61 protein-coding genes (2 of these 61 running past the window's edge) are annotated in these 54,944 nt (G+C 74.1%); 54 read left to right on the forward strand and 7 right to left on the reverse strand.

Annotated features, from left to right (window positions below):
• The 35 genes from fusA to AC1050_RS12435 form a co-directional block, all read left to right on the forward strand.
• A protein-coding gene (fusA, locus tag AC1050_RS12265; protein WP_482387683.1) for an elongation factor G crosses the window boundary here: on the forward strand, positions 1–1,094 show its 3' portion. The gene continues 1,024 nt to the left of window position 1, outside the view; 1,094 of the gene's 2,118 nt are visible here — the last part of the coding sequence; its start codon lies beyond the left edge, outside the window; it ends in the stop codon at positions 1,092–1,094.
• A gap of 119 nt (positions 1,095–1,213) precedes the next feature.
• Positions 1,214–2,404: an elongation factor Tu gene (tuf, locus tag AC1050_RS12270; protein ID WP_482387684.1), complete on the forward strand. Its 1,191-nt coding sequence runs from the start codon at positions 1,214–1,216 to the stop codon at positions 2,402–2,404.
• 271 nt (positions 2,405–2,675) lie between these two features.
• A complete protein-coding gene (locus AC1050_RS12275) occupies positions 2,676–3,671 on the forward strand; it encodes a hypothetical protein (protein WP_482387685.1) in 996 nt (331 codons plus the stop codon).
• Positions 3,672–4,061: 390 nt separating this feature from the next.
• Entirely contained in the window at positions 4,062–4,370 is a 309-nt protein-coding gene (rpsJ, locus tag AC1050_RS12280) for a 30S ribosomal protein S10 (RefSeq protein ID WP_122147693.1), read from the forward strand.
• Between the two features lie 22 nt (positions 4,371–4,392).
• A complete protein-coding gene (gene rplC, locus AC1050_RS12285; protein ID WP_482387686.1) occupies positions 4,393–5,052 on the forward strand; it encodes a 50S ribosomal protein L3 in 660 nt (219 codons plus the stop codon).
• A 5-nt stretch (positions 5,053–5,057) separates the two neighbouring features.
• A complete protein-coding gene (gene rplD, locus AC1050_RS12290) occupies positions 5,058–5,750 on the forward strand; it encodes a 50S ribosomal protein L4 (protein ID WP_482387935.1) in 693 nt (230 codons plus the stop codon).
• On the forward strand, positions 5,747–6,049 hold the full coding sequence (gene rplW, locus AC1050_RS12295; RefSeq protein ID WP_146838619.1) for a 50S ribosomal protein L23: 303 nt from the start codon (positions 5,747–5,749) through the stop codon (positions 6,047–6,049). The genes rplD and rplW overlap by 4 nt, the downstream gene beginning before the upstream one ends.
• Positions 6,050–6,082: 33 nt before the next feature.
• Positions 6,083–6,919 (forward strand): 50S ribosomal protein L2, encoded by an 837-nt coding sequence (gene rplB, locus AC1050_RS12300; RefSeq protein WP_482387687.1) that lies wholly within the window; start codon positions 6,083–6,085, stop codon positions 6,917–6,919.
• 15 nt (positions 6,920–6,934) lie between these two features.
• Positions 6,935–7,216, forward strand: coding sequence for a 30S ribosomal protein S19 (gene rpsS, locus AC1050_RS12305; RefSeq protein WP_147794358.1), 282 nt, complete (start codon positions 6,935–6,937; stop codon positions 7,214–7,216).
• Between the two features lie 56 nt (positions 7,217–7,272).
• Complete coding sequence (rplV, locus tag AC1050_RS12310; protein WP_147794357.1) at positions 7,273–7,638, forward strand: 50S ribosomal protein L22; 366 nt, start codon at positions 7,273–7,275, stop codon at positions 7,636–7,638.
• 2 nt (positions 7,639–7,640) lie between these two features.
• Positions 7,641–8,486 (forward strand): 30S ribosomal protein S3, encoded by an 846-nt coding sequence (rpsC, locus tag AC1050_RS12315; protein ID WP_482387688.1) that lies wholly within the window; start codon positions 7,641–7,643, stop codon positions 8,484–8,486.
• 3 nt (positions 8,487–8,489) lie between these two features.
• A complete protein-coding gene (rplP, locus tag AC1050_RS12320) occupies positions 8,490–8,906 on the forward strand; it encodes a 50S ribosomal protein L16 (protein ID WP_013882863.1) in 417 nt (138 codons plus the stop codon).
• Positions 8,906–9,145: a 50S ribosomal protein L29 gene (gene rpmC / locus AC1050_RS12325; protein WP_309032072.1), complete on the forward strand. Its 240-nt coding sequence runs from the start codon at positions 8,906–8,908 to the stop codon at positions 9,143–9,145. Before rplP ends, rpmC begins: the two co-directional genes overlap by 1 nt.
• Before the next feature lie 7 nt (positions 9,146–9,152).
• A complete protein-coding gene (gene rpsQ / locus AC1050_RS12330; protein WP_482387689.1) occupies positions 9,153–9,446 on the forward strand; it encodes a 30S ribosomal protein S17 in 294 nt (97 codons plus the stop codon).
• 82 nt (positions 9,447–9,528) lie between these two features.
• Positions 9,529–9,897 (forward strand): 50S ribosomal protein L14, encoded by a 369-nt coding sequence (gene rplN / locus AC1050_RS12335; protein ID WP_146838605.1) that lies wholly within the window; start codon positions 9,529–9,531, stop codon positions 9,895–9,897.
• A gap of 1 nt (position 9,898) precedes the next feature.
• Positions 9,899–10,246 carry a 50S ribosomal protein L24 gene (gene rplX / locus AC1050_RS12340; protein ID WP_213281383.1) on the forward strand — a complete coding sequence of 116 codons (348 nt, stop codon included), beginning with the start codon at positions 9,899–9,901 and terminating at the stop codon, positions 10,244–10,246.
• Complete coding sequence (gene rplE / locus AC1050_RS12345) at positions 10,246–10,827, forward strand: 50S ribosomal protein L5 (protein WP_482387690.1); 582 nt, start codon at positions 10,246–10,248, stop codon at positions 10,825–10,827. The genes rplX and rplE overlap by 1 nt, the downstream gene beginning before the upstream one ends.
• Position 10,828: 1 nt before the next feature.
• Positions 10,829–11,014, forward strand: a complete 186-nt coding sequence (locus AC1050_RS12350; RefSeq protein ID WP_122147680.1) for a type Z 30S ribosomal protein S14 — start codon at positions 10,829–10,831, stop codon at positions 11,012–11,014.
• Between the two features lie 82 nt (positions 11,015–11,096).
• Positions 11,097–11,495: a 30S ribosomal protein S8 gene (rpsH, locus tag AC1050_RS12355; RefSeq protein ID WP_482387691.1), complete on the forward strand. Its 399-nt coding sequence runs from the start codon at positions 11,097–11,099 to the stop codon at positions 11,493–11,495.
• Positions 11,496–11,520: 25 nt separating this feature from the next.
• On the forward strand, positions 11,521–12,060 hold the full coding sequence (gene rplF / locus AC1050_RS12360) for a 50S ribosomal protein L6 (RefSeq protein WP_482387692.1): 540 nt from the start codon (positions 11,521–11,523) through the stop codon (positions 12,058–12,060).
• A 2-nt stretch (positions 12,061–12,062) separates the two neighbouring features.
• On the forward strand, positions 12,063–12,434 hold the full coding sequence (gene rplR / locus AC1050_RS12365) for a 50S ribosomal protein L18 (protein WP_324846243.1): 372 nt from the start codon (positions 12,063–12,065) through the stop codon (positions 12,432–12,434).
• 37 nt (positions 12,435–12,471) lie between these two features.
• Entirely contained in the window at positions 12,472–13,122 is a 651-nt protein-coding gene (rpsE, locus tag AC1050_RS12370; RefSeq protein WP_482387693.1) for a 30S ribosomal protein S5, read from the forward strand.
• Positions 13,122–13,304: a 50S ribosomal protein L30 gene (gene rpmD, locus AC1050_RS12375; protein ID WP_168630730.1), complete on the forward strand. Its 183-nt coding sequence runs from the start codon at positions 13,122–13,124 to the stop codon at positions 13,302–13,304. Before rpsE ends, rpmD begins: the two co-directional genes overlap by 1 nt.
• Before the next feature lie 2 nt (positions 13,305–13,306).
• A complete protein-coding gene (gene rplO, locus AC1050_RS12380; RefSeq protein WP_482387694.1) occupies positions 13,307–14,014 on the forward strand; it encodes a 50S ribosomal protein L15 in 708 nt (235 codons plus the stop codon).
• A 240-nt stretch (positions 14,015–14,254) separates the two neighbouring features.
• Entirely contained in the window at positions 14,255–15,559 is a 1,305-nt protein-coding gene (gene secY / locus AC1050_RS12385; protein ID WP_482387695.1) for a preprotein translocase subunit SecY, read from the forward strand.
• Positions 15,556–16,146: an adenylate kinase gene (locus AC1050_RS12390; protein WP_482387696.1), complete on the forward strand. Its 591-nt coding sequence runs from the start codon at positions 15,556–15,558 to the stop codon at positions 16,144–16,146. Before secY ends, AC1050_RS12390 begins: the two co-directional genes overlap by 4 nt.
• Positions 16,147–16,170: 24 nt before the next feature.
• Positions 16,171–17,022: a type I methionyl aminopeptidase gene (map, locus tag AC1050_RS12395; RefSeq protein WP_482387697.1), complete on the forward strand. Its 852-nt coding sequence runs from the start codon at positions 16,171–16,173 to the stop codon at positions 17,020–17,022.
• 332 nt (positions 17,023–17,354) lie between these two features.
• Complete coding sequence (locus AC1050_RS12400; RefSeq protein WP_482387698.1) at positions 17,355–25,919, forward strand: SdrD B-like domain-containing protein; 8,565 nt, start codon at positions 17,355–17,357, stop codon at positions 25,917–25,919.
• Between the two features lie 630 nt (positions 25,920–26,549).
• A complete protein-coding gene (gene infA, locus AC1050_RS12405) occupies positions 26,550–26,771 on the forward strand; it encodes a translation initiation factor IF-1 (protein WP_146838576.1) in 222 nt (73 codons plus the stop codon).
• 81 nt (positions 26,772–26,852) lie between these two features.
• Entirely contained in the window at positions 26,853–26,966 is a 114-nt protein-coding gene (gene rpmJ / locus AC1050_RS12410) for a 50S ribosomal protein L36 (protein ID WP_013117849.1), read from the forward strand.
• Positions 26,967–27,175: 209 nt separating this feature from the next.
• Positions 27,176–27,556 carry a 30S ribosomal protein S13 gene (gene rpsM / locus AC1050_RS12415; protein ID WP_454049672.1) on the forward strand — a complete coding sequence of 127 codons (381 nt, stop codon included), beginning with the start codon at positions 27,176–27,178 and terminating at the stop codon, positions 27,554–27,556.
• An 82-nt stretch (positions 27,557–27,638) separates the two neighbouring features.
• Positions 27,639–28,040: a 30S ribosomal protein S11 gene (gene rpsK, locus AC1050_RS12420; RefSeq protein WP_147794341.1), complete on the forward strand. Its 402-nt coding sequence runs from the start codon at positions 27,639–27,641 to the stop codon at positions 28,038–28,040.
• Between the two features lie 150 nt (positions 28,041–28,190).
• On the forward strand, positions 28,191–29,201 hold the full coding sequence (locus tag AC1050_RS12425; RefSeq protein ID WP_482387699.1) for a DNA-directed RNA polymerase subunit alpha: 1,011 nt from the start codon (positions 28,191–28,193) through the stop codon (positions 29,199–29,201).
• Positions 29,202–29,263: 62 nt separating this feature from the next.
• On the forward strand, positions 29,264–29,797 hold the full coding sequence (gene rplQ, locus AC1050_RS12430) for a 50S ribosomal protein L17 (RefSeq protein ID WP_482387700.1): 534 nt from the start codon (positions 29,264–29,266) through the stop codon (positions 29,795–29,797).
• 92 nt (positions 29,798–29,889) lie between these two features.
• A complete protein-coding gene (locus tag AC1050_RS12435; protein ID WP_482387701.1) occupies positions 29,890–30,633 on the forward strand; it encodes an alpha/beta fold hydrolase in 744 nt (247 codons plus the stop codon).
• 61 nt (positions 30,634–30,694) lie between these two features.
• Here AC1050_RS12435 and AC1050_RS12440 read toward each other — a convergent pair whose 3' ends face one another.
• Positions 30,695–31,471 (reverse strand): ROK family protein, encoded by a 777-nt coding sequence (locus AC1050_RS12440; protein ID WP_482387702.1) that lies wholly within the window; start codon positions 31,469–31,471, stop codon positions 30,695–30,697.
• Positions 31,472–31,512: 41 nt separating this feature from the next.
• On the opposite strand from AC1050_RS12440, the gene AC1050_RS12445 reads away from it, so the two are divergent.
• The gene (locus AC1050_RS12445; protein ID WP_482387703.1) at positions 31,513–32,457 is read left to right on the forward strand and encodes a tRNA pseudouridine synthase A; all 945 of its coding nucleotides are present in this window, start codon (positions 31,513–31,515) and stop codon (positions 32,455–32,457) included.
• A gap of 83 nt (positions 32,458–32,540) precedes the next feature.
• On the opposite strand, the gene AC1050_RS12450 is transcribed toward AC1050_RS12445, so the two are convergent.
• Positions 32,541–32,942 carry a DUF5709 domain-containing protein gene (locus tag AC1050_RS12450; RefSeq protein ID WP_482387704.1) on the reverse strand — a complete coding sequence of 134 codons (402 nt, stop codon included), beginning with the start codon at positions 32,940–32,942 and terminating at the stop codon, positions 32,541–32,543.
• Between the two features lie 87 nt (positions 32,943–33,029).
• Here AC1050_RS12450 and AC1050_RS12455 point away from each other — a divergent pair, with 87 nt between their 5' ends.
• From AC1050_RS12455 to AC1050_RS12485, 7 genes are all read left to right on the forward strand, one after another.
• Entirely contained in the window at positions 33,030–34,724 is a 1,695-nt protein-coding gene (locus tag AC1050_RS12455; RefSeq protein WP_482387705.1) for an ABC-F family ATP-binding cassette domain-containing protein, read from the forward strand.
• 218 nt (positions 34,725–34,942) lie between these two features.
• The gene (rplM, locus tag AC1050_RS12460; protein ID WP_482387936.1) at positions 34,943–35,389 is read left to right on the forward strand and encodes a 50S ribosomal protein L13; all 447 of its coding nucleotides are present in this window, start codon (positions 34,943–34,945) and stop codon (positions 35,387–35,389) included.
• A 40-nt stretch (positions 35,390–35,429) separates the two neighbouring features.
• Positions 35,430–35,918 (forward strand): 30S ribosomal protein S9, encoded by a 489-nt coding sequence (gene rpsI / locus AC1050_RS12465; protein WP_454049664.1) that lies wholly within the window; start codon positions 35,430–35,432, stop codon positions 35,916–35,918.
• A 161-nt stretch (positions 35,919–36,079) separates the two neighbouring features.
• Positions 36,080–37,429 carry a phosphoglucosamine mutase gene (gene glmM, locus AC1050_RS12470; RefSeq protein WP_482387706.1) on the forward strand — a complete coding sequence of 450 codons (1,350 nt, stop codon included), beginning with the start codon at positions 36,080–36,082 and terminating at the stop codon, positions 37,427–37,429.
• A 40-nt stretch (positions 37,430–37,469) separates the two neighbouring features.
• The gene (locus AC1050_RS12475; protein WP_482387707.1) at positions 37,470–38,132 is read left to right on the forward strand and encodes a peptide deformylase; all 663 of its coding nucleotides are present in this window, start codon (positions 37,470–37,472) and stop codon (positions 38,130–38,132) included.
• 282 nt (positions 38,133–38,414) lie between these two features.
• Complete coding sequence (locus AC1050_RS12480) at positions 38,415–39,311, forward strand: DedA family protein (RefSeq protein WP_482387708.1); 897 nt, start codon at positions 38,415–38,417, stop codon at positions 39,309–39,311.
• A 145-nt stretch (positions 39,312–39,456) separates the two neighbouring features.
• Complete coding sequence (locus AC1050_RS12485) at positions 39,457–40,089, forward strand: hypothetical protein (RefSeq protein WP_482387709.1); 633 nt, start codon at positions 39,457–39,459, stop codon at positions 40,087–40,089.
• Between the two features lie 43 nt (positions 40,090–40,132).
• Here the strand turns inward: AC1050_RS12485 and coaA are convergent, their stop codons facing one another.
• A complete protein-coding gene (gene coaA / locus AC1050_RS12490) occupies positions 40,133–41,095 on the reverse strand; it encodes a type I pantothenate kinase (RefSeq protein ID WP_482387710.1) in 963 nt (320 codons plus the stop codon).
• A 107-nt stretch (positions 41,096–41,202) separates the two neighbouring features.
• On the opposite strand from coaA, the gene glmS reads away from it, so the two are divergent.
• The 3 genes from glmS to AC1050_RS12505 are packed head-to-tail and all read left to right on the forward strand — an operon-like array spanning position 41,203 to position 43,738.
• Positions 41,203–43,059 carry a glutamine--fructose-6-phosphate transaminase (isomerizing) gene (glmS, locus tag AC1050_RS12495; RefSeq protein ID WP_482387711.1) on the forward strand — a complete coding sequence of 619 codons (1,857 nt, stop codon included), beginning with the start codon at positions 41,203–41,205 and terminating at the stop codon, positions 43,057–43,059.
• A gap of 11 nt (positions 43,060–43,070) precedes the next feature.
• Complete coding sequence (locus AC1050_RS12500; protein ID WP_482387712.1) at positions 43,071–43,391, forward strand: nucleoside triphosphate pyrophosphohydrolase family protein; 321 nt, start codon at positions 43,071–43,073, stop codon at positions 43,389–43,391.
• Positions 43,388–43,738 (forward strand): holo-ACP synthase, encoded by a 351-nt coding sequence (locus AC1050_RS12505; protein WP_482387713.1) that lies wholly within the window; start codon positions 43,388–43,390, stop codon positions 43,736–43,738. The genes AC1050_RS12500 and AC1050_RS12505 overlap by 4 nt, the downstream gene beginning before the upstream one ends.
• Positions 43,739–43,856: 118 nt before the next feature.
• On the opposite strand, the gene AC1050_RS12510 is transcribed toward AC1050_RS12505, so the two are convergent.
• Both AC1050_RS12510 and AC1050_RS12515 read right to left on the reverse strand, forming a co-directional pair.
• Positions 43,857–44,771 carry a hypothetical protein gene (locus AC1050_RS12510; protein ID WP_482387714.1) on the reverse strand — a complete coding sequence of 305 codons (915 nt, stop codon included), beginning with the start codon at positions 44,769–44,771 and terminating at the stop codon, positions 43,857–43,859.
• A 166-nt stretch (positions 44,772–44,937) separates the two neighbouring features.
• Positions 44,938–45,924 carry an LLM class F420-dependent oxidoreductase gene (locus AC1050_RS12515; RefSeq protein WP_482387715.1) on the reverse strand — a complete coding sequence of 329 codons (987 nt, stop codon included), beginning with the start codon at positions 45,922–45,924 and terminating at the stop codon, positions 44,938–44,940.
• Between the two features lie 73 nt (positions 45,925–45,997).
• Here AC1050_RS12515 and AC1050_RS12520 point away from each other — a divergent pair, with 73 nt between their 5' ends.
• The 6 genes from AC1050_RS12520 (at position 45,998) to rimI (ending at position 51,298) form a co-directional block, all read left to right on the forward strand.
• On the forward strand, positions 45,998–47,596 hold the full coding sequence (locus AC1050_RS12520) for an NAD(P)H-hydrate dehydratase (protein ID WP_482387716.1): 1,599 nt from the start codon (positions 45,998–46,000) through the stop codon (positions 47,594–47,596).
• Positions 47,589–48,218, forward strand: a complete 630-nt coding sequence (locus tag AC1050_RS12525; protein WP_482387717.1) for a nucleoside/nucleotide kinase family protein — start codon at positions 47,589–47,591, stop codon at positions 48,216–48,218. Before AC1050_RS12520 ends, AC1050_RS12525 begins: the two co-directional genes overlap by 8 nt.
• Positions 48,219–48,322: 104 nt before the next feature.
• Positions 48,323–49,522 (forward strand): alanine racemase, encoded by a 1,200-nt coding sequence (alr, locus tag AC1050_RS12530; RefSeq protein WP_482387718.1) that lies wholly within the window; start codon positions 48,323–48,325, stop codon positions 49,520–49,522.
• A complete protein-coding gene (tsaE, locus tag AC1050_RS12535; RefSeq protein WP_482387719.1) occupies positions 49,519–50,073 on the forward strand; it encodes a tRNA (adenosine(37)-N6)-threonylcarbamoyltransferase complex ATPase subunit type 1 TsaE in 555 nt (184 codons plus the stop codon). The genes alr and tsaE overlap by 4 nt, the downstream gene beginning before the upstream one ends.
• A gap of 59 nt (positions 50,074–50,132) precedes the next feature.
• Positions 50,133–50,825 (forward strand): tRNA (adenosine(37)-N6)-threonylcarbamoyltransferase complex dimerization subunit type 1 TsaB, encoded by a 693-nt coding sequence (tsaB, locus tag AC1050_RS12540; RefSeq protein WP_482387720.1) that lies wholly within the window; start codon positions 50,133–50,135, stop codon positions 50,823–50,825.
• Positions 50,822–51,298 carry a ribosomal protein S18-alanine N-acetyltransferase gene (rimI, locus tag AC1050_RS12545; protein WP_482387721.1) on the forward strand — a complete coding sequence of 159 codons (477 nt, stop codon included), beginning with the start codon at positions 50,822–50,824 and terminating at the stop codon, positions 51,296–51,298. Before tsaB ends, rimI begins: the two co-directional genes overlap by 4 nt.
• 110 nt (positions 51,299–51,408) lie before the next feature.
• Here the strand turns inward: rimI and AC1050_RS12550 are convergent, their stop codons facing one another.
• Positions 51,409–52,050 (reverse strand): malonic semialdehyde reductase, encoded by a 642-nt coding sequence (locus tag AC1050_RS12550; protein WP_482387722.1) that lies wholly within the window; start codon positions 52,048–52,050, stop codon positions 51,409–51,411.
• Between the two features lie 103 nt (positions 52,051–52,153).
• On the opposite strand from AC1050_RS12550, the gene tsaD reads away from it, so the two are divergent.
• Positions 52,154–53,212 carry a tRNA (adenosine(37)-N6)-threonylcarbamoyltransferase complex transferase subunit TsaD gene (gene tsaD / locus AC1050_RS12555; protein WP_482387723.1) on the forward strand — a complete coding sequence of 353 codons (1,059 nt, stop codon included), beginning with the start codon at positions 52,154–52,156 and terminating at the stop codon, positions 53,210–53,212.
• Positions 53,213–53,375: 163 nt separating this feature from the next.
• Here the strand turns inward: tsaD and groES are convergent, their stop codons facing one another.
• On the reverse strand, positions 53,376–53,672 hold the full coding sequence (gene groES, locus AC1050_RS12560; RefSeq protein ID WP_122149810.1) for a co-chaperone GroES: 297 nt from the start codon (positions 53,670–53,672) through the stop codon (positions 53,376–53,378).
• A 211-nt stretch (positions 53,673–53,883) separates the two neighbouring features.
• Here groES and AC1050_RS12565 point away from each other — a divergent pair, with 211 nt between their 5' ends.
• Positions 53,884–54,944, forward strand: the 5' portion of a protein-coding gene (locus AC1050_RS12565; protein ID WP_482387724.1) for a THUMP-like domain-containing protein. It continues 145 nt past the right edge of the window; the window shows 1,061 of its 1,206 coding nt (coding positions 1–1,061); it begins with the start codon at positions 53,884–53,886; its stop codon lies beyond the right edge, outside the window.

The following is a 54,944-nucleotide window of genomic DNA, read 5'->3' on the forward strand; positions in this document are numbered from 1 at the left end:
GGAAGGTCGTGCAGGGCGCCCAGGTGCTCAACGCGACCAAGGGCAAGAAGGAGCGCATCGGGAAGATCTTCCAGATGCACGCCAACAAGGAGAACCCGGTCGACGAGGCGACGGCGGGCCACATCTACGCGTTCATCGGCCTGAAGGACGTCACCACCGGTGACACCCTCTGCGCCCTCGACGCGCCGGTGGTCCTGGAGTCCATGACCTTCCCGGAGCCCGTCATCGACGTGGCGATCGAGCCGAAGACCAAGGGCGACCAGGAGAAGCTCTCCACCGCGATCCAGAAGCTCGCCGAGGAGGACCCGACGTTCCGCGTCCGCCTGGACGAGGAGACCGGCCAGACCGTCATCGGCGGCATGGGCGAGCTCCACCTCGACATCCTGGTCGACCGCATGCGGCGCGAGTTCAAGGTCGAGGCGAACGTCGGCAAGCCGCAGGTGGCGTACCGCGAGACGATCCGCCGCAAGGTGGAGAAGATCGACTACACGCACAAGAAGCAGACCGGTGGCTCCGGGCAGTTCGCCAAGGTCCAGATGACCTTCGAGCCGCTCGAGTCCGAGGACGGCGCGATGTACGAGTTCGTGAACGCCGTCACCGGTGGTCGCGTGCCTCGCGAGTACATCCCGTCCGTGGACCAGGGCATCCAGTCCGCGATGCAGCTGGGCGTGCTGGCCGGCTTCCCGCTGGTGGGCGTCAAGGCCACGCTGCTCGACGGTGCCGCGCACGACGTCGACTCCTCGGAGATGGCGTTCAAGATCGCCGGTTCCATGATCCTCAAGGAGGCCGCCCGCAAGGCCGACCCCGTGCTCCTCGAGCCGGTCATGGCCGTCGAGGTGCGCACGCCCGAGGAGTACATGGGCGACGTGATCGGCGACATCAACTCGCGGCGCGGCATGATCCAGTCCATGGAGGACGCGACGGGCGTGAAGGTGATCCGCGCCCAGGTTCCTCTCTCCGAGATGTTCGGGTACGTCGGTGACCTGCGGTCGAAGACCCAGGGTCGCGCGGTGTACTCGATGCAGTTCGACAGCTACGCCGAGGTGCCTCGGAATGTTGCCGACGAGATCATCAAGAAGACCCGGGGCGAGTAGTCCCACAGGTCGAACCGAGTACGACCAATCAACCCGACCCGTAGGACCGCACGTCCGCAGGGGCACTGAGCCCCTGCATCGTTCGGCAATCTCTACACCAGAGTCCTGAGGAGGACCCAGTGGGCAAGGCGAAGTTCGAGCGGACGAAGCCGCACGTCAACATCGGGACCATCGGTCACGTCGACCACGGCAAGACGACGCTGACTGCTGCGATCTCGAAGGTGCTGCACGACAAGTACCCCGACCTGAACCCCTTCACGCCTTTCGACGAGATCGACAAGGCGCCCGAGGAGAAGCAGCGCGGCATCACCATCAACATCGCGCACGTCGAGTACCAGACGGAGAAGCGTCACTACGCTCACGTCGACGCGCCCGGTCACGCCGACTACATCAAGAACATGATCACCGGTGCGGCGCAGATGGACGGCGCCATCCTGGTGGTCGCCGCCACCGACGGCCCGATGGCCCAGACGCGTGAGCACGTCCTGCTCGCCCGTCAGGTCGGCGTGCCCTACCTGCTCGTGGCGCTCAACAAGTCCGACATGGTCGACGACGAGGAGATCCTCGAGCTCGTCGAGATGGAGGTCCGCGAGCTGCTGTCGTCGCAGGGCTTCGACGGTGACGAGGCGCCGGTCATCCGCGTCTCCGGCCTGAAGGCCCTCGAGGGCGACCCCCAGTGGGTCAAGTCCGTCGAGGACCTGCTGGACGCCGTGGACGAGTCCGTCCCGGAGCCGGTCCGTGACATGGACAAGCCGTTCCTCATGCCGATCGAGGACGTCTTCACCATCACCGGTCGTGGCACCGTCGTCACCGGCAAGGTCGACCGCGGCAAGCTGCAGATCAACTCCGAGGTCGAGATCGTCGGCATCCGCCCGGCGCAGAAGACCACGGTCACCGGTATCGAGATGTTCCACAAGCAGATGGACGAGGCGTGGGCCGGCGAGAACTGCGGCCTCCTGCTCCGTGGCACCAAGCGTGAGGACGTCGAGCGCGGCCAGGTCGTCGTGAAGCCGGGCTCGATCACGCCGCACACCGAGTTCGAGGGCCAGGTCTACATCCTGGCCAAGGACGAGGGCGGGCGTCACAACCCGTTCTACTCGAACTACCGTCCGCAGTTCTACTTCCGGACGACCGACGTCACCGGCGTCATCACGCTGCCCGAGGGCACCGAGATGGTCATGCCGGGCGACAACACGGAGATCTCCGTGACGCTGATCCAGCCCATCGCGATGGAGGAGGGCCTCGGCTTCGCCATCCGCGAGGGTGGCCGCACCGTCGGCTCGGGCCGCGTCACCAAGATCAACAAGTGATCTGATCCCCTCGGGGACCTGATCCACCGGGAGGGCCCGGGTGCTTCGGCACCCGGGCCCTTTCTGCGTGCCCGGCCCCGGTCGGGGCGTGCCCACCCGGAGCCGCCCACATCGCCAGCCGATTCTCGCGTCGCCCCCTGATCTTCCGGCTGGCGGTGCGAGAACCGGCTGGCGGCCGACCCGCGCCAGGGAGCGGCACCAGGACGACCACAGGGGCAGGCACCCGGCACGGTCCCCAGGGGGAGCGCGCGATGCCGCTGACCGTCCTGTGGTGCCGGACACCGTGGGCGCCATGCGCGACGAGCTGCTCGGCTCCCTCCCGCCCGGCGTGATCCTGCACCGGGACGCCGCGGCCGGCGGGATCGGCGGGCACGCGCTGCGGCGTGCGCTGCGGGACGGGAGCCTGGCCCAGGTCCGGCCCGGTGCGTACGTCCGGGGTCCGGAGTGGCGGGCGAGCTCCCCGGAGGGGCGGCAGCTGCTGGCGGTGCGGGCGGCGGCGCGGCAGCTCGCCGACCCGGTCTTCTCCCACGAGTCCGCCGCCGCCGTGTGGGGGCTGCCGCTGGTCGAGGCCGCCGGGGGCGTGCACGTGCTCGGCCCGCCCGGGGCGGACGGGAGCCCCCGTGGCACCGGGACCCGTGCCGGCATCACCCGGCACGCGGCGTCGGCGAGCATGTCGGTCGTGGAGCGGGACGGGCTACGGCTGACCGGCGTCCTCGACACGGTGCTGGCGATGGCACGGGACCGGGACCTGCGGCGCGCCCTGCCGGTGGCCGACGCCGCGCTCCGGGCCGGGCTCGTGACGGGTGACGACCTCCGCGACGAGGTCGCACGCCGGGCCGGGCTCCGCGGAGCACGCCGCATGCGGGTGGTGGCCGCGCTGGCCGACGGGCAGGCGGAGTCGGCGGGGGAGTCGGTGAGCCGCGCGCGCATCCACCTGGACGGGTACGCGCAGCCTGCGCTGCAGGTGCCGTTCGTCCGCGGTGGCTCGACGGTGGCGCGCGTCGACTTCTGGTGGCGGGACGTGCGGGTGGTGGGGGAGTTCGACGGCCGCCGGAAGTACCGCGTCGACGGGGTCGGCGACCGGCGCGCGGTCGAGGAGCGGCTCTGGGCGGAGAAGCGCCGCGAGGACCAGGTCCGCTCGACCGGCGCCCGGGTCGTGCGCTGGACCTGGCACGAGGCCTGGCACCCCGGCCCCCTGTCGGCGCTGCTGCGGGATGCCGGCGTGCCGCGCGCGGGATCGCCAGCCGTTTCTCGCACGGCAGGCTGAGGCATCGGCCGGGGATGCGAGAATCGGCTGGCGACGCGGGTCGGAGTCGAGAGGCGACGCGGGCGCCGGCGCGTGATCGTGCGGGTGTGATGCACGTCCGGTTGGACCTTTCGGGGTACGCCTGGCACACTAGACAAGTTGCCCGACGACGGGAGCACCTGCGCGCGTGCGCTCAGGAGCTCCGACCGAACGGGCGAAGGACGCGTGCGAGTCCAGCTCCAGCCCGGGGTCACCCGGCGTCGGACTCCATCACCACATCGACCTCGTCCCCGATGCCGCACGCCCCGCGCGCGGCCCGGAGACCGGCGCGAAGGTATGTCGCGAAAAGCGACACGCCCGAGTGCGGGGGTCGGACACAGGCAGTTCGAAGAGAGAGAGACAGACGACGCCATGGCGGGACAGAAGATCCGCATCCGGCTCAAGTCCTACGACCACGAGGTCATCGACAGCTCGGCGCGCAAGATCGTCGACACGGTGAGCCGCGCTGGTGCGACGGTCGTTGGCCCGGTGCCGCTCCCGACGGAGAAGAACGTCTTCGTCGTCATCCGGTCGCCCCACAAGTACAAGGACAGCCGCGAGCACTTCGAGATGCGCACGCACAAGCGGCTCATCGACATCATCGATCCCACGCCGAAGGCGGTCGACTCGCTCATGCGTCTCGACCTGCCCGCGGACGTGAACATCGAGATCAAGCTCTGACGCTGGGAAGGAACTGATCTTCATGGTTACCCAGCAGAACGCGCGCCCCGTCACGGCGGTGCTCGGCACGAAGCTCGGTATGACGCAGGTCTGGGACGCCGATGGCCGTCTCGTCCCCGTCACCGTGGTCGCTGTCGGCACCAACGTCGTGACCCAGGTCCGCTCCGCTGAGGCTGACGGTTACGCCGCGATCCAGCTGGCCTACGGCCAGATCGACCCGCGCAAGGTGACCAAGCCGCTGAAGGGCCACTTCGAGAAGGCCGGGGTCACCCCCCGCCGGCACGTGGCCGAGATCCGCACGTCGGACGCGGCCGAGTTCACGCTCGGCCAGGAGATCACCGCCGAGGCGTTCGCCGCCGGCGCTCTGGTCGACGTGATCGGCACCACCAAGGGCAAGGGCACCGCCGGTGTCATGAAGCGCCACGGGTTCTCCGGCGTCGGCGCCTCGCACGGTGCGCACCGCAACCACCGCAAGCCGGGCTCGATCGGTGGCGCCTCGACGCCGTCGCGCGTGTTCAAGGGCGTGCGGATGGCCGGTCGCATGGGCCACGCCCGCCAGACCACCCAGAACCTGACCGTGCACGCGGTCGACGTCGAGAAGGGTCTGCTGCTGCTCAAGGGCGCGGTTCCCGGCCCGAAGCGTGGCGTCGTCGTCGTGCGTACCGCCGTGAAGGGGGCATGAACCCCATGTCCGAGACGCTGACCGTCGACGTCGTCGACACCGCGGGCAAGAAGGCCGGCACGGCCGAGCTGCCCGGTGAGGTGTTCGACGCCCAGACGAACATCCCGCTGATCCACCAGGTCGTCGTGGCGCAGCTCGCCGCGGCTCGCCAGGGCACCCACGACACGAAGAACCGTGGCGAGGTCCGTGGTGGCGGCAAGAAGCCGTACAAGCAGAAGGGCACCGGCCGCGCCCGTCAGGGCTCGACCCGTGCGCCGCAGTTCGCCGGCGGTGGCACCGTCCACGGCCCGACCCCGCGCGACTACTCCCAGCGGACCCCGAAGAAGATGAAGGCCGCGGCGCTCCGCGGTGCTCTCTCGGACCGCGCCCGCGCCGGCCGCGTCCACGTCGTCACCGGCTTCGGTGTCAACGAGGCGCCCTCGACCAAGGCCGCCGTGAGCGTGCTGGACCAGCTGTCCGGCCGCAAGCACGTCCTCGTGGTCGTGGAGCGTGCGGACGAGCTCGCGTGGAAGTCGCTGCGCAACGTCGAGCGGGTCCACCTGCTCGTCGCCGACCAGCTCAACACCTACGACGTGCTCGTCTCCGACGACGTCGTGTTCACCCAGGGCGCGCTCGACACGTTCCTCGCCGGCCCCACCAAGGGCCGCGGCGCGACCGCTGTCGCGACGTCGTCCGAGGCCGAGGAGGACGCCAAGTGACCACCGTCGTCAAGGACCCCCGCGACATCCTGATCGCGCCGGTCGTCTCCGAGAAGAGCTACGGGCTGCTCGACGAGGGCAAGTACACCTTCATCGTCGACCCCCGGGCCAACAAGACCGAGATCAAGATCGCGGTCGAGCAGGTCTTCTCGGTCAAGGTCGAGTCCGTGAACACGATCAACCGCAAGGGCAAGACGCGGCGGACCAAGTTCGGCATGGGCAAGCGCAAGGACACGAAGCGCGCGATCGTCACCCTCCGCGAGGGCACGATCGACATCTTCGGCGGACCGGTCGGCTGACCGGGCCCGAGAGCAGATTGAGGACAGATCCCCATGGGAATCCGTAAGTACAAGCCGACGACGCCGGGGCGCCGTGGCGCGAGCGTCGCCGACTTCGTCGAGATCACGCGCTCCACGCCGGAGAAGTCTCTGGTCCGCCCGCTGCACAAGACCGGTGGTCGCAACTCGACCGGCCGCGTCACCATGCGGCACCAGGGTGGTGGCCACAAGCGCGCCTACCGCGTGATCGACTTCCGTCGTCACGACAAGGACGGCGTGCCGGCCAAGGTCGCGCACATCGAGTACGACCCCAACCGCACGGCGCGCATCGCGCTCCTGCACTACGCGGACGGCGAGAAGCGCTACATCATCGCGCCGAACAAGCTGAAGCAGGGCGACGTCATCGAGAACGGTGCCGGCGCGGACATCAAGCCCGGCAACAACCTGCCGCTGCGCAACATCCCGACCGGTACGACGATCCACGCCATCGAGCTCAAGCCGGGCGGCGGCGCCAAGATCGCCCGCTCCGCGGGTGCCTCGGTGCAGCTGGTCGCGAAGGACGGGCCCTACGCGCAGCTGCGCATGCCGTCCGGCGAGATCCGCAACGTCGACCTGCGCTGCCGCGCGACGGTCGGCGAGGTGGGCAACGCCGAGCAGTCGAACATCAACTGGGGCAAGGCCGGCCGCATGCGCTGGAAGGGCAAGCGCCCCTCCGTCCGCGGTGTGGCGATGAACCCGATCGACCACCCGCACGGTGGTGGTGAGGGCAAGACGTCCGGTGGTCGTCACCCGGTGAGCCCCTGGGGCCAGCCGGAGGGCCGCACGCGTCGCCCCAACAAGCCGAGCGACAAGCTCATCGTCCGTCGCCGTCGCACCGGCAAGAAGCGCTGATAGGAGCCGGGAGATATGCCTCGCAGCCTGAAGAAGGGGCCCTTCGTCGACGGGCACCTGCAGAAGAAGGTCGACGTGCAGAACGCCGCCGGCACCAAGAACGTCATCAAGACCTGGTCGCGTCGTTCGATGATCACGCCCGACTTCCTGGGTCACACCTTCGCGGTGCACGACGGCCGCAAGCACACGCCGGTGTTCGTGACGGAGTCGATGGTCGGGCACAAGCTCGGCGAGTTCGCCCCGACGCGCACGTTCCGCGGCCACGAGAAGGACGACCGGAAGGGCCGTCGCCGCTGACCCCCGGGTCAGCGATGCGACTGCCCTGACGGCAGAGACAAGAAGGCAGGACAGCAATGGAAGCCAAGGCGAAGGCGCGGTTCGTCCGCGTCACGCCCCAGAAGGCCCGGCGCGTCGTGGACCTCATCCGTGGCAAGCAGGCCGGCGAGGCCGTGTCGACGCTGAAGTTCGCGCCGCAGGCCGCGGGTGAGACGGTCCTCAAGGTCGTCGAGTCCGCGATCGCGAACGCCCGCGAGGGCGCCAAGCGTGCCGGCGAGCGCTTCGACGAGGGCAACCTCTACGTGGCCGAGGCGTTCGTGGACGAGGGTCCGACGCTGAAGCGGTTCCGCCCCCGGGCGCAGGGCCGCGCGAGCCAGATCCTCAAGCGCACGAGCCACATCACCGTGGTCGTCGCCGAGCGTGAGACGAAGGGAAGGGCCTGACAGTGGGACAGAAGGTCAACCCGCTCGGGTACCGCCTGGGCATCACGACCGACCACCGCTCGCGGTGGTTCGCCGACTCGACCAAGCCGGGTCAGCGGTACCGCGACTACGTCCGCGAGGACGTGCAGATCCGCAAGCTCATGGCCACCGGTCTCGAGCGCGCGGGCATCGCCAAGGTGGAGATCGAGCGGACGCGTGACCGCGTGCGCGTCGACATCCACACGGCGCGCCCGGGCATCGTCATCGGTCGCCGCGGCGCCGAGGCCGACCGCATCCGCGGCGAGCTCGAGAAGCTCACGGGCAAGCAGGTCCAGCTGAACATCCTCGAGGTGAAGAACGCCGAGATCGAGGCCCAGCTGGTCGCCCAGGGCATCGCCGAGCAGCTGGCGAGCCGCGTGTCCTTCCGCCGTGCGATGCGCAAGGGCATGCAGTCCGCGCAGCGCGCCGGCGCCAAGGGCATCCGGGTGCAGGTCTCCGGCCGCCTCGGCGGCGCGGAGATGAGCCGCACGGAGTTCTACCGCGAGGGCCGCGTGCCCCTGCACACGCTCCGCGCGAACATCGACTACGGCTTCTTCGAGGCCCGCACGACCTTCGGCCGCATCGGCGTGAAGGTCTGGGTCTACAAGGGCGACATGACCGAGCGCGAGTTCGCCCGCGAGCAGGCCACGCAGGCCCCCCGCCAGAGCCGTGGTCCGCGTGCGGACCGTGGTGACCGTGGTGGCGACCGTGGCCCGCGCGGCGGCGGCCCCCGTCGGAACGACCGGACCGAGGCCCCCGCGGCCGAGGCCGCCGCTCCGGCTGCCGCCCCGGCGGAGACGACCGCTCCTGAGACCGGAACGGAGGCCTGAGCCGTGCTGATCCCGCGCAGGCTGAAGCACCGCAAGCAGCACCACCCGGGGCGCTCCGGCGCCGCGACCGGTGGCACCGCGATCTCGTTCGGCGAGTACGGCATCCAGGCTCTCGAGCCCGCCTACGTCACGAACCGCCAGATCGAGGCTGCTCGTATCGCGATGACCCGCCACATCAAGCGTGGCGGCAAGGTCTGGATCAACATCTACCCGGACCGTCCGCTCACCAAGAAGCCCGCCGAGACCCGCATGGGTTCCGGTAAGGGTTCGCCGGAGTGGTGGATCGCCAACGTCAAGCCGGGCCGAGTGATGTTCGAGCTCGCCGGCGTCCCGGAGCCCCTGGCGCGCGAGGCCATGCGCCGCGCGCAGCACAAGCTCCCGATGAAGACCCGTTTCGTGGTTCGCGAGGGTGGTAACTGATGGCTATCGGCACCAAGGACCTGGCTCCTTCCGAGCTGGACGCCTTTGACGACGAGCGCCTCGTGGCCGAGCTGAAGAAGGCCAAGGAGGAGCTGTTCAACCTGCGGTTCCAGTCGGCCACCGGCCAGCTCGAGAGCCACGGGCGCCTCAAGGCCGTGCGTCGCGACATCGCGCGGATCTACACGATCCTGCGCGAGCGCGAGCTCGGCATCCGGACCGCCCCGACGGCGAGCGAGTGAGGACTCGATGAGCGAGAACACCAACGAGACCACCACCGCCACGGCGGAGGCCCGCCCGTACCGCAAGACGCGGCGCGGCTACGTGGTCAGTGACAAGATGCAGAAGACCGTCGTGGTCGAGGTCGAGGACCGGGTCAAGCACCCGCTCTACGGCAAGGTCATCCGGCGGACCAGCAAGGTCAAGGCGCACGACGAGGCCGGCAACGCCGGTGTCGGCGACCTGGTCCTCATCATGGAGACCCGCCCGCTGTCCGCGACCAAGCGGTGGCGCGTGGTGGAGATCCTCGAGAAGGCGAAGTAAGTCCGTCCGCCTCCTCACCACATATCCGTTCGGCCAGGCTCGCCAGCTCGGCGAGAACCGGCAGACGACAGGAGTTCTGTAGATGATTCAGCAGGAGTCGCGACTTCGGGTCGCCGACAACACGGGTGCGAAGGAGATCCTCTGCATCCGTGTGCTCGGCGGATCCGGCCGTCGCTACGCCGGTATCGGTGACGTCATCGTCGCCACCGTCAAGGACGCCATCCCGGGCGGCAACGTCAAGAAGGGCGACGTCGTCAAGGCGGTCGTCGTGCGCACCCGCAAGGAGCGCCGGCGCGTGGACGGCTCGTACATCAAGTTCGACGAGAACGCCGCGGTGATCCTCAAGAACGACGGCGAGCCCCGTGGTACGCGCATCTTCGGCCCCGTGGGCCGCGAGCTGCGCGACAAGAAGTTCATGAAGATCATCTCGCTGGCGCCGGAGGTGCTCTGACATGGCGAAGATCAAGAAGGGCGACCTCGTGGTCGTCATCTCCGGTTCCCGCAAGGACCGGGGCAAGCAGGGTCGTGTCCTCGAGGTGCTCGCCGACCGGGACCGCGTCCTGGTCGAGGGCATCCACCGCGTCACGAAGCACACCAAGGTGGGGCAGAGCCAGCGCGGCTCCCGCACCGGTGGCATCGAGACCGTCGAGGCCCCCATCCACGTCAGCAACGTGATGCTGGTGGACCCGGAGACCAAGCGCGGGACCCGGGTGGGCTACCGCACCGAGCAGGTCGAGCGCGACGGCCGGACCCGCACCGTTCGGGTCCGCGTCGCCAAGCGCTCCGGTAAGGACATCTGATGACCGCCATCGACGAGACCACCCGGTCCTACCCGATGCCGCGCCTCAAGGTGCGGTACAACGAGGCGATCCGCGCCGCGCTCCGCGAGGAGTTCCAGCACGAGAACGTGAACCAGGTCGCGCGCCTGGTGAAGGTCGTCGTGAACATGGGTGTGGGCGACGCCGCCAAGGACTCGAAGCTGATCGAGGGCGCGATCCGCGACCTCCAGAACATCACGGGTCAGAAGCCGCAGGTCACCAAGGCCCGCAAGTCCATCGCGCAGTTCAAGCTGCGCGAGGGCATGCCGATCGGCGCGCACGTCACGCTGCGCGGCGACCGGTCGTGGGAGTTCCTGGACCGCCTGCTGTCGACCGCGCTGCCGCGCATCCGCGACTTCCGCGGGCTGTCGCCCAAGCAGTTTGACGGCCACGGCAACTACACCTTCGGTCTGACCGAGCAGTCGATGTTCCACGAGATCGACCAGGACAAGATCGACCGGGTCCGCGGCATGGACATCACGGTGGTCACCACCGCGACCACGGACGCGGAGGGCCGGGCGCTGCTGAAGCACCTGGGCTTCCCGTTCAAGGAGGAGAACTGACATGGCGAAGACCGCCCTGATCAACAAGGCCGCGGGCAAGCAGAAGTTCGCCGTGCGGGCCTACACCCGGTGCCAGCGGTGCGGTCGTCCGCACTCGGTGTACCGCAAGTTCGGCCTGTGCCGGATCTGCGTGCGCGAGATGGCCCACGCGGGCCAGCTCCCCGGCGTGACCAAGAGCAGCTGGTAAACAACGACGTCGCAGGTCCGCGGTCGCTCGCCCTTCGGGGCGGGCGCCGCGGAAACCACGGTGAGGAAGGGCGATAGCCCCCATGACGATGACCGACCCGATCGCAGACTTCCTGACACGTCTGCGTAACGCGAACTCGGCGCACCACGACACGGTGACCATCCCGTACTCGAAGCTGAAGTCGCACATCGCGGAGATCCTGCAGGCCGAGGGCTACATCTCCGGCTGGACCGTCGAGGACGCCCGCGTGGGCAAGAACCTCGTGGTCGAGCTGAAGTACGGCCCGAGCCGCGAGCGTGCGCTCGCCGGCCTCAAGCGCGTGTCCAAGCCCGGTCTCCGGGTGTACGCGAAGTCCACCAACCTGCCCCGAGTCCTGGGCGGCCTGGGCGTGGCGATCCTGTCCACGTCCTCGGGTCTCCTGACGGACAAGCAGGCCGCCAAGAAGGGCGTGGGTGGCGAAGTCGTCGCCTACGTCTGGTAAGTCCGAGACGGAAAGGAGCTAGCCAATGTCTCGTATCGGCAGAATCCCCGTCCCGGTCCCGGCCGGGGTGGACGTGAACATCAACGGCGCCGTCGTGACGGTGAAGGGCCCCAAGGGCACCCTCACGCACACGGTCGCCACTCCCATCGAGGTCGCGCGCGACGACGAGGGGGCCCTCGTGGTCACCCGTCCGAACGACGAGCGCCTCTCGCGGTCGCTGCACGGACTCACGCGCACGCTGCTCGCCAACCTCGTGACCGGCGTGACCGCCGGCTACGAGAAGAAGCTCGAGATCGTCGGCACCGGTTACCGCGTGACGGCCAAGGGTGACGCGCTCGAGTTCGCGCTCGGCTTCAGCCACCCCGTGTCCGTGACGCCGCCCGCCGGCATCTCGTTCGCGGTCGAGAGCCCCACCCGCTTCTCGGTGTCCGGCATCGACAAGCAGCAGGTGGGCGAGGTCGCCGCCAACATCCGCAAGATCCGCAAGCCCGAGCCCTACAAGGGCAAGGGTGTGCGCTACGCCGGCGAGAACGTCCGCCGCAAGGTCGGAAAGGCTGGTAAGTAGCCATGGCGATCACCATCATCGGCAAGGGCAAGTTCAAGGCCCGCAAGCGCCGTCACCTCCGGCTGCGCAAGAAGGTCGCCGGCACCGCCGCGCGTCCGCGCCTGGTCGTCACCCGGTCGAACCGCAACCTCGTCGCGCAGGTCGTCGACGACGCCGTGGGCCGCACCCTGGTGTCCGCGTCGACCCTCGAGGTGGACCTGCGTGCCGCCGAGGGCGACAAGACGGCCAAGGCCCGTCGCGTCGGCGAGCTGATCGCCGAGCGCGCCAAGGCGGCCGGCATCGACGCGGTGGTCTTCGACCGCGGCGGCAACAAGTACCACGGACGGGTGGCCGCGGTCGCCGACGCCGCCCGCGAAGGCGGTCTGGCGCTGTGACGACGACCATTCCCGCACGGAAGAAGAGGATCCACTGATGGCTGCTCCTCAGCGCAGCAACACGGGCGGAGCTCCCCAGGGCCAGGGTGGCGGTGACCGCCGCGACGGCGGTCGTCGCGACGGCGGCCGCCGGGGCGACGCCGCCGAGAAGAGCGCGTTCCTCGAGCGCGTCGTCTCCATCAACCGCGTGGCCAAGGTCGTCAAGGGTGGCCGTCGCTTCAGCTTCACCGCCCTGGTCGTCGTCGGCGACGGCGACGGCACGGTCGGTGTCGGCTACGGCAAGGCCAAGGAGGTGCCCGCCGCGATCGCGAAGGGTGTCGAGGAGGCGAAGAAGAACTTCTTCCGCGTCCCCCGCATCCAGGGCACCATCCCGCACCCCATCCAGGGTGAGGCCGCCGCGGGCGTCGTCTTCCTGCGCCCCGCGTCGCCGGGTACCGGTGTGATCGCCGGTGGTCCGGTGCGTGCGGTGCTCGAGTGCGCCGGCGTCCACGACATCCTGTCGAAGTCCCTCGGCTCCTCCAACGCCATCAACATCGTGCACGCCACGGTGGCGGCGCTGCAGGGTCTCGAGGAGCCGGCCGCCGTGGCCGCGCGCCGTGGTCTGCCGCTCGAGCACGTCGCCCCGGCGCCGCTGCTCCGCGCCCAGGCCGCCGGTCGTGGCGACAAGGCAGAGAAGGTGGGTGCCTGATGGCTCGCCTGAAGGTGACCCAGACCAAGTCCGCCATCGGCGGCAAGCAGAACCAGCGCGACACGCTGCGCACCCTGGGCCTCAAGCGGATCGGCGACGTCGTCGTCAAGGAGGACCGTCCTGAGATCCGCGGCATGGTCAACACGGTGACGCACCTGGTCGCGGTCGAGGAGGTGGAGTGACGATGGCGGAGAAGAAGACCGACGAGGTCGAGCAGACCGCTGCCGCGGCTCCGAAGGCGACCAAGGCGAAGGCCTCGAAGGCGGCGACCACCGAGTCCGCCGCCGCCGAGAAGCCGGCTGCCAAGAAGCCCGCGACGCGGACCACCAAGGCGAAGGCCGAGTCGGCCGCCGCCGCGGAGGAGAAGCCCGCTGCCAAGGCCAAGGCCCCCGCGGCCAAGGCCCCGGCGAAGGCCTCCGCCAAGGCGGAGCCCGTCGAGACCGGCGCCGGTGGCACCCTCAAGGTGCACCACCTGCGTCCGGCCCCCGGCGCCAAGACCGCCAAGACCCGCGTGGGTCGTGGTGAGGCGTCGAAGGGCAAGACGGCCGGCCGTGGTACCAAGGGCACCAAGGCCCGGTACCAGGTGCCGACCCGCTTCGAGGGTGGGCAGATGCCGCTGCACATGCGGCTGCCCAAGCTCCGCGGCTTCAAGAACCCGTTCCGGGTCGAGTACCAGGTCGTGAACCTGGACAAGCTGTCGGCGCTGTACCCCGACGGCGGCGACGTCACGGTGGCGGACCTGGTCGCGAAGGGTGCCGTCCGCAAGGGCGCCCCGGTCAAGGTGCTCGGCACCGGCGAGATCACGGTCAAGCTGTCCGTGGCCGTCGACGCGTACTCCGGTTCCGCCAAGGAGAAGATCGTGGCGGCCGGCGGCAGCGTCGCGCAGGACTGATCCCAGCGAACGGGGTCGGCGAGGGCTCCACGCCCACGCCGGCCCCGTTCGTCGTCCCACCCCGGGTGGCGCACCGCCGCCGCCCACCCCACGGCGGACCCGTCACGACGGCGGGGATGCCGGACCGGGCCCGGAAGTCCGTTAGGGTTCGGCAGGGTGTCGGGCGCTCACAGCGCCCGGCCGACGACGGCGCGCCGCGCCGGTGACACGACATCCCGCTTCGGCGGAGCAGGAGGACACGTGCTCAGCGCATTCGTGCGGGCGTTCAGGACACCCGACCTGCGGCGCAAGCTGCTGTTCACGATCGGGATCATGGTGGTCTTCCGGATCGGCTCGTTCCTGCCGACCCCGGGCGTGTCCTACCCGAACGTCCAGGTCTGCATCGACCAGGCGCAGGCCGGCGAGGGCGCGGGCCTGCTCGGCCTCGTGAACCTGTTCAGCGGCGGCGCCCTGCTGCAGCTGTCCGTGTTCGCGCTCGGGATCATGCCGTACATCACGGCGAGCATCATCATCCAGCTGCTGCGCGTGGTGATCCCCCGGTTCGAGGCGCTGCACCGCGAGGGCCAGTCCGGCACCGCGAAGCTCACGCAGTACACGCGCTACCTGACGATCGGCCTCGCGGTGCTGCAGGCGACGACCGTCATCATCACGGCGCGCAACGGCCAGCTGTTCGCCGGCTGCTCCGTCGACGTGATCCCGGACGGCGACATCGTCACGACGCTCATCATGATCATCACGATGACCGCCGGTACCGGTCTGATCATGTGGCTCGGCGAGCTCATCACCGAGCGCGGCGTCGGCAACGGCATGTCGCTGCTGATCTTCACCTCGATCGCCGCGTCCTTCCCGGGCGCCATGTGGTCGATCGCGGGCGGCTCCGGCGGCATCGGCGCGTTCCTCATCATCATGGCGATCATCGTGCTGGTGATCGGCCTGGTCGTGTTCGTCGAGCAGTCCCAGCGCCGCATCCCGGTGCAGTACGCCAAGCGCATGGTCGGCCGCCGCACCTACGGCGGGTCCTCGACCTACATCCCGATCAAGATCAACATGGCCGGCGTCATCCCGGTGATCTTCGCGTCCTCGCTGCTGCAGGTGCCGGCGCTGGTCGCGGGCTTCGGCGACCAGACCGCGGGCTGGAAGCAGTGGGTCGCGAACAACCTCGCCGACCCGGGCGCGCCGCTGCACATCGCGCTGTACGTCGTGCTGATCATCTTCTTCTGCTACTTCTACACGGCGATCACGTTCAACCCGGACGAGGTCGCGGACAACATGAAGCGGTACGGCGGGTTCATCCCCGGCATCCGCGCCGGCCGCCCGACGGCCGAGTACCTGGACTACGTGATCACCCGCATCACCGCGCCCGGGTCCATCTACCTCGCGCTGGTCGCGCTGATCCCGACGATCGCGTTCATCGTCCTGGGCGTCGGCACGAACATCCCGTTCGGCGGCTCGTCGATCCTCATCGTCGTGGGCGTCGGCCTGGAGACGGTGAAGCAGATCCAGTCGCAGCTCGAGCAGCGTCACTACGAAGGGTTCCTCCGATGAGCACGGCCCCGTCCACCGCACGCCTCGTCCTGCTCGGCCCGCCCGGGGCCGGCAAGGGCACCCAGGCCGCGCGCCTCGCGGAGCAGCTCGGCGTCCCGGCGATCTCGACCGGGGACATCTTCCGCGCGAACATCACCGGCGGCACCGAGCTGGGCCGCACCGCGCAGGCGTACACCGCGCGCGGCGAGCTCGTCCCGGACGAGGTCACCAACGCGATGGTGCGCGACCGGCTCGCGCAGCCGGACGCCGCCGCGGGCTTCCTGCTCGACGGCTACCCGCGCAACGTCGCCCAGGTCGCCGAGCTGGAGGCGATCCTCGTCGACAGCGGCCGGGACCTGGACGCCGCGCTGGAGATCACGGCGGACACCGACGTGGTCGTCGAGCGCCTGCTGAAGCGCGCGGAGATCGAGGGCCGCGAGGACGACACGGAGCCGGTCATCCGGCACCGCCTGGACGTGTACGCCGAGCAGACCGCGCCGGTCGCCGGCCTCTACGCCGAGCGCGGCCTGCTGGTGCAGGTCGACGGCATCGGCGAGGTCGACGCGGTGACCGAGCGGCTGCTCGCGGCGCTGGCGTCGCGCGGCTGACCGCCGCGGCGAGGAGGAGCCGTCGTGTTCGGACGCGATCGCATCGAGCTGAAGACCCCGGAGCAGATGCTGCTCATGCGGCGGGCCGGCCTGGTCGTCGCCGACGCCCTGGCCGCCGCGCGCGCCGCGGCGGTCCCGGGGGCGACTACGGCGGACCTGGACGAGGTGGCCGCGAAGGTCATCGCGGACGCGGGTGCGACGCCGTCGTTCCTCGGGTACCACGACTACCCGGCGACGATCTGCGTCTCCGTGAACGACGAGGTCGTGCACGGCATCCCGTCCGGCCGCGTACTGGAGCCCGGTGACGTCGTGTCGATCGACTGCGGTGCGGTCGTCGAGGGCTGGCACGGCGACTCCGCGTGCACGGTGGTGCTGCCGGAGGCCGACCCCGCCGACGTCGCGCTGTCCGAGGTGACCGAGCGCGCGATGTGGGACGGCATCGCCGCGCTGGCGTCGGGCGCGGGGATCGCCGACCGGCTCGGCGTGGTGGGGGAGGCCGTCGAGCAGGCGGTCGAGGCCACCGACGCGGCAGCGAACGACGGCGTGCCGTTCGGCATCGTCCAGGACTACGTCGGGCACGGCATCGGGTCCGCCATGCACCAGCCGCCGGACGTGCTGAACTACCGCACCCGCGACCGGGGGTCGCGGCTCAAGCCGGGCATGTGCCTGGCGATCGAGCCGATGATCACCCGCGGGGCGCACGCCACCGAGGTGCTCGAGGACGACTGGACCGTCGTCACGGCGGACGGCTCGCGCGCCGCGCACTGGGAGCACTCGGTCGCCCTGCACGACGGGGGCATCTGGGTGCTCACGGCCGTCGACGGCGGCGCGGCGGAGCTCGCCGCGCGCGGCGTCACGGTGGCCCCGCTCGGCTGAGCGCCCCGCACGACCGCACCACCGACGCGCCCGCGTCGCCTCCGCCGTCCCCCCGCCGCTGGGGGCGCCGCGAGGTGACGCGGGCGTCGTCGTCCGGCTCAGGCGCCTGACCGGCGGCGACGCACGGCGCCGGCGGACGTGCGCGCCGGGAGCGGGTGAAATCGAGATCGGCGTCGGGTGCTAGCACCCGACGGTGAGCCCGACGAAACAGACAACCGGGTGCTTTCACCCCAATCCGGACTCATCCCTCACTGGATCCGGACCGAAGGTATGGCGTTCCCCCCGCGCGTCCGGTCCCGTCGGCGCGCGCCCGCGCGACCTCCCGGACCGTGATGAACCTGCTGCACCGCCTCCGCCGCCCCGCCGTGCTCGCCGCCGTCGGCGCCCTGCTCGCGCCCCTCGTCCTGGGGACCGGCGCGCCGGCCGCCGTCGCCGCCGGCGAGGGCACCGCCCTGCTGGTCGACGGCCTCGCCGTGACCTCGGGCGCGACGGCGACGGCACCGCAGCCCGTCGCGGACCCCGCGTACGCCGCGGACCGCGCGTACACGGCGACGCCGGCCGGTGGCACGTTCTCGACGACGCTGCGCTACGAGTGCTCCAGCGACGAGGCCGCGTGCGTCGACGCGACGATGACCTTCGCGCTCGGGTCGGTGCGGCTCACGACCCCGCTCGCGCTCGCCGGTCTCGACGCCCAGGTGGCGTACTGGCGCGACGCGGCGGGCACGCAGCCCACCGCGGACGCGACGCAGGCCGCGCTCGTCCGGGTGTCGTTCCGGTCGGACCTGGGGGACGGCGAGGTCGGCCTGACCTCGGGCGTCTCGGGCGACCTGAAGCTGGACGCGGCGCTGACGGCTCCGGCCGGGGGCGGGACCCAGCAGGGCGCGCTCGTGGTGACGCCGGCGTGGCGGGGCGCCGTCGGGCAGCCCTCCCGGGTGCGGGTGACCGGCGAGTTCCCGGTGGACCTCGGTACCGGGACCGCGGTGTCGTGGGCGCGCGCCGGCTACCTGTCGGGGGTGGACGACGGCACGGAGAGCCCGACCAACACCGCCACGGTCGTCTCCTCGCTCACCGGCGACCCGGCGAGCACGCTCACCACGACCTGGGGCGGCAGCGACCCGGCCGCGCGTCCCGCCGCCGGCACCGTCGGCATGCTGACGGACCTCACCTCCGCCACGGTCACCTCGTGGCCGGCCGGTGCCGCGTCCGTGACGGTCACCGGCTGGTGCTGGACCGGTGCGTCGTCCGCACCCGCGGAGACCGCGCTCGGCACCGTCCCGGCCGGCACCCCCGGCGCCGCCGCTGACCTGCTCGCCGGGACCGACCCCGCGACCCGCGCGGCCCTGACCGGCCTGCGGCTGGTGTTCACGGCCGCGGACGGCGCGCTGATCTCCACCGGCGCCACGGTCGTGGTCGGCGTGCGGGAGCACGGCAGCACCGCCGCCACGCCCGTGCCGCGCACCGGGGCCGCCGACTACGTGACCAACGCGCCGGCCGCGGCGTTCGACGCGGCGTCCGACCTGAACACGCTCGCCGTGACCGGCACCGCGACCACCACGGCCCGGCGCGGCGCGACGACGTCGGGCACCAGCACCGACACCCGCGGCTTCCGCGTCGTCGACCCGCGGCCGTACGGGGGCTCGGCGACCACCCTGCGCGCCCTGTCCGACGGCACCGTCTACGGCGGCGGGTTCGTCGCGGCCGCCGCGGCCGGGACCAACTGGTCCCGGCGCGCGGTCGAGCGGCTCGAGGTCGTCGTCCCGGCGACCTCCGCCCAGGTGACGGCCACGAACACCCTGCTCGACCCCGACCTGCCCGCCGTCGACGCCCGCACCTTCGGCACCGGCCTGACGTTCGCCGGCTTCGGCGCCGCGCGCGCCGGGGACGCGGGCGACGGGACGGGCGTCGTCGTCACCGGCCTGGGGGGCGCCACCGCCCGGGTCGTCCTGTCCGCCACCACCACCGGCGGCACCCGGCCCGCCGTCGTCCTCGACGCCGCGGCGCCCGTCGTGCCGACCGACCCCACCGCGTTCGGCGTGGGCTCTTGGGCGGAGGTCACCGGGTTTACGGCCGTGCTGGAGGGCACCGGCGCCGCCGTGCCGATGGGCGCGTCCGTGTCCGTGCCGTACCTGCTGCGCACCGCCACCGCCGCGCAGGCCGAGTCCTACGCCGCGCACACCGTGGCGACGACCGTGCTGGGCGGCGCCCGGTCCGCGGCGACCCCCCGCACCGCGCAGAGCGGCAACCGCCCGGTCACCGCGGCCACCGTGGCGGTGGCGGTGCCGACCGTCGGCGTCGCCGGCAGCAAGTACGTCGTCGAGCCGTACGCCGCGACCCGCGGCGGCACCGCCACGGTCGTGCTCGAGGCCGTCGCGCGCGCCGGCGCCAGCGGGCACCTGCCCGACACCCTGACCGTCGAGGACAGCGCGCAGGCGCGCACGGCGGCGACCGGCGGCACCACCGGCGCGGCCTGGTGGGACGTCATGCGCCCCGTGTCGGTCGACGGCGCGGCCCCGGCCGGCGCGGACGTGGCGGTCGAGTACTACACGAACACCACCGGCGCTCCCGTCTGGCAGGACTACCCCCAGGCGCTGGACGACCTGCAGGGGTCCGCGTCCTGGCGCGGCATGCGGCTGGTCACGACCGCGGCGCCCGGCGCGACGTTCGCGGACGGCACGACCGCCCGCGCGCGGATCACCTTCGCGGTGCGGGACACCTACCTGAACGCCCGGACCTGGGCCGTCGACAGCACCCTGACCAACGTCGCGCAGGTGACCTCGTCGGCGTCGGTCGAGGGCAACGTCGTCACCAGCCCCGTGACCCGGGTGTCCGACGGCGTCACCGCGGTCGCCCCCGGCACCGGTGGCGAGACCGCGCTGGTCAAGACGCTGAGCAGCCGCCAGGGCGTCGAGGGCACCGGCGCGACGCCGGTCGCGACCCTCACCTGGGGCACCGACGGGCAGGCGCACACCTCGGTCGTCGTGGCGGACGCCAACGGGCTCGGCGCGGGCGACGACGTCCCGGCCACCGGTGGCGACGCGAGCTTCTGGGACGGCTTCGACCTGAGCCGCGTGCTGCCGATCACGTCGGGCACCGCGGCCGTCGCGGGGTCGGCCTACGACCCGTACCTGGCGTTCGACAGCGTCGCCGACGTCCGCGTGTACGACGCCGTCGGCGGCGCGTGGCACTCGCTGCGGACCGAGGAGTGGACCGGCTCCGCCTGGGCGCCGCTGTCCGGCGGCCGCACCGACGTGACCTTCGCCGGGTCGAGCGCGGCGGGCGCGTTCCCGTACGCCGGCGCGTTCCCCGGCGTGACGCTGACCGGGGTCCTCGGCCGGGTCGGCGGCGTGCAGCTCGTGTACGAGCCCCGGCCGGGCACCGAGCGCACCGCCGCGCTGGCGGCGGGGGACTGGCGCCAGGCGCTGCTGCCGACGCTGACCGACGGCGCCGTGGCCCGGACCGCCGGCCCGGTGCGGCAGGTGCAGCTGGCCCTGGTGCTGCGCGACACCTCGCGCGCGACCGGCACCCCGGTGAACGACGCCTTCGCCTACACCGGCGGCACGGCGGGGCAGGTCGCGAACTCCGGCCGGGTGACCGGCTGGACCGGCACCGGCGGCGCCGGGACCGCGACGGACCTCGGCGGGCCGGTGAACGGGTCGGGCTGGTGGACGTACCAGGTGCAGGCCGCCTCGCTCGGCGCCGCCGCGACGAAGACCTGGCTGCGCGACGCCAACGGCACCCCGCTCGAGCCCAGCACCGACCTCGACGAGCTCGCGCTCCCCGTCGAGGGCCCCGGCGCCGCGGCCGACATGTGGCCGTCCGCCGTCCTGACCGTGACCGGCCGCAGCACCGCCACCACGCGGGTGGACGCGCTCACGGTCACCGAGCCGCGCGGGATCGACACCACGAACGCGCTCGCGGCCGACGACCCGTTCGCGCAGTTCGCCATCACCGACATCGCCCAGCTGTCCGACGCCGCCGCCGTCACGGGCGCCTCGGGCGTCCAGGTCGTGCTGTACCGCGTCGCGGGCGACGGCGGCGTCACGCCGTCGGCCCCGGTCACCGGCGCGGTCGCGCTCGGGTACGACGCGAGCCAGCTCGCCGACGTCGTCGGGGTCCAGGTCCGGTACACCGGCCGGATCGCCGCGAACCGGCCCGCGACCCTGCAGCTGGCGACCCGGCTGCTGCCGGAGAACCGCGTCACCGGCGCGGCCACCCCGGCGGGCCTGACGGTCGGCAACGAGGTGGAGGCCCGGGTCTCCGACGCGCGCGTCTGCGCCGACGAGTCCGGCAGCCCCGCGCCCGTGCCCGGCTGCGACCCGCAGGTGGTCACGGCGCGCGCGGCGGCGAGCACGTCCGTCCGCGACCCCGAGGTCGTCGCCTTCCCGGTGCTCGACGTCACCCCGGTCGACGTGCAGCGCGACGCCGCCACGCCGGCGGTCACCGCGGTGCTGTCCGCGCAGAACTTCGGCGTCACGGAGGCCGACCAGCTGCTTGTGACCGACGCGGACGCGCGGTTCTTCAACGCCGTCGCCGCGCGCACGGTGCGCGTCGACCGGCTGCCCACGGGCGCCGAGACCGCGGCGCTCGAGGTGCTGGTGGCGGGTGCCGACCTGGAGGTCGGTGCCGACGGCACCTACACCGGCCCGGTCGGCGGCACGGCGGACTGGCAGTCCTGGGCCTCCGGCGCGTCCGGGAGCACCTGGGACCTCGCCGCGCTGGCCGCGGCGCGCGGGCTCGACGCCGCGGACGTGATCGCCGTGCGCCTGCGGTTCGCGGACACCGGCGGCGGCCGGATCACCGCGCCGGGGCAGGGCTTCGGCCAGGCGACGCTGTCCGGGGTCCTCCGCGAGGAGCTGCGCACCGGCGGCCTGCCCAGCGCCGTCGGTGCCGGCGCGTGGCGCTACCAGGGCGCGCCCGAGCTCGGCACGAACCCGGGCGAGTCCGCCCGCGGCGTGGTCAGCAACCGCGTCACCGCGCAGGCGGTCCGCGACGGGCTGTCCTCTTCCGCGCAGACGACGCAGGACGTCACGGTCACCGTGCACGCCGGCCTCGCCACCCTCGGCGTGCAGAAGGCCGAGGTCACCTCGGGCGCGCACGCGCCGGGCGACCACGTGCAGTACCGCATCACGGTGACGAACACCGCGGCGGGGACCGCGGACCTCACCGGCCTCGTGGTCACCGACCTGCTGCCCGAGGACGGCTCGCTGGAGGTCGGCACCGCCCCTGCGGGGCAGCAGCCGTGGACCGTCCAGGGGCCGCTCGCCGCACCGGTCGTCACGACCGACGGGACGACGGTCACCTTCACGTTCGGCCCCGACGACCGGCTGGCACCGGGGGCCTCGGCCGAGATCCTGCTGTGGGCGCGGGTCGCCACCGACCTGTCGACCACCTCGATCGTCAACACCGCCACCGCGACCTCCGCGTCCCGACCGGTGCAGGCTGCGCCGAGCGGGTCCGACGGCGGCGTCGGCTGCACACCGGGCACGTACGACGTGGCCGCGGAGGGCTGCCTCGCCCGCTCCGGCGCGCTGGTCATCGGCGGCGCGAACGTCTACCTGTCCGAGAAGTGGGTCAAGGGCACCGGCTCCGGCGCCGTCCGCACGACGCCCGCACGGCCCGGCGCGTCGAGCGCGTGCACCCCGCGCGGCACCGGCGCCGACGCCGACTGGTACCGGTACCCGTGCGCGGTGCTCGCCGCACCGGGCTCGGTCACGAGCTGGCAGGTCCAGGTGAGCAGCCGCGCCTCGATCACGACCGGGCGGCTCGAGCTGGTCGACATGCTGCCCACCACCGGCGACTACCCGGCGATGGACGGCAGCGCGACGGGCTCGCGCGGCAGCCTGTGGCGGCCGGTGTGGGACGGCGTCGTGCCGACCCTCGCGTCCGTGCCCGGCCTGCCGGCCGGCGCCACGCTGGCGGTCCACACGACCACCGCCGACTACCGCGCGGGCGGCCTCGCGCCGACGGCGGCGTTCGACCCGGTCCCGGGCAGCTGGAGCAGCACGCCGCTGACCCCGGGCACGACGGTCCCGGCGGCGCAGGCCGCCCGGGTCACCGGCTTCAAGCTCGTCGTCACCTTCGCCGCGGGCGACAGCTTCTCCGCGGGCGAGAGCGTGCGGGTCGGCTGGTCGATGCGGACGCCGCTGACCGGCGCGCGCGCCGGCTCCGACGCCTGGAACTCCTTCGCGTTCCGCGTCCCTGCCGCCGCCGGCCGGCCGGTCGACGTCACCTCCGTGCCGCTCAAGGCCGGCGTCCGCGCCGCGGCCCGCGCCGCCGGGGCGGGCGACCTGCTCGCCGTCGGCGACCGGGTGTGGCTCGACACCGACCGGGACGGGGTGCAGGGCACCGGCGAGCCCGGGGTGGGCGGCGTCGTCGTCGACCTCTACCAGGGCACCGGGCCGTCCGCGGTGTGGGCGGGGGAGACGACGACGGACGCCGATGGCGCCTGGCTCGTCGACGGCCTGCCCGCCGGCGTCTACGACGTCCGCCTGACCCTGCCCGCCGCGCTCGCCGCGCAGCACCGGTTCACGGACGTCGGCCGCGGGTTGGACGACGTCGACTCCGACGCCGTCCCGGACGCCGGCGGCGCGCTGGTCGCGGGTGTCGACCTCACGGCCGGCGCGGCCGGCGTGGTCGCCGTCGCGGACCTGCCGCAGGCGTGGCGCGACGCGCACCCGGACCTGGAGGCGACGCTCGTCGACGCCACCCGGGACGCGGGGCTGCAGTGGCGGCCGCTGGCCGTCGGCGACCGCGTCTGGTTCGACGCGGACCGCGACGGGCTGCAGGACCCGGCCGAGGAGCCCGCGCCGGGCGCCACCGTGCGCCTGCTCGACGCGGACGGCGCGGTGCTGGACACCACGAGCACCGACGCCGCGGGCGCCTACGTCGTCGACGCGCTCGACCCCGGCACCTACCGGGTCGAGGTCGAGCTGCCGGACGCGCTCGCCGGGCGCTGGACGTTCACGTCGCCCACCGCCGCGGGCGACGCGGCCGCCGACTCGGACGTCGAGCCGGTGACGGCACGGCTCGGCCGCACGGCGCCGTTCACCCTCGCGCCCGGCGCGGGGGAGACGCGGGTCTCCGACCTGGCGGGCGACCCGGTGTGGTCGGCCGTCGACGCCGACTACGCAGACCCCACCCGGGACGCGGGACTGGTCGAGCGGTCCGTGCAGGTGGGTGACCGCGTGTGGTCCGACCTGGACGGCGACGGCGTGCAGGACGCGGGCGAGCCCGGTCTCCCGGGCGTGGTGCTCGTGCTCACGAGCACCGACGGGGACCCGGTGACGGACCTGGCCGGGAACCCGGTCGGCCCGGTCACGACGGACGCCGACGGGGCCTACGCCTTCACCGGCCTGCTGCCCGGCGCCTACACGGTGGCGGTCGACGAGGCCGCCTCGGCGACGGTGCTCGCCGCCTACCGCCCGAGCCCCGTGGGCACGGGCGACCCGGCGACCGACTCGTCGGCCGGCAGCGCCACCTCGGCGACGCTGGTCGGCGGCGGCACCGACGGCACCCTGGACTTCGGGTTCCGCCCCCTGCGGGCGCTCGGCGACCGGGTCTGGCTGGACACGGACCGCGACGGCGTCCAGGACGACGGCGAGCCGGCGTTCCCCGGCGTGACCGTGCGGCTGCTGGACGCCGCCGACGCGGTGCTGGCGACCACGGTGACGGACGGCGGCGGCCGGTGGTCGTTCGACCTGCTGGAGCCGGGCGACTACCGCGTCGAGCTCGAGCTCGCGCCGGCGGACGCCGCCCGGTACACGTGGACCGCGGTCCGCGCCGGGGCGGCCGACGCCGACTCGGACGCCGAGGAGACGGGCACGGGGGTGGCCCGCACGGCGGTCGTCACCGTGGGACCGGACGCCACCGGCCTGCGGGCCACGACGGCCGCGGACGGACTCACCGCCACGTCCGTCGACCCGACCTGGGACGCGGGCCTCGTCGAGCGGACGGTCGCCGTGGGCCACCTGGTCTGGTTCGACCAGGACCGGGACGGGGTCCAGGACGCGGGTGAGCCGGGGCTGCCGGGCGTGGTGCTCGAGCTGCGCCACCCTGACGGCCGCCCCGTCACCGCGGCCGGCGGCAGCACCGTCGCGCCGGTGACCACGGACGCCGACGGCCGGTACGCCTTCACGGGCCTGGTGCCGGGGGAGTACGTGGTGCGGGTCGACCGGATCGCCTCGGCACGCGCGCTGGCGGGGTACGCCCCGACGGCGGCGGGCGCCGGGTCGGACCCTGCGCTGGACTCCTCGACCTGGTCGGCGACGGCCCGGGCGCTGGCCGGCGGCGAGCAGGACACCACGCTCGACTTCGGCCTGGTGCTCGCGGACGACGTGCAGCTGGCGCTGCGCAAGACCGCCGTCGCGCGGACCACCGACTCGATCACGTGGGACGTGACCGTCGCCTCGACCGGCACCCAGGACGCCTACGCCGGCTTCACCGTCGTGGACGCGCTGCCGGGCGCCCTGACCTTCCGGTCCGCGACCGGCGCCGGGTTCTCCTGCGTCGCGGTCGACCGCGACGTCACGTGCGACCACGACGGCCCGCTCCCGGCGGGGGAGTCCGCGACGGTGCGCATCGTGACCGGGCTGACCGCCGCCGGGTCCGACGTGACGAACACCGCCACGGTGGACGTCGAGGGGCGCGGGTACCTGTTCGAGGTCCTGGCGGCCGAGGACGTGGCGTGGAGCGAGCCCGTCGAGCCCGCACCCGGCGACCCCGCGGCGCCGGTCGACCCGGCGGCGCCGGTCGGGGCGGCGCCGGGTGGCGGGGGCGGGCCGCTCGCCGCCACCGGCGCGAGCGCGGCGGTCCTGCTCGGCCTCGCCGCGGCGCTGGTGGCGCTGGGCGTCCTGCTGCTGGCGCCGGCGACCACCCGCCGCCGAGCGGCGCGCCGCTGACGGCCGTGGCGCGCCGCGCCGCGCACTCGCGCACCCGTGGCGCGCCGCGCCGCGCACTCGCGCACTCGCGCACCCGCGCGGTGCTCCGTCGGGCTCGCGCGCGGTGCTCCGCCCGGCGAGTGTCCACGAACTCCGTCGGAATGGGCCGTTTGTCCGGCAGCTTCTGGACACTCGCCGGGTAGGCCGCGATCGCGGGCGGGCCGGGCGGGCGGTCGAGACCCCGGCGCGAGGTGCGGGAGCGCGGCGGCCGGGACGGGCGCCGGCCCGGGGGGGAAGGATCCCGGGCCGGCCCGCGTTGCACACCCCGACGGCGCGTCCCGCGTCGGGCCCCGTGCTGGCTGCGGTGCGCCGGGGGCGGAGTGTCGCGGACGGATCCGCGTCCGGCCGGCAGGCGCGCGGCCGCGTTTCGTCTGCGCGGTCCGATGGAGTAAGATCGTCCGTTGGGTGTGCGCCCTGTCGTCGCCGCACGTCCCGTCCGAGCCCGATCACGCCGCAGATGCGGCACGGTCGCGCGCTGGCGGGCCGGTCGCCGGTTGCGGGACAGCGCCCGCCACGTCGCACGGACCACCGGCCTCACCGCCGGTCCCGCGGACGTGGGCTGGAAGTTCAGGACAAGAGTTAGCGGAGGACATGGCGAAGAAGGACGGTGTCATCGAGATCGAGGGCAGCGTGATCGAGGCTCTGCCGAACGCGATGTTCCGCGTGGAGCTGACCAACGGTCACAAGGTGCTCGCCCACATCTCGGGCAAGATGCGCCAGCACTACATCCGGATCCTCCCCGAGGACCGGGTGGTGGTCGAGCTGAGCCCGTACGACCTGTCCCGCGGGCGCATCGTCTACCGCTACAAGTAAATCGACCGAACGAGCATCGCCGTCGACCATGCCCTTGCCGCCCGCAAGGACCGGGGCGCATCGGCGGCGGAGGAACAGGCCATGAAGGTCAAGCCCAGCGTCAAGAAGATCTGCGACAAGTGCAAGGTGATCCGCCGGCACGGTCGCGTCCAGGTGATCTGCGAGAACCTGCGCCACAAGCAGCGCCAGGGCTGACACGCCCTGCCGCTCGGCACTGGTCGAGCAGCACCCCGGCCGGACCCTGGTCCCAGGGACGGCCACCAGCGCACCGCCGAACCGGCACCGCGCCCGCCTCGTGAGGCGGACGCACGCCGGTGAACCCCTGGCTCGGAGGCCAGGGCCCGCCGCCAGGCGGGAGGACGGTGCGGCAGACCTCCGAAGCAGTCCAAGGAGCCGGAAGGCACATGGCACGTCTTGTCGGCGTCGACCTCCCCCGCGAGAAGCGGCTCGAGATCGCGCTCACCTACATCTACGGGGTCGGCCGGACCCGCGCCCAGGAGACCCTGGCCGCGACCGGCATCAGCCCGGACGTCCGGGTCAAGGACCTGGACGACGCCCAGCTCGTCACCCTGCGTGACTACCTCGAGGGCAACTTCAAGCTCGAGGGTGACCTGCGCCGTGAGGTCGCCGCGGACATCCGCCGCAAGGTCGAGATCGGCAGCTACGAGGGTCTGCGTCACCGCCGCGGGCTCCCCGTGCGCGGCCAGCGCACGAAGACCAACGCGCGTACCCGCAAGGGCCCGAAGCGCACCGTCGCCGGCAAGAAGAAGGCCGGCCGGAAGTAGCCCGTCCGCGGCACGCCGGGCGCCCAGCGCCCGCGCCGCGACGGACTCCCGACCTCACTGAGCAGCGAGAGAGAACGAGCAGATGCCTCCGAAGACCCGTAGTTCCGTGCGCAAGCCGCGCCGCAAGGAGAAGAAGAACGTCTCCCACGGCCAGGCGCACATCAAGAGCACGTTCAACAACACGATCATCTCGATCACCGACCCGAGCGGCGCCGTGATCTCCTGGGCGTCCGGCGGCGACGTGGGCTTCAAGGGCTCGCGCAAGTCGACGCCCTACGCCGCGGGCATGGCCGCCGAGGCCGCCGCGCGCAAGGCCGCCGAGCACGGCATGAAGAAGGTCGACGTCTTCGTCAAGGGCCCCGGCTCCGGTCGCGAGACCGCGATCCGCTCCCTGACCGCGGCCGGCCTCGAGGTCGGCTCGATCCAGGACGTGACGCCGCAGGCCCACAACGGCTGCCGTCCGCCGAAGCGCCGTCGCGTCTGACACCCCGTAGCCGGGCCGCCGTGGGCGGGGGAGCGATCCCCCGCCCGCTGCGGTGCCGGCCGGTCGTCCGGGTGGACCGAGACCCGAGCCGGCCAGCGAGTACACCTGCGCTGCGTCATATGGCGGACGCACGCTGAGAGGAACCCCGAAGTGCTCATCGCACAGCGCCCCACCCTGACCGAAGAGGTCATCTCGGAGTACCGGTCGCGGTTCTCCATCGAGCCGCTCGAGCCGGGCTTCGGCTACACGCTCGGCAACTCCCTGCGCCGGACCCTGCTGTCGTCCATCCCGGGCGCAGCCGTGACGAGCATCCGGATCGACGGCGTGCTGCACGAGTTCAGCACGGTGCCGGGCGTCAAGGAGGACGTCACCGAGATCATCCTCAACATCAAGAACCTCGTCGTCTCCTCGGAGAACGACGAGCCGGTCGTGATGTACCTGCGCAAGCAGGGTGCGGGTGACGTGACCGCGGCGGACATCGTGCCGCCGGCCGGCGTCGAGGTCCACAACACGGACCTGCACCTCGCCACGCTGAACGAGAAGGGCAAGCTCGAGATCGAGCTGACCGTCGAGCGCGGCCGTGGCTACGTGTCGGCCAACCAGAACAAGTCGTACGAGGCCGAGATCGGCCGCATCCCGGTCGACTCGATCTACTCGCCGGTCCTCAAGGTGACCTACAAGGTCGAGGCGACGCGTGTCGAGCAGCGGACCGACTTCGACAAGCTGATCGTCGACGTCGAGACCAAGCCGGCCATCAGCCCGCGGGACGCGCTCGCCTCGGCGGGCAAGACCCTGGTCGAGCTCTTCGGCCTGGCCCGCGAGCTGAACGTCGAGGCCGAGGGCATCGAGATCGGCCCGTCGCCGACGGACGCGGCGCTGGCCGCGGACCTGGCGCTGCCGATCGAGGACCTGCAGCTGACCATCCGGTCGTACAACTGCCTCAAGCGCGAGGGCATCCACACGGTGGGCGAGCTCGTGGCGCGTTCCGAGGCCGACCTGCTCGACATCCGCAACTTCGGTGCGAAGTCGATCACCGAGGTCAAGGAGAAGCTGGCCGAGCTCAACCTGTCCCTCAAGGACAGCCCGCTCGACTTCGACCCCACCGCCGCCGCGTACTACGACGGCGACGAGGGCGACTTCACCGAGGACGAGCAGTACTGACGCCGGGGAGGCGGGGCTGAGCAGTCCCGCACGCCCATCACTGGAACCAAGGAGCAACAAACATGCCTACGCCCACCAAGGGTCCCCGGCTCGGTGGCGGACCGGCGCACGAGCGGCTGATCCTGGCCAACCTGGCCACGGCGCTGTTCGAGCACAAGCGGATCACGACGACCGAGACCAAGGCCAAGCGCCTGCGTCCGCTCGCCGAGCGCCTGATCACCTTCGCCAAGCGCGGTGACCTGCACGCCCGCCGTCGCGTCATGACCGTCGTCCGCGACAAGTCGGTCGTCCACGAGCTGTTCGTGGAGATCGCCCCGCAGATGACCGAGCGTGCGGGTGGCTACACCCGCATCACGAAGATCGGCCCCCGCAAGGGCGACAACGCGCCGATGGCCGTGATCGAGCTCGTCCTCGAGCCCGTCTCGCCGAAGCAGGCCGTCGTCCGCGAGGCCACCAAGGCCGCCGCGAAGGCCGCCCCGAAGGCCGAGGAGACCCCGGTCGAGGAGACCCCGGCCGAGGACACCACCGAGGCGACCGCGACCGACGCCCCCGAGGCCGAGGCCGCTGACACCAAGGACGAGGCCGACAAGGCCTGATCCACCGGCAGCACCGACAGGGCCCGGGCCCGCGAGCACACGCTCGCGGCCCGGGCCCTGTCGCGTCCGGCCGCGCTCGGTACGGTCGGAGCATGAGCGTCCCCGTCGTCCTGGTGCACGGGCTGCGCACGTCCCGGACGATGTGGCGCGCCCAGGTCGACGCGCTCGGGGCGTACGGCTCCCCGGCCCTGGCGGTCGACCTGCCGGGCCACGGCGCCCGCCGGGGCGAGCGGTTCACGCTCGACGGTGCCGTGACGGCGGTCGCGGACGGGGTGGCCGAGGTCGGCGGGCGGGCGCTCGTCGTCGGTCTGTCGCTCGGCGGCTACGTGGCGATCGCGCACGCCGCGCGGCACCCGGACCAGGTGACCGGTCTGGTGGCCGCGTCGTGCTCCACGCGGCCGCTGGTCGCCCTGGTGGACGGGTGGGCGCTGCTCGCCCGCGGGATCGCGCGGCTGCCCGACGCCGGCGCCGGGCTGAACCAGGGCATGGTCGACCGGGTGCTCACCGCCGACGCCGCGCGGGACGTCGCGGCGGGCGGGTTCGCGCTCGACGTGGTCGACGACGTCCTGCGCGAGATGCGCGACGCGACGCCGGTCGCGGACCTGGCCCGGGTGCAGGCGCCGGTGTGGCTGGTGAACGGGCGCTACGACCACTTCCGCGGCGAGGAGCGCCGGTTCCTGCGGGCGTGCCGGGACGGGCGGCTCGTGATCGTCCCGGGCGCCACGCACCTGGTCTCGCTCGCGGCCCCGGTGGGCTTCACGCGCGTCCTCCTCGACGCGATCGACCAGCTCTCCGGCACCGCCCGCGTCCCCCGCGGAGCGCCGAGCGGGCAGTAGATGTCCCTTCCGGCCGGGCTGAGGGGACATCTGGTGCCCGCTCGGCGACGGGCTCTGCGCGTCAGGCGCCCAGCTGCCAGGCGCGGACGCCGCCGACGATGCCCGCCTGGTTCGGCACCACGACCACGTCGTCCCCGAGCCGCGCGAGCACCTGCGGCGTGATCTGCCGGGAGTTGCCGCCGCCCAGGTACAGCCGGTCCCACAGCACGACGGGCCGCAGCCCCTCGACGACCTGCCGGACGCGGCGGGACCAGAGCGCGTCGCCGAGCCGGGCGCGCTGGATCTGCCCGATGTACTCGTCGTAGGTGGTGCTGCGCCGGACCGGGGCGTGCGACCACTCCAGGTGCGGGGCGACGCGACCGCCGTCGAACAGCGCGGAGCCCAGGCCGGTGCCGAGGGTCAGGACCAGCTCCACCCCCGTGCCGGAGACGACGCCCGCGCCGTGCACCTCCGCGTCGTTCAGCACGAGCGTGCTGACCGCGAGCCGGCGTTCTACGGCCGCCCGGATGTCGAACCCGGACCAGGCGGCGACCAGCTCGGGGTCGACGCGGGTGTGCGGGCCGGAGCGCGTCACGTAGTGCGGGGTGGCGACGACGACGCCGTGCCGGATCATCCCCGGCATGCCGACGGTGGCGCGCTGGAACTCGGGCAGCCGGGCGGCGATGTCGGCGATGGTGTCCACCAGCCGCTCGGGCGGCAGCGGGTACGGGGTGGGCACGCGCAGCGCCGGGGCGTGCAGGGTGCCGGACGCGTCGAGGACGGACGCCTTGATGCCGCCGCCCCCGCAGTCGACGGCGAGGGTGTACGGGGTCGTCCGGGGGGACGTGGCGTCGGGCACCGGTCGAGGGTAGAGCAGCCCGCGCCCCGTACGCTCGGTGGGTGCCCGACCAGCTCGCCGACGACCACGTGCCCCTGCCCGACCCCGACAGCGCGACGGTGCGCGTCCGCGTGGACCTCGCGTACGACGGCACGGGGTTCGCGGGCTGGGCGCGGCAGCCCGGCCTGCGCACGGTGCAGGGCGTCGTCGAGGACGGCCTGGCGCTGGTGCTGCGCTCGGAGCACCGCGGCGAGGCGCCGCCCCGGGTGACGGTCGCCGGCCGGACCGACGCCGGCGTGCACGCGCGCGGGCAGGTGCTGCACGTCGACGTGCCGGCCGGTGCGTGGGCGCTCGTGCCCGGGCGCTCCGACCGCGGGCCCGAGGAGTCCCTGCTGGTCCGCCTGGCCGGCGTGCTGCCCCCGGACGTCGTCGCGACCCGCGTCTCGGTGGCCCCCGAGGGGTTCGACGCCCGGTTCTCGGCGGTCGCCCGCCGGTACGTGTACCGGGTGTGCGACGACCACGCGCTGCGCGACCCCCTGCGCCGGCACCACGTGCTGTGGACGCGGCGTCCGCTGGACGTCGCGGCGATGCACGAGGCCGCGGCGCGGGTGTTGGGCCGGCACGACTTCGCCGCGTACTGCAAGCCGCGGCCGGGGGCGACGACCATCCGCACGCTCGACGAGCTCACCTGGGAGCGGCCCGCGGACGGCCCCGACGCGGGGCTGGTCGTGGCGACGGTCCGTGCCGACGCGTTCTGCCACAGCATGGTGCGGGCGCTGGTCGGCGCGAGCCTGGCGGTGGGGGAGCGGCGGCGCGGCGTGGACTGGCCCGCCGAGCTGCTGGTCGGCGGCCGGCGCGACCCCGGCGGCGCGGTCGTCGCCGCGCACGGCCTCACGCTGGAGGAGGTCGTCTACCCGCCGGACGAGCAGCTCGCCGAGCGGCAGGTGCGGACCCGCGCGACGCGGTCGGCCGACGACGTGCAGGCGCACCCGCTGCGCGAGGGCTGACGCACGCACGCGCGTGCGGCGGGCGCCGGTGCCCCCGCACCCGGCCCGCCGCCCGCGCCCTCAGCGCCGCGAGGGGACGTCCGTCAGGACTCCTCGTCGACGACGTGCATGGCGGCCTCCTCGGCTCCCGCCGCACCGCCGTCGATGCCCGCGTCGACGGCGAACTGGTCGTTGCCGCCGGCCTCGACCGCGTCGTCGTCCTCGGTGAGGCGGCCCGCGCGGTTCGGGTCGGTCTGCTGCTCGGTCTCCCAGACCTCGGGCTCCTCCTGGGCGATGCGCAGGTCGAGGGTCTCGCCGTGCGACTCCTCCCAGGGCGTCTCGCCCCAGTGGGAGACCTCCGGGCGCGGACGCTCGGGCAGCGTGAAGCCCTCGTCCAGGGGGTCGACGCCCCGGTCGGACATGGTGTCCTCGCCGGGGAGCTGGTTGTCGTCGCCCTCGGTGCCGGTGGCCGGGTCGGTGCTGGTGGCAGGGGTGTCTCCGCTCATGCGTCGAGCGTGGCACCGCACCCCGTCGGCTGCCACCGGTGCGCACAGGATTTCCGACCTGCGCGCGGTCCTGGGACGATCGGCGGCATGGGTCATCTCGAGGTGCACGACGTGCGCTACGTGCTCCCCGACGGTCGACCGCTGCTGGGCGGCGTGGACCTGCGGGTCGGCGAGGGCCAGCGCGCCGCGCTGGTCGGGCCGAACGGCGCGGGCAAGTCCACGCTGCTGCGGATCGTCGCCGGCGACGAGCAGCCGCACGAGGGCGCCGTGGTGCGCACGGGCGGGCTCGGCGTGATGCGGCAGGACGTCGGCCGGATCGACGACGACCGCTCCGTCCGCGACCTGCTCGCGTCCCTGGCCACCGGGGCGATCGGGGCGGCGGCCGCCGAGCTGACCGCGTCCGAGCTGCGGATGATGGAGGTCGACGACGAGCCGTCGCAGATGCGGTACGCGCAGGCGCTCGCGGACTGGGCGGACGTCGGCGGCTACGAGGTCGAGGCCGACTGGGACCGGGTGACGGACGCGGTGCTGTCCGTGCCGTTCGACCGCGCGCAGCACCGGGCCGTGCGCACGCTGTCCGGCGGGGAGCAGAAGCGGCTGGTCCTGGAGGCGCTGCTGCGCGGCCCGCAGGAGGTGCTGCTGCTCGACGAGCCGGACAACGCGCTCGACGTGCCCACCAAGCGCTGGCTGGAGGAGCGGCTGCTCGCCAGCCCGAAGACCGTGCTGCTGGTCAGCCACGACCGCGAGCTGCTGTCCCGGGTGCCGACGCACGTGGCGACGCTCGAGCCCGCGCGCACCGGGGCGACCGTCTGGGTGCACGGCGGCACGTTCACCACGTACACCGCGGCCCGGGACGCGCGCCGCGACCGGCTGGCCGAGCTCGCCCGCCGGTGGGACGAGGAGCACGCGAAGCTGATCACGCTCGTGCAGACCCTCAAGACCAAGGCGGCGTTCAACGACGGGCTGGCGTCGCGCTACTCCGCGGCGCAGACCCGCCTGCGCAAGTTCGAGGAGGCCGGCCCGCCCGAGGTCGTCGCGCGCGACCAGCAGGTCCGCGTGCGGCTGCGCGGCGGCCGCACCGCCAAGCGCGCCGTCGTCGCCGAGGGCCTGGAGCTGACCGGCCTGATGCGGCCGTTCGACCTGGAGGTGTGGTTCGGCGAGCGCGTCGCGGTGCTCGGGTCCAACGGGTCGGGCAAGTCGCACTTCCTGCGGCTGCTGGCCGCCGGGGGCACGGACCCCCAGCCGGAGCAGGCACCGGCCGACGGCGACCTGCCGATCGCGTCCGTGCGGCACACCGGCGTCGCGCGGCTGGGCTCGCGCGTCGTGCCCGGGTTCTTCGCGCAGAACCGGCAGCACGCGCAGGACGCCGCGTTCGCCGGCCGCACGCTGCTGGACATCCTGCACCGGGGCGAGGGGCGCCGGTCCGGGATGGGGCGCGAGCCCGCGAGCAAGGCGCTGGACCGCTACGAGCTGGTCGACTCCGCCGAGCAGCGGTACGAGACGCTGTCCGGCGGGCAGCAGGCGCGGTTCCACATCCTGCTGCTCGAGCTCGGCGGCGCCACGCTGCTGCTGCTGGACGAGCCGACGGACAACCTGGACCTGCACTCGGGCGAGGCACTCGAGGCGGGGCTCGCGGCGTTCGAGGGCACCGTGCTGGCGGTGACGCACGACCGGTGGTTCGCCCGCGGGTTCGACCGGTTCCTCGTGTTCGGCGAGGACGGGGCGGTCGTCGAGACGCCGGAGCCGGTGTGGGACGCCGGCCGCGTCGCGCGCGCCCGCTGAGTCCGGCGTGACCGAGGTCGCAGCGCCCGCGCGCCTGCGGCTTTGACCCCGTCGGGAGCGGCGGCTACCCTGGTGAGTCGTTGTGCGTCGAGCCGTGTCGACCGGTGCGTTCCCATTCACCGGTCCACGCCACGACGCACGGACGGTACTCATCGGCTGACCCCGGCTTCTACGGGATTGCCGTGGACACAGTCAGAGACAACGAGAAGGCAACGACCGTGCGCACGTACACCCCGAAGCCCGGCGACGTCCAGCGGAACTGGTACGTCATCGACGCGACCGACGTCGTCCTGGGCCGCCTGGCCACTCACGTGGCGACCCTGCTGCGCGGCAAGCACAAGGCGACCTTCGCCCCGCACGTCGACGGCGGCGACTTCGTCATCGTCATCAACGCGGACAAGATCGCCCTGACCGGCAACAAGCGGGAGACCAAGCTCGCCTACACCCACTCGGGCTACCCGGGCGGTCTGCGGGCGACCACGTACTCCGACCTGCTCGACAAGCACCCTGAGCGTGCGATCGAGAAGGCCGTGCGTGGCATGCTCCCGAAGACCTCCCTGGCCCGCCAGCAGCTCTCCAAGCTGAAGGTCTACGCCGGTGCGGAGCACCCGCACGCCGCCCAGCAGCCGAAGCCCTTCGAGATCACCCAGGTCGCGCAGGGCTGACGCCCGCGAGGACACCGAGACAGGACGCGAGGACACATCAGTGGCCGAGACCACGGTCGACATCGACCTTGAGGGCGGCGAGACGCCCAGCAGCTACACCTCCGAGACCAGCGCGCCGGCTGGCCGCGGCCAGAGCCTGACCGCACCCGGCCAGGCCCTGGGCCGCCGCAAGGAGGCGATCGCCCGCGTGCGCCTGGTGCCCGGCACCGGCCAGTGGAAGATCAACGGCCGCACCCTCGAGGACTACTTCCCGAACAAGGTGCACCAGCAGATCGTCAACTCCCCGCTGAAGCTGGTCGACGTCGAGGGTCGCTTCGACGTCGTCGCCCGCATCAACGGCGGCGGCGTCACCGGCCAGGCCGGTGCGCTGCGCCTGGGCATCGCCCGCGCGCTGAACGCGATCGACGAGGAGCACAACCGTGCGACCCTCAAGAAGGCCGGCTTCCTGACCCGCGACCCGCGCGTCGTGGAGCGGAAGAAGGCCGGTCTGAAGAAGGCCCGCAAGGCGCCGCAGTACTCCAAGCGCTGATCCGCGGATCAGCGAACACGGCCGACGGCCCCGGGGGTCCGCCCCCGGGGCCGTCGGCCGTTCTGCTGCCCGGGGGATCCCGGGCGGTACGGGCACGTGGCGCCGACGACGGTGGCACGATGTGGGGGCCGCGCGTGCGGCCGACGACGAGGGGGTCCTCGATGGGACGACTGTTCGGCACCGACGGGGTGCGAGGCCTGGCCAACCGCGACGTGACGGCGGAGCTCGCGCTCGACCTGTCCGTCGCCGCGGCGCACGTCCTCGGCCAGCGCGGCGAGTTCGCCGGTCACCGGCCGCGGGCGGTCGTGGGCCGCGACCCGCGCGCCTCCGGCGAGTTCCTGTCCGCCGCCGTGGCCGCGGGCCTGGCCAGCGCGGGCGTGGACGTCCTGAACGTCGGCGTGCTGCCGACGCCCGCCGTCGCGCACCTGACCGGCTCGCTGGACGTCGACCTGGGCGTCGTGCTGTCCGCGTCGCACAACCCGATGCCGGACAACGGGATCAAGTTCCTCGCGCGCGGCGGCCACAAGCTCGACGACGAGCTCGAGGACGCCATCGAGCAGCGCCTGCGCGAGCCCTGGGAGCGCCCGGTCGGCGCCGCGGTGGGCCGCATCCGCTCCGACACCGGCAGTGCCGGCGAGCAGTACGTCGAGCACCTCGTCTCGACCCTCGCGCACGACCTGACCGGCCTGCGCATCGCGGTGGACTGCGCGAACGGCGCCGCGAGCGAGGTCGGCCCGACCGCGCTGCGCGAGGCGGGCGCGGACGTCGTCGTGATCAACGCGTCCCCGGACGGCCGCAACATCAACGAGGCGTGCGGCTCCACGCACCCCGAGCAGCTGCAGGCGGCCGTCGTCGCCTCCGGCGCGGACCTCGGCGTGGCCTTCGACGGCGACGCGGACCGCTGCCTCGCCGTGGACCACACCGGCGCGCTGGTGGACGGCGACCAGATCATGGGCGTGCTCGCCCTGGACCTGCGGGAGCGCGGGATCCTGGCGCACGACACCCTGGTCGTCACCGTCATGAGCAACCTCGGGCTGCGCCTCGCGATGCAGGCCGCCGGCGTGCGGACGGTCGAGACCGGCGTCGGCGACCGCTACGTCCTCGAGGCGATGCGCGCGCAGGGCTTCAACCTGGGCGGCGAGCAGTCCGGCCACGTGATCCTGGCCGACCACGCCACCACCGGTGACGGCACGCTGACGGCGCTGCAGCTGGCCTCCCGCGTCGCGGCGACCGGGCAGAAGCTCAGCGAGCTCGCCGGGGTGGTGCGCCGCCTGCCCCAGACGCTGGTCAACGTCCCGGGCGTCGACAAGGCCCGCGCGAGCACCGACGAGCACGTCGCCGCCGCCGTGGGCGCCGCGCAGGCGAGCCTCGGGTCGACCGGTCGGGTGCTGCTGCGCTCGTCCGGCACCGAGCCGCTGGTGCGCGTCATGGTCGAGGCCGCGACGCAGGACGACGCCGACCGCGTCGCCGCGCAGCTCGCGGACGTCGTCCGCGACCGTCTGGCGCTCTGAGCCGGTGACCGGTCCCGACGCGCGGGCGCCGCAGGCGGACGTGCCCGCTGCGGTCCTGCGCGAGCACGTCCTGCGGCTGCTGGACGCCGGCTCCGCGGACCCCGCGGGGACGGTGCCGGTCGTCCAGGCCGGGCACCCGGTGCTGCGGTCGCGCGCGGTGCCGTTCGACGGGCAGCTCGCGGACGACGAGCTCGCGGCCCTCGTGTCCCTGATGCGCGCCACCATGCACGCCGCCCCGGGCGTCGGCCTGGCCGCGCCGCAGATCGGGCTGCCGCTGGCGCTGGCCGTGCTGGCCGACCCCGGCGCGGGGGAGACGGAGACCGGCCGGGTCCGGGAGCGGCCCGCGCTGCCGTTCCGCGTGCTGGTCAACCCGCGGTACGAGCCGGTGCCCGGCGAGCAGCCGGAGCACGTCGCGTTCTACGAGGGCTGCCTGAGCGTGGTCGGCTACCAGGCCGTCGTCCCGCGGTTGCGGCGGCTGCGGCTCACCGGCGCCGACGAGACCGGCCGCGCCCTCGACGAGGTGGTGCAGGGCTGGCCCGCGCGGATCGTGCAGCACGAGACCGACCACCTGGGCGGCACGCTGTACCTGGACCGCGCGCAGCTGCGGTCGCTGTCCGCGACGGACGAGATCGGCGCGCACTGGGCGACGGAGCCCCGGCCCGCCGCCGCCGCCACGGCCCTGGGGTTCCCGCTCGACGCCTGAGCGAGCGTTCACCGACCCGTCACCGAAACCCCGTGACCCGTGTCGGTGCTGCGTGGTGCACTGAGGACGACGAGGCGCTCCCGCCGCCGGCCCGTCCGTCCGCCGCAGGGCGGACCCGGGGCGGACGGATGTCGGTCCGAGGACCGATGCCCCCGGCGAGGGCCCCGGTGAGGATGGGGGGAGGACCAGGGGCGGCTCGGGGGAACCCCCCATGTCGCGGCACGAGGCGCCCCCCTAGCGTGGACGACGTCCGCGGGTGATCCCCACCACGACCAGGAGCTGATGACTGTGCTGCAGGACTGGATCAGCGCGATCGAGGGCTGGGTCCCGATGCTGGCCGAGTCGCTCTGGGTCTACCCGGCGCTGATGCTGTTCGCGACCGTCGACGGGTTCTTCCCGCCGGTGCCGAGCGAGTCGGTCGTGATCGCGCTCGCGTCGCTGTCCGTCGCGCAGGGCTCGCCGAACATCGTGCTGGTAGCGCTCGCCGCCGCGGCGGGCGCCTTCGCCGGGGACCAGATCGCCTACCTCATCGGCTCCCGGGTGGACGTGCACCGGCTGCGGGTGTTCCGCACGCCGCGCGGCCGCCGGACGCTGGCCTGGGCCGAGCACGCGCTCGCGCACCGCGGGTCGTCGTTCATCCTGGCGGCCCGGTACATCCCGATCGGCCGGGTGGCGGTCAACATGACCGCCGGGGCGCTCGGGTACCCGCGCCGGCGGTTCGTCGGGCTCACCGCCCTCGCGGCCGTGACGTGGGCCGCCTACGGCTCGCTGGTCGGGGCGGGCGCGGGCATCTGGCTCGAGGACCACCCGGTGATCGCCGTGGTCGCGGGCGTCGTCGTCGGGACCATGATGGGCATCGGGATCGACTGGGTCCTGCGGCGCTGGACGGGCCTGGACCGGGCGCCCGTGCCGATGACCGCGACCGACGACCCGACGACGGACCCGGGCGACGCCGGCGCGCCGGCCGCCCCGGCGTCCGGCACGCCGTCGTCCGGCACCCCGGCCACCGGCACCCCGGCCACGGGGACCCCGACCACGGGCACCGCGCCGTTGCCGGTGACCGTGCTGCGCCCGGCTCCCGTGTCCGCGCCGCCGTCGCCGCCGTCGCGCGCGCCCGTTCCGGTCGCCCCGGCGCAGCGCCGGGTCACGTCCCGGCAACGATCCGGCCCCGCCCGCTAACGATCCGGTCTCACCGGCGGATCCCCCCGTGCGCCGGACCTACGCTCGGTCCGGGCCACGACGGAGTCGCCCCCGACGGCGGAGGCCGGGCACCTGCCCGTGCCTTCGTCCACGGGCAGCGAGGACGACGGAGGGCGGCGGCGACATGGTGGCACCGCGCCGTCGCGTACCCACGGGCGCCGCCCTGCTGGCGGGGGGCGCGCTGGTCGCCCTGCTCGCCGCGTGCTCGGGCGGCGGCGCGTCGGAGGCGGACGCGCCGGTGCCGGCCGGCGCGGCGTCCAGCGCCGTCGGGTCCGGCGCCGACTGCCTGGCTCCCCAGGTGCTCGTGGCGCTCGGCTTCACGGCGGGGGCCACCGGCAGCGGCACCCCGCACCCCGACGCCCCCGACCCGGCCGCCGTGCCCGACGGGTTCAGCCCCGTGTCGGCGGTGCTCTGCAGCACGGGGGAGACGCTCACCGACGGGGCCGGCCGGTGGGCCGCGGTGACGTCGACGCGGCTGGAGGGGGACGTCGGCCCGCTCGTCGACGCGCTCGCGGACGCGGACGCCGTGCCGGTGGCGGAGAGCGCGCCAGCCGCCTGCGGGACCGGGGTGCCGCGGACGGACCTGTGGCTGGTCGACGCGCTGGGAGCCGCCGTGCGCGTGGCCCTGCCGGGCGCCGGCTGCGGCAGCCTGCCCCGCTCGGTCGCCGACGGCGTGGCCGCGCTGGACGCGGTCGACGTGGAGCACTACCCGGTCGAGCTGGTCGACCCCCGCAGCACGGCCGCGCCCACGCCCTGACGCGTCGTGGGCGCGCCGACGCGGGCGGGCCGGGCCGGCGGCGCTACAGCTTGCGCAGCCGGGCGCGGCGCACCGAGTGGTCGCTGCCCTTGGTCAGCACGAGCGTCGCGCGGCTGCGGGTCGGCAGCACGTTGCGCACCAGGTTCGGGGCGTTGATGGCGTCCCAGATGCTCTCGGCCCGGGCCACCGCCTCGGCGTCGGACAGCGAGGCGTACCGGTGGAAGTACGACTCCGGCCGGGCGAACGCCGTCGAGCGCAGCGACAGGAACCGGTCGACGTACCACTGCCGCACGTCCTGGGTGCGGGCGTCGACGTAGATGGAGAAGTCGAAGAAGTCGCTGACCGCGAGGTTCGACGTCCCCGTCGTGCCCGCCGCCGACGGCGCGGGCTGCAGCACGTTGAGGCCCTCGACGATCAGCACGTCCGGCCGGCGCACCACGACCTCGGCGCCGGGGACGATGTCGTACGTGACGTGGTCGTAGACCGGCGCCCGGACCTCGGGGTGCCCGGCCTTCACCCGGGACACGAACTGCAGCAGCGCCCGGCGGTCGTAGGACTCCGGGAAGCCCTTGCGGTCCATCAGCCCGCGCCGCTCGAGCTCGGCGTTCGGGTGCAGGAACCCGTCGGTGGTCATGAGCGCCACGTTCGGCGTCGCCGGCCAGCGGGCCATCAGCTCGCGCAGCAGGCGCGCGGTCGTCGACTTGCCCACGGCGACCGACCCGGCCACCCCGATGACGAACGGGGTGCGCGGGGTGTCCTCGCGCAGGAACGTCGAGGATGCCGCGTGCAGCCGCCGGGTCGCGGTGACGTACAGGTCGAGCAGCCGGGACAGCGGGCGGTAGATCGCGTCCACCTCGGCCAGGTCGATCGGGTCGCCGAGCCCGCGCAGCCGGGTGACGTCCTCGTCCGTCAGCGGCAGGGGCGTGGACTCCGACAGGCGCACCCAGGCGTCGCGGTCGAGCTCCACGTAGGGCGAGGGCTGCACGAGGGCGTCGGTGGCGCGCACCCGACGATCATGCCTGATCCGGGCGGTGCTGCCCGCCGGGACGGACGTGACCGCCGCCGCACCCGTCCCCGCCGGATGCGCCCCGTGCCCCGGCTAGACTCCCGCCCATGTGTGGAATCGTCGGGTATGTCGGGGACCATCAGCCGGACGAGCGTCCGCTCGGGGTGGTCCTGGAGGGCCTGCGTCGCCTCGAGTACCGCGGGTACGACTCCGCGGGCGTCGCCCTGGTGACCGGGGCCGGCGGCCTCGCGACCGCCAAGAAGGCCGGCAAGCTGGCGAACCTGGTCGGCCTGCTCGAGGCCGAGCCCCTGCCGGGCGCCACCGCGGGCATCGGGCACACCCGGTGGGCGACCCACGGCGGGCCGACCGACGTGAACGCGCACCCGCACGTGGCCGGTGACGTCGCCGTCATCCACAACGGCATCGTCGAGAACTTCGCGGTGCTCAAGGAGGAGCTGGTCGCCGACGGCGCCGTCCTGCTCTCCGAGACCGACACCGAGGTCGTCGCGCACCTGCTGCAGCGCGCCTACGCCGACGTCAAGGACCTGGCCGAGGCGATGCGGATCGTCGTGCGCCGGCTGCACGGCACGTTCACCCTGCTCGCCGTGCACGCCGACCACCCGGACACCGTCGTCGGCGCGCGGCACGACTCCCCGCTGGTCGTCGGCCTGGGCGAGGGCGCGAACTACCTCGGCTCCGACGTGGCGGCGTTCATCGCCGAGACCAAGCGGGCCCTCGAGCTCGCGCAGGACCAGGTCGTCGTCATCACGCCCCGGTCGGTCGTCGTGACCGACTTCGACGGCAACCCGGCCGAGGGCCGCGAGTTCACCATCGACTGGGACGCCGCCGCGGCCGAGAAGGGCGGCTTCCGCTCCTTCATGGAGAAGGAGATCGCCGACCAGCCGCAGGCCGTGCAGGACACCCTGCTCGGGCGCACGGACACCCACGGCCGGCTGATCCTGGACGACCTCAAGATCGACGAGTCCGTCCTGCGCTCGGTCGACAAGATCATCGTGATCGCGTGCGGCACCGCCGCCTACGCCGGGCACGTCGCCAAGTACGCCATCGAGCACTGGTGCCGCATCCCCGTCGAGGTCGAGCTCGCCCACGAGTTCCGGTACCGCGACCCGATCCTCACCGCGCGCACCCTCGTCGTGGCGATCTCGCAGTCCGGCGAGACGATGGACACCCTGATGGCCATCCGGCACGCCCGCGAGCAGGGCGCCAAGGTGCTGGCCATCTGCAACACCCACGGCTCGACCATCCCGCGCGAGTCCGACGCCGTGCTCTACACGCACGCCGGGCCCGAGGTCGCGGTGGCCTCCACCAAGGCGTTCCTCGCGCAGATCACCGCCGCCTACCTGCTGGGCCTGTACCTGGCGCAGCTCCGCGGCAACAAGTTCGCCGACGAGATCGGCGAGATCTACGAGGACCTGCGTGCCATGCCGGCCAAGATCCAGGAGGTGCTCGACCGCTCGGGCCGCGTCCGGGAGATCGCGCGCTGGATGGCCGACACCTCCTCGGTGCTGTTCCTCGGCCGGCACGTCGGGTTCCCCGTCGCTCTCGAGGGCGCGCTCAAGCTCAAGGAGCTGGCGTACATCCACGCCGAGGGCTTCGCCGCCGGCGAGCTCAAGCACGGCCCCATCGCGCTGATCGAGCCCGGCCAGCCGGTGTTCGTCATCGTGCCCAGCCCGCGCGGCCGCGACTCGCTGCACTCCAAGGTCGTCTCCAACATCCAGGAGATCCGCGCCCGCGGCGCCCGCACCCTGGTGATCGCGGAAGATGGCGACGAGGCGGTGCGCGCGTACGCGGACGAGGTGTTCTACGTCCCGCAGAGCCCGACGCTGCTCGCGCCGCTGCTCACCGTGGTGCCGCTGCAGATCTTCGCCGGCGAGCTGGCCACGGCGCGCGGCCTGGACGTGGACCAGCCGCGGAACCTGGCCAAGTCCGTCACGGTGGAGTGACGAGCCGCGCCGTGGAGCTGCAGGCCGCGCAGGCGGACGTCGAGGCGATCTCCCGCGCCTACGCCCGCCTGCACGGCATCGAGCGGTCCGACGACTGGCTCGTGCTCAAGCTCGGCGAGGAGGTCGGCGAGCTGACCCAGGCCTACCTGGCCGCGACCGGGCGATCGCGCCGCGCGGTCGAGGACGGCCGGGACGCCCTGCGGGCCGAGATGGCGGACGTGCTCGCGCACCTGCTGCTGCTCGCCGAGCGGTTCGACGTCGACCTGCCCGCCGCCCTGGACGACAAGTGGGGCCGGTGGCGGCACCTGGTGGCCGAGGAGGACCGCGCGTGATCGTCGGCGTCGGGATCGACGTCGTCGACGTCGCGCGGTTCATGGCCACCGTCGAGCGCGTCCCCGCGCTGCGGGCGCGGCTGTTCACCCCGCAGGAGCGCCACCTCGCGCCCAACTCGCTCGCCGCCCGGTTCGCCGCCAAGGAGGCCATCGCGAAGGCCCTCGGCGCCCCCGGCGGCATGTCGTGGCAGGACGCCACCGTGCACCGGGTCCCCGGCCGGCCCCCGCAGGTCGAGGTGATCGGCACGGTCGCGGCCCGCGCGGCCGAGCTGGGCGTCACGAGGTTCCACCTGAGCCTCAGCCACGACGCCGGCATCGCCTCGGCCATGGTCGTCGCGGAGTCCTAGCCCTCGCCCGCCCGTACCCGCCCTGCGTACCCGCGGGCACCCCGCCGAGTGTCCAGGAACCAGCGGACATATCGCCCGAACTGGCCGCGTTTGTGGACACTCGACGGAGCGTGGACGCTCAGCGAGCGAGGGCGGCGCGGATCCAGGTGACCGCTCGCCGCGGGTCGCGCACGTCGTCGACCGTGCAGGTGATCTGGCGCCACCCGAGGTGGTCGAGCGCCTGGCGCCGTGCGACGTCGCGGCGCCACGCGCGGGGCTCGGTGCGGTGCACGTCCCCGTCGTACTCGACCGCGACCCGCTGCTCGGGGTAGCTGAGGTCCGGCAGCGCCACGAAGCGGCCAGCGTCGTCCAGCACGGGGCGGTTGATCACCGGGCAGGGCAGCCCGGTCGCGACGAGCGCCAGCCGCAGCCGCGTCTCCTGGCACGAGTCGGTCCCGGCGCGCAGCAGGGGCAGCGCGAGGCGGAGGCGCCGCAGCCCGCGGGTGCCGGGGGCCAGACCGCCGACGGCCCGTCCCAGCTCCTGGAGGCTCGCCCGCGCCGCCCGGCGCCGGAGCAGCGCGTCACCCAGCACGACGACCTCCACCTCGTCGAGCTCCGCGGCCAGCTGCGTCCACAACCGGACCGGAGGCAGCACCGGCAACCCACCGCGGAGCACGACGGGCTCGGAGCCGGATACCACCCGGCGGCTGTGGCTCGTCACGCCGTGACGCCGCGGTCGACGGGTCGTGTGCGGCACACCTACGTGCACGTCGTCCGGCCGCTGGAGGCCGCGCGGCCGATCGATGCCGAGCAGGTCGAGCCCGGTCGCGTGGCTGAACACGGCATCCGACGGCAGCACGGCGGCGAGCTCCTGGCAGCGTGCCAGGACGTCGGTCGGCGGCGGGACCCGCTCCGTGGTCCGGACGCCGCGGGTCGGCCGCCGCAGCCCGGGCCCGTCGAGTCCGCGGGTGGTCAGCCCCGCCGCCCGTCCCTCCGCCAGCGTGAACGGGCGCCCGCGCAGCTCAGCGGGGACCACGGGCGACGTCTGGGCCATCCCGGAACACTCCCGCAGCACCCCGCCCCCGAACACCCCCGCCCGCCCACTTGTGGACGACGACGCGCCGAGTGCCCAGAAACCGCGGCGGTTCGGGCGATATGCCCGCAGGTTTCTGGACACTCGGCGCGAGGAGCGCGCGTGGGTGCGGTGCGCGGGCCTCGGGTCAGCGCAGGGCGGGGGCGACCTCGCGCTCGAAGAGCTCGATGCCGCTGCGGTCGTAGGCGGCCTCGGCGAAGTAGGTGATCGCGTAGGTCATGCCGAGGTCGCGCAGCGCGGTCAGCTTCTCCACGATCTGCTCCGGGGTGCCGACCAGCGGGCCGTTGCGGAAGTCCTCGGCGGTCTTCGCCGCGTGCTCCGGGACGGTGAGGGCGTAGTGCTCCTCGATCCAGGCGATCCGGTCGTCGACCTCGGCCTCCGTGGCGCCGATGACGACGTTGTAGTTGGCCGAGCGGGTGATCTCGTCGAAGTTCCGGCCGATGTCGGCGCAGTGCCCGCGCAGCACCTCGCTCTTGTGCGCGAAGCCCTCCGGCGATCCGTCGAAGTTGGTGTACTGCGCGTGCTCCGCGGCGATCCGCAGCGTCTTGCGCTCGCCGCCGCCGGCGATCCACAGCGGCGGGCCGTCGACCTGCAGCGGCAGGGGCGCGAGCTGGGCGCCGTCGACCTGGTAGTGCTGGCCGTCGAGGGTCGCGACGCCGTTGGTCCACAGCTGCTTCATGATCTGGACGCCCTCGTCGAGCATCGCGATCCGCTCGCCGGCGCGAGGGAAGCCGTAGCCGTACGCCTTCCACTCGTGCTCGTACCAGCCGGCGCCGATGCCCATCTGCACCCGGCCGCCGGAGATGACGTCGGCGGTGGTGGCGACCTTGGCCAGGTACGCGGGGTTCCGGTAGGCCATGCAGGTGCACATCTGGCCCAGCAGCACGCGGCTGGTGGTCGCGGCGTACGCGTTCATCAGGCTCCACGCCTCGTGGGTGGCCTCGCCGTTGGGCTCGGGCACCGCGTGGAAGTGGTCGTAGACCCAGATGGAGTCGAAGGTGTCGCCGGTGTCGGCGTGCTGGGCGAGGCCGTTCATGACCGACCAGTGCTCCCGGGCGTCGATGCCCGTGAGGTCCTGCCGCCAGCCCTGGGGGATGAAGAGTCCGAAGCGCATGGGCCGAACCTAACCCGGTGGCGGGGCCGCGCCAGCCGAGCGACATGCCGCGGGCTCGGCCAGGATGGGGCACATGATCCTGGGGTACACGGCAGCCGAGGTCAGGACCGCGGAGGAGCCGCTGCTCGCGCGCGGCGTCCCGCTGATGCAGCACGCGGCGTTCGCGCTCGCGACGCGCGTCGCGGCGGAGCTCGCCGAGCGGCGCGGCTCGGTGCGCGGGGCGACCGTGGTCGCGCTCGTGGGGCCGGGCAGCAACGGCGGGGACGCTCTGTACGCCGGTGCGGTCCTGGCGCGACGGGGCGTGCGGGTGGTCGCGGTGTGCACCACCGACACGCCGCACGCCGAGGGGCTGGCGGTGCTGCGTCGCGCCGGCGGGCGCGCGGTCCGCGCGGTCGACCAGGACGGCACCGACGCCGCGAGCGACGCCCCCGCCCTGGAACCGGTCTGGCTCGGCGACGCGGTGGCCGAGGCCTACGCCGCCGACGTCGTGCTGGACGGCCTGATCGGCATCGGGGGCCGCGGCGCGGCCCGGGGCACGGCCGGCCTGCTGGTGGGGCTGCTCGCCGACCTGCTGGACGCGGAGGACGCGGGCGCCGCGTCGGGCGGGCCGCGCAGCGGGGCGACGGCCGGCGGCGGGCCCCTGGTGGTGGCGGTGGACCTGCCCAGCGGGATCGGGGTCGACGACGGGGCGCTGCCCGACGGCCCGGTGCTGCCCGCCGGGCTCACGGTGACGTTCGGGTCGGCCAAGCCGGGCCTGCTGCTGCCGCCGGCGGCGCGGGTGGCCGGCCGGCTCGAGGTCGTGGACCTGGGGCTGCCGCTGCCCGAGCGCCCCGCGGTCGCGCGGCTGCAGGCGGCGGACGTCGCCGCGCTCTGGCCGGTGCCCGGGCCCGCCGACCACAAGTACAGCCGCGGGGTCCTCGGCGTCGTCGCCGGGACGCCGGCCTACCCGGGGGCGGCGGTGCTCACGGTGTCGGCGGCGGTGCTCGCGGGCGTCGGGATGGTCCGGTACGTCGGGCCGTCGGCGGTGTCGTCGGCCGTGCTCGCGGCCCGGCCCGAGGTCGTCGCGGGCCGAGGCCGGGTTCAGGCCTGGCTGCTGGGACCCGGGGTGGACCCCGCGCACCCCCGGCAGGCGGAGCGGCTGACCACGGCCCTGGACGCGGCGCTCGCGGCGGGCCTGCCCGCGGTGCTGGACGCCGGCGCGCTGGCGCTGGCCCCGCGGGAGCTGGCGCCGTGGTGCGTGCTGACCCCGCACGCCGGTGAGCTGGCCACGCTGCTCGGTCGGTTCGGCGAGGACGTCGACCGGGCGGCGGTCGAGGCCGAGCCGCTGCGCTGGGCCCGCCGGGCGCACGAGGTCACCGGCGCGACCGTCCTGCTCAAGGGCAGCACCACCGTCGTGGTGGGCGCGGGCGGCGCGGTGTACGCGCAGGCCGACGCACCGGGCTGGCTCGCGACGGCCGGGTCCGGCGACGTGCTGGCGGGGCTGCTCGGCGCGCTGCTGGCGGGCCGCGCCGCCGATGTGCTGGACGACCCGCCGATCGCCGCCGCGCTGGCCGCGGCGGCGGCCCTGGTGCACGGCCGGGCGGCCGGCGTCGCGGTGCCCGACGGCCCGGTCGCCGCGCTCGAGGTCGCCCGGGCGCTGCCGGCCACGGTCGCGGGTCTGCTGCGTGGCTGAGGCCGCGCTCCGGGACGACCTGCACCGGGAGGTCGAGGAGCTGCTCGAGTCCGGCCGGCGGCGGCTGCTCGGCATCGCGGGACCGCCGGGCGCGGGCAAGTCGACGCTGTCGGCGCAGCTCCGGGAGGCGTTCCCGGGGCGCTGCGTCGTGGTCCCGATGGACGGGTACCACCTGGCGCAGTCCGAGCTCGACCGCCTGGGCCGCGCCGACCGCAAGGGCGCGCCCGACACGTTCGACGCCGCGGGGTACGTCGCCCTGCTGCGCCGGCTGCGCGAGCCCGTGCCGGGGGAGACGGTCTACGCGCCGGAGTACCGGCGCGACCTGCACAACGGCGTCGCCGGTGCGATCCCGGTGCCGCCCGACGTGCCGCTCGTGGTCACGGAGGGCAACTACCTGCTGCTCGAGGCGCACGGGTTCGCGCCGGTCCGGGACCTGCTGGACCGGTGCTGGTACGTCGACCTCCCGGAGGAGGTGCGCGCCGAGCGGCTGGTCGCCCGGCACCAGCTGTTCGGCAAGGCGCCCGACGCCGCGCACGCCTGGACCCACGGGCCCGACCAGCGCAACGCCGACCTGGTCGCGGCCACCCGCGCGCGGGCCGACGTCGTCGTGACGCCGGGCTGACGGGGCGGGCCGGCGGGCTGACGGGGCGCGCCGACGGGCCGGCGGCGCGGGCTGGTGGTGCCGTGCTGCGCGGGACACCCGTGCGCCGGTGCGAGACTGGACCGGTGATCAGGTTCCCCGCGCGCGCGGTCGTCGACCTCGGTGCCGTGCGTGCCAACGCGCGGGCCCTGGGCGACCTCGCCCCGACCGCCCAGCTGATGGCCGTGGTCAAGGCCGACGCCTACGGGCACGGCCTGCTGCCGGTGGCGCGCGCGGCGGTCGAGGGCGGCGCGACCTGGCTCGGCGTGGCCCAGGTGTCCGAGGCGCTGGCGCTGCGCGCCGGCGGCGTCACGGCCCGGGTGCTCACCTGGCTCTACGCGCCCGGTGCCCCGCTGGCGGAGGCCGTCGCGGCCGACGTCGACCTGTCCGTCGCCGCCCCGTGGGCGCTGCGCGAGGTCGCCGACGCGGCGCGGGCGACGGGCCGCACCGCGCGGGTGCACCTCAAGGTCGACACCGGGCTGGGCCGCAACGGCCTGCCGCCCGACGAGCTGCCGGCCGTGCTGGACGCGGCCCTGCGGCTCGAGGCGGAGGGCGTGCTGGCCGTGGTCGGCATCTGGTCGCACCTGGCGTTCGCCGACGAGCCCGGGCACCCGACGCTGCACCGCCAGGCCGACGTCCTGCGGGCGGCCGCGGCCGACGCGGAGGCCCGGGGCGCGCGGTTCGAGGTCCGGCACATCGCCGCGTCGGCGTCCACGCTGACCGACCCCGCGCTGCACCTGGACCTGGTCCGCCCGGGCCTGGCGCTGTACGGGCTGACGCCGGTGCCGCAGCTGGGCGGTCCCGAGCGGTTCGGGCTGGTGCCGGCGATGACGGTCGAGGCCGAGCTCGCGAACGTGAAGCGGCTGCCCGCCGGGCACGGGGTGTCCTACGGGCACCACTACGTGACGCCGGCCGACACGACGGTGGGCGTGGTCCCGCTCGGGTACGCGGACGGGGTGCCCCGGCACGCGTCCGGGGTGGACGGTGCCCCGGGCGCACCGCTCGGCGTGGGCGGCCGGCGGCTGGCGATCGCGGGGCGGGTCTGCATGGACCAGGTGATGGTGGACCTCGGGCCCGGGGCGACGGAGGTCGCCGGCGACCGCGTGGTGCTGTTCGGCACCGGCGCGGACGGCGGGCCGACCGCGCAGGACTGGGCCGACGCGGCGGGCACGATCAGCTACGAGATCGTGACGCGGCTCGGGGCCCGGGTGCCGCGGGTGTACGTGGACGGCGGCCGCGAGGCCGAGGTGGACGACGCGGTGCGCGTCGCGGAGGAGGTGCGGTGAGCGAGCAGACGAGCCCGGCCGGTGCGGGGACGGCGCGCACGGTCGCGGAGGTGACGGTCGACCTGGCGGACGCCGACGCGACCCGGGCGTACGGCGTGGCGCTCGCGGCGCTGCTGCGTGCCGGGGACCTGGTGGTGCTGACCGGCGACCTGGGCGCGGGCAAGACCACGCTGACCCAGGGCGTCGGCACCGGGCTGGGCGTGCGCGGCGCGGTCGCGTCCCCGACCTTCGTCATCGCCCGGGTGCACCCGCCGCTCGCCGACGGCCCGGCCCTGGTGCACGTCGACGCGTACCGGCTCGGCTCGCTGGACGAGGTCGACGCGCTGGACCTCGACACCTCGCTGGACGAGTCCGTCACCGTCGTCGAGTGGGGCGAGGGGCTGGTCGAGTCCCTGGCCGACGACCGCCTCGAGGTCGCGCTCCGGCGCCCGCGCGGGGCCGAGGCCGCCGGCGGCGACGCCGAGGACGCCGAGGACGCAGCGGCCGGCGTGCGCACGGTGACCGTCCGCGCCCGCGGCGACCGCTGGCGCGGCGTCGCGCTCCCCGCCTGACCCCCGCGCCCACCCCCCCCGTACGCCCGACCCCTCCCAGAACCGAAGGAACCCCACCGGTGCCCGTCCTCGCGCTCGACACCTCCGCCGCCGCGTCCGCCGCCGTCGTCGACGACGCGGGCCGCACGCTCGCCACCCGCTCGTCCGGGGAGACCCGGCGGCACGCCGAGGCGCTGACGCCGCTCCTGGACGCGGTGCTCGCCGAGGCCGGCGTGCCGCGCTCCGCGCTCACCGCCGTGGTGGTCGGCACCGGCCCCGCGCCGTTCACCGGCCTGCGGGTCGGGCTGGTGACGGCCCGCACGCTCGGCCTCGCGCTGGGGATCCCGGTGCACGGGGTGTCCTCGCTGGACGCTCTGGCCCTGGCGGCCGTCCGGGGTGCCGGCACCCCGGACGGCGAGGTGCTGGTCGTGACCGACGCCCGGCGCAAGGAGGTCTACTGGGCCCGGTACCGGGCGGTCGTGGGCGCGGGGACGCAGCCGACCGTCGAGCGCCTCGCCGGGCCCGGTGTGGACGCGCCGGCGGTCGTCGCCCAGCAGGGCGCGGCCGGGCTGCGGCTCGTGGGGGCGGCGACCGGGCTGTACCCGGAGCAGCTGCCGGGGACGACGGCCGTGCTCGACCCGGCGGACCTGGCGCGCGTGGCGCTGGCCCGGCTGGCCGTCGGCGGCCCGGGGCTGGAGCTCAGCACCGAGCCGCTGTACCTGCGCCGCCCCGACGCGGTGCCGCCGGCCGCCGCCAAGCGGGCGCGCGCGTGACCGACCCGCACCCGCCCGCCGACGTCCTGCTCCGGCCGCTGGGCGCCGCGGACCTCGACGCGCTCGAGGCGATGGAGCAGGCGCTGTTCGGCGCCGGGGCGTGGTCGCGCGCGGCGCTCGCGGAGGAGCTGGACGGCCCGGGGCGCTGGTACGTCGGGGCGCAGGACCGGGCGTCGGGGGAGCTGGTCGGCTACGCCGGGCTCTGGTTCGACGGGTACGACGGCCAGGTGATGACCGTCGGCACCCGGCCCGACGCGCAGGGCCGCGGCGTGGGCCGGATGCTGCTCGACGCGCTGCTGGACCACGCGCGCGAGCTCGGCGCCGGCGACGTGCTGCTGGAGGTCCGGGTGGACAACGACCCGGCGCTGCGGCTCTACGAGCGCGCGGGCTTCGAGCGGTTCGGCCGCCGCAAGGGCTACTACCAGCCGGAGAACGTCGACGCCTGGACCATGCGCCGCCGCGTCGCGCGCTGAGCCGGTCCCGGCGCCGAGCCGGTCCTCGCGCCGACCGGCCCGGGCGCCGGGCCCCGGGACGCGACGAGCCCCCGCCGGACCCGGCGGGGGCTCGCGGCGTGCGGGGGCCGTCAGAGGGTGCGGGCGACGTCCGCGAAGTCGAGGCGGTCCTGGCGCGGGTGCGAGGCCGGCGCGCCCTCGGCGTCGGCCGGCGCGCTGCCGACGTTCGCGACCATGATCGACCGCCACGTGGTGCCGGCGAACAGGTCGGCGTCCAGCCCGGGGGCGTCGTAGCCCGTCATCGGGCCGACGTGCAGCCCGGCGGCGCGCAGCCCGACGATCAGGTAGCCCGCCTGCAGGAAGGCGTTGTCGCGGGACATCCGGGCGCGCAGGTCCTCCGCGCCGGCGAAGTTGTCCCGGGCGCCGGCCATGTGCGGGGCCAGGCGCGGCAGCTGCTCGTGGAAGTCGAGGTCGGCGGCCACGACGATGCTCAGCGGGGCGCGCGCGGTCTTGGCCTTGTTGCCCTCGTTCATGTGGCTCACCAGGCGCTCGCGGGCCTCGGGGGAGCGGACCAGCAGCAGCCGCAGCGGCAGCGAGTTGAGCGCGGTCGGGCCCCAGCGGACGACGTCCCAGACCGCGCGGATCTGGTCGTCGGTGACCTCGCCGTCGGTGAAGGAGTTCACGGTGCGGGCGTCCCGGAAGACCAGGTCGACGACCTCCTGCGGCACGCGCGGCTCGGTCCGGTCCGGGGTGGTGACGGTGTCGGTGCTCATGGTCGGTTGAATGCACAACCAAGCCGGGGCATTCCGGATACCTGCATGAACCAGGTCACACCGTGCCGCATCAGGTACCGCGCCGCGACCTAGGATGTGCGCCATGTCTGATGCGCCGCTCGTCCTGGGGATCGAGACGTCCTGCGACGAGACCGGGGTCGCCCTGGTCCGCGCCCACCCCGACCGCAGCGAGCTGCTGGTCGACGCGGTCGCGTCGTCCATGGACGAGCACGCGCGGTTCGGCGGGATCATCCCGGAGATCGCCTCCCGCGCCCACCTCGAGGCGATGATCCCGACCGTCGAGCGCGCGCTGGCCGACGCGGGCGTCACGCTGGCGGACGTCGACGCCGTCGCCGTGACCGCCGGGCCGGGCCTGGTCGGCTCGCTGACCGTCGGCACGGCCGCCGCGAAGGCCCTGGCGTACGGGCTCGACGTGCCGCTGTACGGCGTGAACCACGTCATCGGGCACGCGGCCGTCGACGAGCTGGTGCACGGGCTGTTCCCCGAGCGCGTCATGGCGCTGGTGGTCTCCGGCGGGCACTCCAGCCTGCTGCTGATCGACGACGTCGTGACGGGCGTGCACGAGCTCGGCTCGACGCTGGACGACGCCGCCGGCGAGGCGTTCGACAAGGTCGGCCGGCTGCTCGGCCTGCCCTACCCGGGCGGCCCGCACATCGACCGGCTGGCGCGCGCCGGGGACCCGACGGCGATCCGGTTCCCGCGCGGGCTCACCGCCGCCAAGGACCAGGCGAAGCACGCGTACGACTTCTCCTTCTCCGGGTTGAAGACCGCCGTGGCGCGCTGGGTCGAGGCGCGGCAGGACGCGGGGGAGGAGATCCCGCTCGAGGACGTCTCGGCCTCGTTCGCCGCCGCCGTGGCCGACGTGCTCACGGCGAAGACCATCGCCGCGTGCCGCACGCACGGCGTCGACACGCTCGTGGTCGGCGGCGGGTTCTCCGCCAACTCGCAGCTGCGGGACGTGGCCGCCGAGCGGTGCGCCGCGGCCGGCATCGACCTGCGGATCCCGCCGATCCGGTACTGCACCGACAACGGCGCGATGATCGCGGCGCTCGGCGCGGCCGTGGTGCGGCGCGGGCTGCCGGCCTCGGACTTCGGCATCGGCGTCGACTCCACCATGCCGCTGGAGACCGTCACCGTCTGACCGGCGGCCCCGGCCGGGCGGGCGACGCGCGTCCGCTCCGCCGGCCGGCAGCAGGCCCCCGACGGCACCGGGCCCCAACGGCACCGGGCCCCCAACGGCACGAGGCCCTCTCCGCGGACGGAGAGGGCCTCGTGGACGCCGGCTCGAATGGCCGGCGGGGGTGTCACTTGGTGACGACCGCCAGGATGTCGCGCGCGGAGAGGATGAGGTACTCCTCGCCGTCGTACTTGACCTCGGTGCCGCCGTACTTGCTGTAGATGACCTTGTCACCGACCGCCACGTCCAGCGGGACGCGGTTGCCGTTGTCGTCGATGCGACCCGGGCCCACGGCCAGGACCTCGCCCTCCTGGGGCTTCTCCTTGGCGCTGTCCGGGATGACCAGACCGGAAGCCGTCGTCTGCTCCGCCTCGAGCGTCTTGACGACGATGCGGTCCTCGAGCGGCTTGATGGAGACCGACACAGCGGACCTCCCCTTCGCGTGTGAGTGCTGCCTGATGTCGTTGTCGCACCGTGGTCACGGCCGGCCGTCGTCGCGGGTGCCGGCGACCGTGCGGTGCGGTTGGCACTCCCCGGAGAGGAGTGCCAACCAGCACTCTAGGAAGCCGTTAGCACTCGGTCAAGGCGAGTGCCAGCACCCGCGGGCCCCCTCGCGCCCGTGCGAGGATCGCGGGATGGATGCGTCCGGCCTCGCCAAGCTGCTCAGCCCCGAGGGCTGGAACCTGCTGTCCAGCCTCCCGCCGTACGACGAGGGCCAGACGATGGCGCTGTCGGAGCGGCTGCGCAAGGAGGGCTTCGACGCCGACCTGGTGGCCGCCGCGCTCACCCAGTCCCGGCTGCGCGCCAAGGCCCACGCCAAGCTCGGCGAGTTCGCCGACGGCATGCTGTTCACGCCCGCGGGCCTGGAGCAGGCGACGCGGCTGGTCGTCGCCGCGCGGCACTCGCGCCGCTACGTCAGCGCGGGCGTGCAGCACGTCGCGGACTTGACGTCCGGGCTCGGGGCGGACGCGATGGCGTTCGCGGCGATGGGGCTGCGGGTGCTGGCCGTGGACGCCGACGAGACGACCGCCGCGCTGGCCACGGTGAACCTGCGCGCCTTCCCCGAGGCCGTCGTGCGGCACGGGGACGGGCTCGCCGTCGACCTGGCGGCCGAGGGCGTCGACGGCGTGTACGCCGACCCCGCGCGGCGCACCTCCGGCGGCAGCCGGGTGTTCGACCCCGCCGCGTACTCCCCGCCGCTCGACGCCGTGCTCGCGCTGCGCGAGCGGGTGCCGGCGCTGGGGCTCAAGCTCGGCCCGGGCGTCCCGCACAGCGCGCTGCCCGCGGACGCCGAGGCGCAGTGGGTGTCGGTCGACGGCGACGTCGTCGAGCTCGGGCTGTGGTTCGGCCCGCTCGCCCCCGAGGGTCCCGGCCGGTCGGCGCTGCTGCTCGGGGGCGCCGGCGGTGCCGCGGTGCTGCGGGCCGGGGACGCGGAGGAGCACGCGCACCCGCCCGTCGGCGCGGTCGGCGCGTACCTGTACGAGCCCGACGGTGCCGTGATCCGTGCCGGCCTGGTGGCCGAGGCGGCCGCCGAGGTGCAGGGTCGGCTCGTGGACCGCACCATCGCCTACGTGACCTCCGACGCGCTGCACGCGACGCCGTACGCGACGGCCTACCGCGTGCTCGACCAGCTGCCGTTCGGCCTCAAGCGCCTGCGCTCCTACCTGCGCGAGCGCGGGGTCGGCTCGCTCACGAT

The sequence above is a fragment of the Cellulomonas sp. NEAU-ZC6 genome, from assembly GCF_056844425.1.

Excerpts from the sequence above, each read along its gene's own strand:
- rpsJ (WP_122147693.1), top strand. The coding sequence starts at position 4,062 with ATGGCGGGACAGAAGATCCGCATCCGGCTCAAGTCCTACGACCACGAG.
- rplC (WP_482387686.1), top strand. The coding sequence starts at position 4,393 with ATGGTTACCCAGCAGAACGCGCGCCCCGTCACGGCGGTGCTCGGCACG.
- rplD (WP_482387935.1), top strand. The coding sequence starts at position 5,058 with ATGTCCGAGACGCTGACCGTCGACGTCGTCGACACCGCGGGCAAGAAG.
- rplB (WP_482387687.1), top strand. The coding sequence starts at position 6,083 with ATGGGAATCCGTAAGTACAAGCCGACGACGCCGGGGCGCCGTGGCGCG.
- rpsS (WP_147794358.1), top strand. The coding sequence starts at position 6,935 with ATGCCTCGCAGCCTGAAGAAGGGGCCCTTCGTCGACGGGCACCTGCAG.
- rplV (WP_147794357.1), top strand. The coding sequence starts at position 7,273 with ATGGAAGCCAAGGCGAAGGCGCGGTTCGTCCGCGTCACGCCCCAGAAG.
- rpmC (WP_309032072.1), top strand. The coding sequence starts at position 8,906 with ATGGCTATCGGCACCAAGGACCTGGCTCCTTCCGAGCTGGACGCCTTT.
- rpsQ (WP_482387689.1), top strand. The coding sequence starts at position 9,153 with ATGAGCGAGAACACCAACGAGACCACCACCGCCACGGCGGAGGCCCGC.
- rplN (WP_146838605.1), top strand. The coding sequence starts at position 9,529 with ATGATTCAGCAGGAGTCGCGACTTCGGGTCGCCGACAACACGGGTGCG.
- rplX (WP_213281383.1), top strand. The coding sequence starts at position 9,899 with ATGGCGAAGATCAAGAAGGGCGACCTCGTGGTCGTCATCTCCGGTTCC.
- rplE (WP_482387690.1), top strand. The coding sequence starts at position 10,246 with ATGACCGCCATCGACGAGACCACCCGGTCCTACCCGATGCCGCGCCTC.
- AC1050_RS12350 (WP_122147680.1), top strand. The coding sequence starts at position 10,829 with ATGGCGAAGACCGCCCTGATCAACAAGGCCGCGGGCAAGCAGAAGTTC.
- rpsH (WP_482387691.1), top strand. The coding sequence starts at position 11,097 with ATGACGATGACCGACCCGATCGCAGACTTCCTGACACGTCTGCGTAAC.
- rplF (WP_482387692.1), top strand. The coding sequence starts at position 11,521 with ATGTCTCGTATCGGCAGAATCCCCGTCCCGGTCCCGGCCGGGGTGGAC.
- rplR (WP_324846243.1), top strand. The coding sequence starts at position 12,063 with ATGGCGATCACCATCATCGGCAAGGGCAAGTTCAAGGCCCGCAAGCGC.
- rpsE (WP_482387693.1), top strand. The coding sequence starts at position 12,472 with ATGGCTGCTCCTCAGCGCAGCAACACGGGCGGAGCTCCCCAGGGCCAG.
- rpmD (WP_168630730.1), top strand. The coding sequence starts at position 13,122 with ATGGCTCGCCTGAAGGTGACCCAGACCAAGTCCGCCATCGGCGGCAAG.
- rplO (WP_482387694.1), top strand. The coding sequence starts at position 13,307 with ATGGCGGAGAAGAAGACCGACGAGGTCGAGCAGACCGCTGCCGCGGCT.
- AC1050_RS12390 (WP_482387696.1), top strand. The coding sequence starts at position 15,556 with ATGAGCACGGCCCCGTCCACCGCACGCCTCGTCCTGCTCGGCCCGCCC.
- AC1050_RS12400 (WP_482387698.1), top strand. The coding sequence starts at position 17,355 with ATGAACCTGCTGCACCGCCTCCGCCGCCCCGCCGTGCTCGCCGCCGTC.
- infA (WP_146838576.1), top strand. The coding sequence starts at position 26,550 with ATGGCGAAGAAGGACGGTGTCATCGAGATCGAGGGCAGCGTGATCGAG.
- rpmJ (WP_013117849.1), top strand. The coding sequence starts at position 26,853 with ATGAAGGTCAAGCCCAGCGTCAAGAAGATCTGCGACAAGTGCAAGGTG.
- rpsM (WP_454049672.1), top strand. The coding sequence starts at position 27,176 with ATGGCACGTCTTGTCGGCGTCGACCTCCCCCGCGAGAAGCGGCTCGAG.
- rpsK (WP_147794341.1), top strand. The coding sequence starts at position 27,639 with ATGCCTCCGAAGACCCGTAGTTCCGTGCGCAAGCCGCGCCGCAAGGAG.
- rplQ (WP_482387700.1), top strand. The coding sequence starts at position 29,264 with ATGCCTACGCCCACCAAGGGTCCCCGGCTCGGTGGCGGACCGGCGCAC.
- AC1050_RS12435 (WP_482387701.1), top strand. The coding sequence starts at position 29,890 with ATGAGCGTCCCCGTCGTCCTGGTGCACGGGCTGCGCACGTCCCGGACG.
- AC1050_RS12450 (WP_482387704.1), bottom strand. The coding sequence starts at position 32,942 with ATGAGCGGAGACACCCCTGCCACCAGCACCGACCCGGCCACCGGCACC.
- AC1050_RS12455 (WP_482387705.1), top strand. The coding sequence starts at position 33,030 with ATGGGTCATCTCGAGGTGCACGACGTGCGCTACGTGCTCCCCGACGGT.
- glmM (WP_482387706.1), top strand. The coding sequence starts at position 36,080 with ATGGGACGACTGTTCGGCACCGACGGGGTGCGAGGCCTGGCCAACCGC.
- AC1050_RS12480 (WP_482387708.1), top strand. The coding sequence starts at position 38,415 with ATGACTGTGCTGCAGGACTGGATCAGCGCGATCGAGGGCTGGGTCCCG.
- AC1050_RS12485 (WP_482387709.1), top strand. The coding sequence starts at position 39,457 with ATGGTGGCACCGCGCCGTCGCGTACCCACGGGCGCCGCCCTGCTGGCG.
- glmS (WP_482387711.1), top strand. The coding sequence starts at position 41,203 with ATGTGTGGAATCGTCGGGTATGTCGGGGACCATCAGCCGGACGAGCGT.
- AC1050_RS12510 (WP_482387714.1), bottom strand. The coding sequence starts at position 44,771 with ATGGCCCAGACGTCGCCCGTGGTCCCCGCTGAGCTGCGCGGGCGCCCG.
- AC1050_RS12515 (WP_482387715.1), bottom strand. The coding sequence starts at position 45,924 with ATGCGCTTCGGACTCTTCATCCCCCAGGGCTGGCGGCAGGACCTCACG.
- AC1050_RS12520 (WP_482387716.1), top strand. The coding sequence starts at position 45,998 with ATGATCCTGGGGTACACGGCAGCCGAGGTCAGGACCGCGGAGGAGCCG.
- AC1050_RS12550 (WP_482387722.1), bottom strand. The coding sequence starts at position 52,050 with ATGAGCACCGACACCGTCACCACCCCGGACCGGACCGAGCCGCGCGTG.
- tsaD (WP_482387723.1), top strand. The coding sequence starts at position 52,154 with ATGTCTGATGCGCCGCTCGTCCTGGGGATCGAGACGTCCTGCGACGAG.